The following is a 46,217-nucleotide window of genomic DNA, read 5'->3' on the forward strand; positions in this document are numbered from 1 at the left end:
TGAACCCACCGGCGGGGTGGGTGTGTATTGGGCAGCGCCCCCCGGGCCGTGATCAGGTCGGCTCCCAGCGCGACGCGGGCGCCGTCGCGGTGCGCGAGCAGTGCCTTGTGCAGCGCGAAGCCCGCGTCCTCCAGCCACTTCAGCCACGGGCCGCCGTCGGGCAGCCCGGCGACGACCGGCGCGACGATCGCGTCCGTCATGTGGTCGAGCAGCGCGCGCTTGCTCCGGAAGTGCCAGTACAGCGCGGGAGCCTTGACGCCCAGCCCGGTGGCCAGCCGCCGCACGGTGAGCTTGTCCAGGCCCTCCTCTTCCAGCAGTTCCAGCGCGACGCGCACCGCGTCGCCGACTTCCAGCGGCATGCTCCTCCTTGACGCCTTAACTAGTTAAGGACACTATCACCCTTAACTAGTTAAGGAGACGGCATGGACGCCGATGTGATCGTCGTGGGCGCGGGCCCGGTGGGCCTGTTCCTCGCGGCCGAGCTCGAGCTGGCCGGGGCCGAACCCCTGGTCCTGGAACGCCTGGTGACGCCGTCGGAGGAGACGAAGGCCCGCGGCCTGGGCGCGCTGGCGACCGAGGCGCTTCAGCGGCGCGGCCTCGGTGACCAGCTCGCCGAGGCCGACGCCGAGGGCACGAAGGACCTCGCCCGCGACCACGGCAGCACCCGCGGCCACTTCGCCAACATCTTCAAAATCGTGCCGGACGACGCCCGCCCTCGGACGAACATCTGGCAACCGGAGCTGGAACGCGTCCTCGCGAAGCACGCCGAGGGTGTCCGGGTGCTGCGCGGGCACGAGGTCACCGCACTCCGGTCCGATGTGGACGGTGTGACGGTCACGGCGGGAGGCCGCGAGTGGCGCGCGAAGTACCTCGTCGGGTGCGACGGCGGCCGCAGCACCGTCCGCAAGCTCGCCGGATTCGGCTTCCCCGGCACCCCGGCGCTGCTGCACACGATCGCCGGGCGCGTCCGGTTCGCGGGCGACGTCCCGCCGGGCGGGCGCTACGCCACCGGCACCTTCATGCAGGGCGGCAGCATGGCCGGCGTCACCGAGCTCGCGACCGGTGCCGAGCCGGACGTCACGCCGGACGTGCTCGCCGCGAGCATCGAGCGCGTCACCGGCCGGCCCGTCGTCGTCGAGGAGCTCCACGACGCGCGGCGGTTCGGCGACCAGGCCCGGCAGGCCGACGACTACCGCCGCGGCCGCCTCTTCCTCGCCGGCGACGCCGCGCACGTGCACTCGCCGAGCGGCGGCCAGGGCCTCAACCTCGGCATTCCCGACGCCGCCAACCTCGGCTGGAAGCTCGGCGCCGTCCTCCGCGGCGACAAGCCCGAAGCGTTCCTCGACACCTACACGCGCGAAAGGCACCCAGCCGGCGAAGCGGTGCTGCGCAACACACGCGCGCAGTCGGCGTTGCTGGCGCCCGGCCCGCACATCGACGCGCTGCGGGAGATCGTCGGCGAAGTGCTGGACCTGCCGGAGGCGAACCGGTACTTCGCGGACCTCCTCTCCGGCGTCCGCGAGCGCTACGACTTCCCTTACCCTGCCCCGGCACCGACCGGCGAGCACTGCCCCGACCTCGAGCTCGTCGACGCCACGGGCCGCACGACCTGGCTGCACGAGCACACCCGCACCGGCCGTGGCCTCCTGCTCTCCGCGGAGCACCCGGCCGATCCGCGCATCGACGTCGTGCCGGTGACGAACACCGGACCGCTGCTGCTCCGGCCGGACGGGGTGATCGCGTGGGCGGGCGACGGGCCGCTCGACGCCGCCCTGGACACCTGGTTCTAGCCCGGCGGGTCGCGGGTGCTCGAAGGCGCCTCGGAATGACTCGTGAATTTCCTCCACAGCCACCGATTCCTCGGCAAATCACGATCCTGGCGCCGGATCACGTGAAGCTGGCGCGGGGGTCTCGCTTTCTGGTCAGGTCTCGATACGCTGCGCACTTGACAAATCACATGCCGAAACACAGGGAGGGACGGCATGGGTGAAGATTCACGTGCGCGCGGGCTGGACAACACGGACAGATCGCTGATCGCCTTGCTGCAGCAGGACGGCCGGGCTTCGTTCACCGCGCTCGCGAAAGCGGTCGGGCTCTCGGAGGGAGCGGTCCGCCAACGGGTGCAACGGCTCCTGCGCGACGACCTCATGCAGATCGTCGCGGTGACCGACCCGGCCAACGTCGATCTGACGAGGCAGGCGATGGTCGGGATCAGCGTCGACGGCGCTGATCCGCGCACGGTCGCCGACAAGCTGTCCGAGCTGCCGAACGTGCACTACGTCGTGTTGTGCGCCGGGCGCTACGACTTGCTGGCCGAAGTCGTCTGCCGGGACGACGACCACATGCTCGAAGTGCTGGGCGAGGAGATCCGCAAGATCGACGGCGTGTCCGGGACCGAGCTGTTCGTCTACCTGAAGCTGGCCAAGCAGAACTACGCCTGGGGCCGGCTCACCGCATAGCCCCTCGTGAGTGAGAAACAGGGCCGGAACACTGTTTCTCACTCACGAGCCGCTACTGGAACCGGCGGTGGCCGGCCCGCGCGGGCACCCGCCTCGGCGAGCCCGGCCAGCGCCGCCGGGAGCGGATCCCGGTGCAGCACCCCGAGGCGCTGCGTGGCCCGGGTGAGCGCGACGTACAGCTCGGCCGCGCCGCGCGCGCCCCCGGCCAGGATCCGCGCGGGCTCGACGACGAGGACCGCGTCGAACTCCAGGCCCTTGGTCGCCGACGGCGGGACCGTGCCCGGTACGCCGGGCGGCCCGATGACGACGCTGGTGCCTTCGCGCCCGGCCTCGTCGCGGTCGAATTCGTCGATGGCGGCCGGGAGTTCGTCGTCCGTGACCCGGCGGGACCACGGCCGGACCCCGCTCGCCCGCACGGATTCCGGCGGCCGCGCGGCCGGCGCGAACTCCGCGAGCAGCGCGCCGGCGACGGTCATGATCTCCGCCGGCGTCCGGTAGTTCACGGTCAGCTCCCGGTACACCCACCGGTCGGCGACGTAGGGCGCCAGCACCGGCCCCCACGCCGTCGCCCCGGCCGCGCTGCGGCGTTGCGCCAGGTCGCCGACGATCGTGAAGGACCGGCTCGGGCACCGCCGCATCAGCGTCCGCCAGTCCATTTCGGACAGTTCCTGCGCCTCGTCGACGACGACGTGCCCGTACGTCCAGTCCCGGTCGGCGGCCGCGCGCTCGGCGAGGTCGCGCGTGTCGCGCTCGCCGAACCGGTCGGCCAGGTCCTCGGCGTAGAGCAGATCGGTGGCGACCAGGCCGAGGTCTTCGTCCTGTTCCTCGCGATCCAGCTTGATGAGGTCCATGACGCCTTCGGCGTACTCCGCCTCCTCCTCCGCCCGGCGGCGCGCGGCGGCGCGGTCGGCCGAGTCGTCCCGGCCGAGCAGGTCGACCAGCTCGTCGAGCAGCGGCACGTCCGAAACCGTCCAGGCCGCGTCGTCCGCACGGAACAGCGCCGGGTCGGCGCCGGCGGCCTCGAGCCGGCGGGGCGACATGTACAGCGGTGCCAGCAGCGTCTCCGGCGTCAGCTCCGGCCACAGCGCGGCGAGCGTCGCGTCGAGGTCTTCGTGCTCGGCCAGCTCGTCGAGGACGTCGGCGCGCAGGTCGGCCCAGGCCCCGCGGTCCTCCCGGGTCAGCCAGCCCTCGCCGATCCGCGCGACGGCCCGCTCGGCGAGGATCGCCACGACGTGCTCGCGGAAGACCGCGCGGGCCTCGTTGTGCGGCAGCCCGGACCGGCGTGCTTCGAGCCGGGCTTCGTCCGCGACGTCACCGTCGAGCTCGACGGTGACGTCGGCCAGCTCGACCGGCACCGGTTCGTCCGGCACCTTCTGCCGATCGGCCACCGCCGCGGCCAGCACGTCGAGGATCTCCAGCGATCCCTTGAGTTTCGCCAGCTCCGGCTCGTCTTCGGCCGTGACGCTCAGGCCGGGCACGAGGTCGCCGGTGGTCTGGAAGACGACGTCGGACTCCCCGAGCGAGGGCAGCACCCGGCCGATGTGGTCGAGGAACAGCGGGCTCGGCCCGACCACCAGCACGCCGCTGCGCGACATCCGTTCGCGCTGCGTGTAGAGCAGGTACGCGACGCGGTGCAGCGCGACGGCCGTCTTGCCGGTACCCGGTCCACCTTCGACGACCAGCACGCCCGAGTGGCCGAGCCGGATGATCTCGTCCTGCTCGGTCTGGATCGTCGCGACGATGTCCCGCATGCCCTCGCCGCGCGGCGCGTTGACGGCCGCGAGCAACGCCGCGTCCCCGCGCTCGCTGGAACATGCCTGGGGGTACGACCCCCCAGACCCCCCGAAATCGTCGGTGTGCGGGCGGCCGAGGACTTCGTCGGTGAAATCGACGACCTCGCGCCCCAGAGTGTGGAACTGACGGCGGCGGCGCATGTTTTCCGGCGTCGCCGCGGTGGCGACGTAGAACGGCCTTGCCGCCGGCGCCCGCCAATCCAGCAGAAGGGGTTCGTAGTCGTTTTCGCCGTCGAAGAGACCGATCCGGCCGATGTAGCGGATTTCGCCCGAAAGGGCGTCCAACCGGCCGAAGCAGAGCCCGTTGTCGGCGACGTTCAGCCGGACGGCCTCCCGGGCCCGGACGCGCACGTCCGCGTCCCGCTCCACCAGCGTGGTTCCCGGTTCCCCGAGCGCCCGGCGGTAGCGGGCGCGCGCCTGTTCACGTTCGCGGTCGAGGCGCGCGTACAGCCCGGTGACGTACGCGCGTTCGGCCCGCAATTCCTCGTCGTACCCCTGGTTTGACAAATTCCCCTCACAGCGGTTAGACTGAAGCTACAATCGGCGGGTCTTCCTGTTTATTTCGGAAGGCACGTCGATTTTTTATTGTCCACCCGCTGTCAAGCCCCCTATCCGGGCGTGAATGACCAGCGGTACTGTGCGCGCATGAGCGGTCCGCGGGTGTTCCGGCTGATCCAGCCCGTCGACGACATCGAGATCGCGGTCGCCTTCTACGAGCGGGTTCTCGGCCACCGCGGCGAACGGATCGCGGTCAACCGGCACTACTTCCCCTGCGGCGACGTCGTGCTCGCCTGCGTCGAGGCGCCGCTCGACCACCGCGAACCGCGGCCGCGGCGGGACCCGCGGATCGTCTACCTCGCGGTCGACGACGTCGACGAGACGTTCCGGCTGGTGCGCGCCGCCGCGCCGCGCTGGATGGACGACGCAATCGAGACCCAGTTCTGGGGCGAACGGTCCTTCTACGCGGACGACCCGTTCGGCAACCCGCTCTGCTTCGTCCAGGAGGACACGCGCTACGTGGGCGGCTCCGCCGGCTGATCGCCGTTGGCGGGGTGCATCCGGATCGGCATGACGAACCAGAGGATCCCGAAGAGCAGCACGCACAGCACGCCCATGATGATCATGGCGATCTCGCCGTAGACGACCTTGGCGATCAGCGCGACGGTCGACGTGATCGCCAGGGCCAGGCACACCAGGCCGACCAGCACGAGCCGGTTGCCGGCGGTCAGGATCCGTTCGCGGCTGCCCGTGCGGAACAGGAGCCGGTGCCACGCCGCGGGCGCGGTCAGCAGCGCCGTCGCCGCGACCGCGAGCGCCACCGCGGACAGGTGCAGCGCCTTCTCGAAGCCGCTGGCGTCGTGGAACCGGTCGGTGAACACCACCGAAAGCAGGAACCCGAAGAGGATCTGCACCCCGGCTTGGGCAACACGCAGCTCCTGCAGCAGTTCGCCGACGTTGCGGGTCAGCTGCTCGTTGCGGGTTTCGCCGGTGTGTTCAGCCACGGAAAAACGATACGTGGACTCCGTCACCGCCACCCGCTGGGAAGCGAAGGTTGCTTTCCGCTCAGGAGTGCGGACTTTCGGTGGCCGCCAGCAAGCGCTGCCCGAGAGCGCGGACCGCCTCCCGGAGTTCGGGACAGCGCACGACCCGGAACGGCGCGGGGCTCCGGGCGAGCTGCTCGGCGTACCAGGCGGGATTGCTGGTGCTGCCGGTCAAGCGGGTCGTCTCGTCGCCGAGGCGCTCGAGCCGGCCGACGGCGCGGGGCAGGCACCGGCTGGCCAGGTCGAGGGGCGCGTCGATGACGACCTCGGCGTCGTACTCCCAGCCGACGGCGAGGTGTTCCTCGATCGTGGCGACCGGGTCGAGGTCGCGGGGTGGCTCGAAAGTGTGCTCCAGGATGCCGGCGCCGCGGACCCGGTCGATCCGGTACGCCCGCCGCTCGCCCGTCGGGTGCTTGCGGCACAACAGGTACCAGCGGCCGTGCCGGACGACGACGGCCCACGGCTCGACGTCGCCGGTCCACTCGGTGCCGGCCTCGGAGCGGTAGCCGAGGCGGACCCGCCGATGGTCGGCGCAGGCCTGCACGAGGGCGGCGGTGGTGTCGGGGTCCGGCCGCGCGGCGGCGGGGTCCGGCGCGGGGGCGGTGGTCCGCCGGACGGCCTCGGCCTGCGCGGCGACCGGCTCGGGGAGCGCCTGCACGATCTTGCCGAGGGCGCCGCCGACCAGGGTGGCGGGATCGTCGGCGTCGTGGTGGCCGTCGAGCACCGCCATGACCAGGCCGAGGGCCTCGGCGGGGCTGAACGTCAGGGGCGGCAGCCGCAGGCCGCGTCCGACCCGGTAGCCGCCGTAGGGCCCGCGGACGGAGGCGACCGGGATACCGGCCTCGCGCAGGATGCCGACGTAGCGCCGGGCGGCCCGTTCGGACACGCCGAGCTTGCCGGCGAGCCGGTCCGCGGTGATCCCTGGACTGGCCTGAAGGAGTTCGAGGGTGCGCAGCGCCCGCGCCGTCGGGCTCGTGTCCGTCATGGGAATTCCCGATTCCGGAAGTGGATCGTCCGGAACCGATCCTAAGCTCCGCGGCCATGACCGACACAGAGGCGACGCTCGTGGTGGACGGAGACGAGATCTCGACGCTGTTGAGCACGCTCGAACGCATCCGGCGCACCTTCGCCTGGAAGTGCGGGGGCCTCGACGCGGACGGGCTCCGCGTCACCACGGCGGCGAGCACGATGACGCTGGGCGGCCTGCTCAAGCACCTCGCCTTCGTCGAGGCCGACTGGTTCGCCGTCAAGCTGCGCGGCGAGCCGATCGGGCCGCCGTGGGACACCGCCGAGCCGGGCTCGGAGTGGTCGACAGCTGCCGGCGAGCGTCCGGAGGAGCTGTACGCCCTCTGGGACGCGGCGGTCGTCCGGTCGCGCGCGATGGTCGCCGCCGCCCTGGCCGAGGGCGACGCCGGCCAGGCCGGCCGCTTCACCTGGCCCGACGGGCGCACGCCGAACCTGCGGCGGATCATCGCGGACATGATCGAGGAGTACGCGCGCCACACCGGTCACGCCGACCTGCTCCGCGAAGCCGTGGACGGCCTGGTGGGCGAGGACGCGCCGGCGTGACGGCGGCCGTCACCGTCGTCCCGGCCAACGAGGCGTCGTGGGACGACGTCGCCGCGGTCTTCGGGACCGCCGACTACCCCGGCCGCTGCCAGTGCCAGCGGTTCAAGGTCGCCGGCTGGATCTGGCGCGACTCCACGCAGGAGCAGCGCACCGCCATGCTGCGGGCCCAGACCGCCTGCGGCGAGCCGGACGCCGCCACGAGCGGGCTCGTGGCCTACGTCGACGGCGAGCCGGCCGGCTGGGTCGCCGTCGAGCCGCGGACCGCCTACCCCAAGCTGCGCGGCTCGCGCGTCCCGTGGACCGGCCGCAGCGAGGACAAGGACGACGACGGCGTCTGGGCGGTGACGTGCTTCGCCATCCGCAAGGGCTACCGCGGCCGCGGCCTCACCTACCCGCTCGCCCGAGCCACCATCGGCTTCGCCCGCGAACGCGGGGCCCGCGCGCTCGAGGCGTACCCGATGATCACCCAGCCGGGCAAGGAGATCACGTGGGGCGAGCTGCACGTCGGCGCTCGCCAGGTGTTCGCCGACGCCGGGTTCGAAGAGGTCAGCCACCCCACGCCGCGACGCGTCGTGATGCGTATTGAATTGTCTGCTGTGGACTGACCCTCACCACCCCCAGGAGCGGTCGGGCACCACGCGGATGCGGACGGAGTACTCGGCGTCGAACGCGTCCGGCGTCGCGAACCCGATGGCCTCGTAGGACGGGCCGTACTTGTCGAGGTAGCCCGGCGCTTCGGACGCCTTGCCCTCCTCGACGCGCGCCTTCCCGTTGACGACGAGGATCGCGCCGCCGTTTTCGTCTCCGTTGAGGTGGAAGCTCACCTCGGGGTTCGCTTCGAGGTGCCGAAGCTTCGCGGTGTCCGGCTTGCTGAACACCAGGATGTCGTCGCCCTCGAGCACGAACCACACCGGCCGCGGCGCGGGCCGCCCCTTCGGCGTGACGGTGGTCAGCCAGCCGATCTTCTCCGCGGCGCGGTCGGCGAGTTTCGGTTCTGCCATCGGTGTGCCCCCTGGTCGTCGGTCGTGTGATCCAGGTAACCACGAGGCACCGACAATTTCTTCCCGCGTCTACTCCCGCGTCAGCGCGAAGCGACGAGCCGGGCGTACCGCGTCCCGGCCGCGAGCAGCACCAGCCCCGCGCCGAGGAACGCACCGACCCGCGCCAGGCCGTCCAGCGCGGCCAGGTCGAACAGCACCAGCTTGAGCACCGCGGCGCCGACCAGGACCAGCCCGCTCACGCGCAGCCCGACCACGGCGATCCCGCGCAGCAGCAGCACGAGCGCCGCGATCGTCCAGGACACCGTGATCAGCGCGTGGCCGAGGAGGAAGCCGGTGCGACCGGGGACGGCCAGCAGCGACGCGCAGAGCACGACCCCGGCGGCGCCGTAGAGCGCGGAAACCCCGGCGACGAGCCAGATCGGCAGGTCGTCGGCCGGCCCGCGGAAGACCGCCAGCCGCACCGCGGCCCACGGCAGCGCGACCGAAACCGCGAGGATCAGCAGGGCGACCGCGAGCGCGCCGGCAACGTCACCGGCCGGCCGGATCCGGTACACCATCAGCAAAGCGGGCGTGACGTCGAAGAACACGCCGATCAGGCCACCGATCGTCGCGAAGCCGAGCGCGGCCCCCAGCGCGAACTTGTTTCGTCCGCCGACCGCGGCCAAGACGAGCAGCAGCGCCTCGCCGAGCAGCACCGCGGCGCGGGCCGGCCCGTCGAACTGCGTGACGGTGGCCTGCAGGATCGCCAGCAGCCCGGCGAGCCCGGCCAGCTGCCCGGCGAGACCCGGCCACCAGCGGCGCGCCGCCCAGACGGCCAGGAGGACGACCCCGGCCCCGGCCGCGACGGGCACGGCCTGGACCTTGGGCAGCAGCAGCGCCGCGACCAGCGCCGGGACGACCGCCGTCGCCAGCACGGACAGCGCGGCGGGATCGTTCTCGCGGCGGCGCAGGACGATCAGCGCGAGCACGATGCCGACGATGCCCGCACCGAGCGCCGCGGCTGTGTTCTGCCAGGTCCCGTGCGCGACCGCGGTGCTGATGACGGAGGCGAACAGCGGCGGCACCCCGGCGGCGAGCGTCAGCGACGACCAGTCGCGGCGCAGCTGCACCGGCGCCGTCGCGAGCTGGACCATCAGCAGGAAGGCGACGAGCTCCGGGGTGAACCCGCGGGTGATCATCGGCGCGCACACGCCGCAGCCGACGACGACCACGGAAGCCAGCAGCGGCGACTCCCAGCGCAGGGCCACGAGCAGCCCACCGACGGCGATAGCGAGGCCCGCGGCGAGCCCGGCGAGCACCGGAAGGAAGTCGTACAGCGACGTCGCGGCGACGGCGTCCAGGTAGAGCGTCGCGATGCCGGTCCAGGCCAGGGCGAACGCCCCGGTGCGGCCGGCGGGCTTGCGGTGCAGCCAGACGCCGGCGCCGGTCAGCGCGAGCCCGAAGGCGGCGCCGACGAGCACGCGCGGCAGCGGCCCGAGCCAGCCCCGCTGGACGGCCAGCACGAGCAGCAGGACGACACCGAGCAGCGTCACAGCCCCGCCGACCCAGGCCAGGACGCGGCTGCCCGCGCCCTCCTTGCCGAGCTTTTCGCCGAGCGTCTGGCGCGGCGGGGCGGGCAGGTAGGGCGAGGGCGGCGGGACGTAGTGCTGCCGGGGCGGCTGCCAGGGGTTCTGAGGCCACGGCGGCGGCATCTGCTGCTGCGGCTGCTGGGGCCACGGTTGCGGCTGGGGTTGCGGCTGAGGCTGGGGCGGCGGCTGCTCGGCCGTCTTGGGTTGCTCAGCCTGAGGCTGCTCAGCCTGCTTGGGCTGCTCGGCCTCTTTCGGCTGGTCGGCCTGGACGGTCCGCAGTTCGGAGCCCACCACGGCGAGACGACGCCCCAGGTCGTCGATCTCGCCGGCGAGCCGGAGGAGCACATCTGCTTCGGTGGTCATACCGGACAGAGTCACCCACAAGGGGACTCCGGCGGATCCGTAGCACTACTCAACCGCAGTGAGTACCCGGTCCATGGTCGTCATGATCGAGACGGTCTCGTCGAGCGGCATGAGCGGGCTCTCCGTCTCGCCGGCGGCCAGCAGCCTCGCCACTTCGTCGGCCTGGTGCCGCAGGCCACGGCCCTCATCGACGTACTCGAAGCGGCTTCGCTCGCCTACGCGCGGGATGAGTGTGAAGGATGCGGGCGCGTAGAACGGCCCGTCGATCTCGATGCGCCCGTCGGTGCCGACGATGGATGCCGTGGTCGGCGAAGCCGCGCTCAACGTGCAGCTCAGCACGGCCTGCGCCCCGCTCGCGTAGCCGAACAGCATCGACGTCTGCGCGTCGACGCCGGTGAAGGCCGGCGTCACCATGGCGGCGACGCGATCGGGCGTGCCGAGCACCATCGACGCGAACGAAACCGGGTAGATCCCCAGGTCGAGCAGGGCGCCACCGCCGAGTTCGGGGGCGAACAGCCGGAAGGCGGGGTCTTCGGCGAACCACTGCCCGTGGTCGGCGGTGACGGTGACGACATCGCCGAGGCTCGGCAGCAGCCCGCGGAGGTGCCGGACGTGCGGCAGGAAGCGCGTCCACATGGCTTCCATGAGGAAGAGGTTGTTCTCCCGCGCCAGTCCGGCGAGGTCACGCGCCTCTTCGGCGTTCATCGTGAACGGCTTCTCGACCAGCACGGGCTTGCCGGCCTCGAGCGCGAGGCGCGCGTTGCCGTGGTGCAGGGGGTGCGGCGTGGCGACGTAGACGATGTCGACGTCCGGATCGTTGGCGAGGGCTTCGTAGCTGCCGTGCCGGGCCGGGATGCCTCGCTGCTCGGCGAAGACGCCGGCGCTTTCGGCCGTGCGCGACCCGACCGCGGCGACGACGCCGGAGCCGGTCAGCTCGAGGTCTTCGGCGAAGGACTTGGCGATGCCGCCGGTCCCCATGATTCCCCAGCGCAGGGGCTTGTCGGTCATGCTCCGAACCCTACGTGCCGGGCTGTCGGCAAAAGCACGGTGGAAGTCCGCGCACCCGGTCGGGCAGGGTGGAGGTTCCCGAGTCGAGCGGAGGCTCGCCGTGCCTCGTCGCCGTGTTCCCGAACGCGCCACGCCCGTCGGCGCCGGCCGGATCTTCCTGCCGGTGATGCTGGTCGTCTTCGGCCTGGGCACGCTGGCGCTCCTGGTCGCCGCGATCAGGGTGCTGGCCGGCGACCTCGGCCACGGCGGCGATCCGTCGCCGTGGTTCGTGCTGTCGGTGTTCGCGACGGCGGTCCAGCTGGCCGGCGTCGTCGCGCTCGGCTTCCGCCGCCGCTGGGGCGCGAAGGTGCTCGCGGCGGCGTTCGCGGCGAGCGTGCTGCTGGACTTCACCGCGCTCACCGGGTTGACCACCGGAACGGTCCTGATCAAGATCATCGTGGCCGGCCTCCTGGCCACGGCGATCCTGGTCCGCTGGGACGACCTCGTGGCTTGACGGCCCCTGGTCGACGTGATCGACACCACAGGCGACAATGGAGGACGTGACCGCCACCCTGAGCAAGCCCGCCCTGAAGATCGGCCCCTACCAGGTCGATCCCCCAGTGGTGCTCGCTCCGATGGCCGGCATCACCAACGTCGCCTTCCGGCAGCTCTGCCAGGAGTACGGCGCCGGCATCTACGTGTGCGAAATGATCACCGCGCGGGCCGTCGTCGAACGGCACCCCGGGACCATGCACATGATGACCTTCGGGGCCGACGAGAAGCCCCGGTCCATGCAGCTCTACGGCGTCGACCCGAAGACCATGGCCGAAGCCGTCCGGATCATCGTCGGCGAGGGCCTCGCCGACCACATCGACTCCAACTTCGGCTGTCCCGTCGCGAAGGTGACGCGCAAGGGCGGCGGGGCGGCGCTGCCGTTCAAGCGGAAGCTGTTCGAGGCGATCGTCCGGGAGTCGGCTCGCGCGGCGGGCGACGTGCCGTTCACGGTCAAGTTCCGCATCGGCATCGACGACGACCACCGCACGTTCCTCGACGCCGGCCGCATCGCCGAGGCCGAGGGCGCGGCCGCCGTCAGCCTGCACGCGCGCACCGCCGCGCAGCGCTACTCCGGCCAGGCCGACTGGACCAAGATCGCCGCCCTCAAGGAAGCCGTCACGAGCATCCCGGTGCTCGGCAACGGCGACATCTTCTCTGCCGCCGACGCCCTGCGCATGGTCGCCGAGACGGGCTGCGACGGCGTCGTCGTCGGCCGCGGTTGCCTGGGCCGGCCTTGGCTGTTCGGCGAGCTGGAGGCGGCGTTCGCGGGCCGCCCGCTGCCGACCCCGCCCAACCTGGGCGAAGTGTCGCGCGTCCTGCGCCGCCACGCCGAGCTGCTCATCCAGCACGACGGCGAGACCAAGGCCCTGCGCGACCTGCGCAAGCACATGGCCTGGTACTTCATGAACTTCCCGGTCGGCTCCGAACTGCGCCGCGGCTTCGCGATGGTGTCCAGCCTGACCGAACTCGACGACCTCATCGGCCGCCTCGACCACGACGCCCCGTTTCCCGCGAACGCCGATGGCCCCCGGGGGCGTCAGGGCTCCCCGGGCAAGGTCACGCTGCCGCACGGCTGGCTGGACGACCCGGACGACGACTGCGTGCCGGAGGCGGAAGACATGCACTCCGGCGGCTGAGTACGTGAAGAACCTGCGACTTCATCAGGTTCCGCGTAAACACGTTCGGCCGCTACCGCCGGGACAGCCAAACCGGGAAGCTGAGCGTCCGGTCTCGCGCTTTCGTGCGCAGAGGCGGTTTTGAAGGGAGCTCCGATGACCTGACCACCCCGGATGACCCGAGACTGCCGCACTCCTCTCACAGGTGAGGTGTGTCCGCAGAAGGGTCTGGTGGTTGGGATGGGGCAACTCGGCATCATCGGCGGGGCGGTCACAGCCATTCTTTTGGTAGCTCGCTTCGCGTTGCTGGCAGCCGTATCGCTGTGGTCGCTCAAGGCCGACCGGGCCGGACGCGCCCACGCGCTCGCGCTCATCCGCCTTCTCAAGCCGGGTCGCGGCGCCAAGGACCGCTCGCCGTAAGGGAGGCGGCCGCACAGGGCCGCAAAACCGGCTCACGCAGCCGCCGCCCGGGCAGGATCCAACCGAACCCGGCTGAGCTGCAGCAGGCTGAACCCGAACAGCAGCACCCCCAGCGGGACGTGCACGACCGTCACGTGCGCGATGCCCAGCACCACCTGCGCCAGCACGAGCCCGAGGAACACGGTCGCGGAAACGATCGGCCCAGGTGGGCCGCCGCCAGGACGCCACGCCAGGACCGCGGCCACCACGTGCACCATCGCCACCACGAACACCGTGTACGCCGCCGCGCTGTGCAGTGAATGCCCGTTGGGCGTGGTCAACAGCAGGCCGGCGGTGACCGGCGAGAGGAACACGGCCAGGGTCTGCAGGCTGATCGTGAAACGCAGAAATGTCGCCATACCTCTACGACGACGTGGCCGCGCCGGACGTGAGGTCGTGACATCTGTAATCCCCTGATCGTGGCGGATCGCATCCTTGCCGGACCCCGGATCGCGACACGCTCTTCCCATGACGAACGACAACGGCCCCGGCTCCCTGATCCAGACGCTCGGCATCGAGATCGCCGTCCCGCTCGGCGTCTACTACGGACTCCACTCGCTCGGCGCGAACGACTTCACCGCGCTCGCCCTCTCCGGCGTCTTCCCGCTGGCCCGGACGCTCTTCCAGTTCGCCAAGCACCGCACCCTCAACGGCCTGGCCCTCGTCGTCCTCGTGACCAACGTCATCGGCATGCTGCTGACCTTCGTCGCCGGGGATGCCCGCATGATGATCGCCAAGGACTCGATCGGGAGCGGGATCACCGGGCTCGTCATCCTGATCTCCGCGTTCACCGCGCAGCCGATCATGACGAAGACCCTGCGCCCGTTCCTCACCCACGGCAAGGCCGACCACGAAGCGGCCTGGGAACGCCTGCGGGCGGACAAGAGGTTCGGCACCGTCCTGCGGCGCGGCAGCTTCGTCTGGGGCGTCGGGTTCATGCTCGAGAGCGCCGCACGCGTGGTCGGCGCCTTCACACTGCCCATCTCGACCATGGTGTGGCTGAGCACGGTCATCTTCGTGGCTTCGTTCGCGGTGATCATGGTGGTCGCCGGGGTGTCCGCGAAGGAGGCCGGTGAGATGGTCGGCCGCGAGGCGCAGTCCAAGCCGCTCGTCGCCGCTTGACCAGCACGAACGCAGCGTGTACAGGTGTGTACATGTACAGCAAGCGGCAGCAGCTCGTCGGCGACCTCTCCGACCTGATCCGCTCGGGCCGGCTCGCCCACGGTGAGCGTCTCCCCGGCGAGAACCAGCTCGCCGAGCAGTACCAGGTCAGCCGCGGCACCGTCCGCAGCGCCCTCTCCGAGCTCCAGCAGCTCGAGCTCATCTCCACCCAGGCCGGCGTCGGGTCGTTCGTCACCTTCGACGGCGTCCAGCTCGACCAGCGGCTCGGCTGGGCCCGCGCCCTCGCCGACGCCGGGGCGCCCGTCACCACCCAGCTCCTCGGCATCGAGACCGTCGAAGACCGGGCCCTCGAAGAAGAATTCGGCGAGAAGACCTACGTCGCCGTGCGGCGGCTGCGGCGGGAGCACGACCGCGGCGTCTCGCTCGAGACCGCCACGGTCTCCGCCGCCGGCCCGCTCGCCGACCTCCCCGAAACCGGCCTGCGGGACGGCTCCCTCACCAAGACCCTCGAAGCCGCCGGGCGGATCTCCGTCGGCGGCGACCAGTGGATCAGCACCCAGCGCCTCGACGCCGCCGACGCCGAGCTCCTCGGCCGCGACGTCGGCGAGCTCTTCCTCCGCGCCGAACGCACTTCGGTCGACGTCGAAGGCCGGCTCGTCGAGCGGGTCGTCAGCCTGCTGGACCCGGACCGGTTCCAGTTCCACCTCACCTTCGGACACCGGTGAACGCGCGGGACCGGGCGCTCGGCGCGTTCACCGGGCTCGCCGTCGGCGACGCGCTCGGCATGCCGACGCAGTCCATGTCCCGCGCCGCCATCGCCGCCGCCTACGGGCCGGTCACCGGCCTGCTCACCGCCGTCGCCGAGCAGCCGGTCGCGCCGTCGATGCCCGCCGGTTCGGTCACCGACGACACCGAGCAGGCCGTTCTGCTGGCCCGCCTGCTCATCGACGGCCGCGGCACCGTCGAGCCGCACGTCTTCGCCGACGCCCTGCTCATCTGGGAGGCGGACATGATCCGCCGCGGCTCCGCGGACCTCCTCGGGCCGTCGACGAAACGCGCGCTCTCGCGGCTCCAGGACGGCGTCCCCGCCGAAGAAGCCGGCCGCACCGGGACGACCAACGGCGCCGCCATGCGCGTCACGCCGGTCGGCATCGCGACCCCCGTGGACGACCTCCCCACGCTGGTCGACGCCGTCGCCGCGACCGCGCGCGTCACGCACAACACCAGCCTCGGCATCGCGTCCGCCGCCGCGGTCGCCGCCACCGTGTCCGCCGGGGTCGAGGGCGCGAGCCTGGCCGAAGCGCTCGACGCGGGCGAGCGCGCGGCCGTCGTCGGCGGGGAGCGCGGGCACTGGGCGCCCGGCGGGGAGATCGCCGCCCGGATCGGCTGGGCCCGCGGCTGGGTGCGGGGCATGGCTCCGACCGCCGTCGCCGACGCGGTCGCCCGTGTGATCGGCACGTCGGTCGCGTCGCAGGAGTCCGTCGTCGCGGCGTTCGCGCTGGCCGAGGCCATGGGCGACGACCCGCCGGCGGCGCTGCGCCTGGCCGCCGGGCTCGGCGGCGACACCGACACGGTCGCGGCGATCTGCGGCGCGATGCTCGGCGCCGCGCACGGCGTGGGTGCGTTCCGGCCCGACGTCGTCGAGACTGTGCTGCACGTGAACCGGCTCGAATTCGGGCCGCTCGTCGACGAGCTGCTCGCCCTGCGACGGCGGACCGGGCAGCGTCGGACCACCTACTGACCCAGGGACGGGCCATGACCGAAGCGGGCACCCGGAAGCTCAAGGTGGAGACCAACGGCCTCGACGTCATCGACGACGCCGAACGCCGCGGCCGGCCGCGGCAGCTGTTCTGGCCGTGGTTCGGCGCGAACGTGTCGGTGCTGGGGCTGAGCTACGGCTCGTTCACCCTCGGCTTCGGCATCTCGTTCTGGCAGGCGCTGGTCGCCGGCGTGGTCGGCATCCTGTTCTCGTTCCTGCTGTGCGGGTTCATCGCGATCGCGGGCAAACGCGGGTCGGCGCCGACGATGCTGCTCTCGCGCGCGGCCTTCGGCGTCCGGGGCAACCGGCTGCCGTCGGCGATCTCGTGGCTGCTCACGGTCGGCTGGGAAACCGTGCTCACCGCGCTTGCGACGCTCGCGACGTCGACGGTCTTCGAACGGCTCGGCTGGGGCGGCGGGACCCCGACGAAGGTGGTCGCGCTGGTCGTCGTGGCCGCGCTGACCGTCGCCGCCGGCGTGCTCGGCTTCGACGCGATCATGAAGCTGCAGACGTGGATCACCTGGATCACCGGCGTGCTCACGGTCGTCTACGTGGTTCTGGTCGCCGGCGACGTGCATTGGGAAGCCGTCAGCGCGCTGCCGTCCGGCTCGGCGCAGCAGTGGGTCGGCGCGCTGGTGTTCCTGATGACGGGGTTCGGCCTCGGCTGGGTCAACGCGGCCGCGGACTACTCGCGCTACCTGCCGCGGTCGTCGTCGAGCCGCGGCGTGGTCGGCTGGACGACGTTCGGCGCGTCGGTGGCGCCGCTGGTGCTGCTGGTGTTCGGGCTGCTGCTGGCAGGCTCGTCGACCGAGCTGAACGGCGCCATCGCGAAGGACCCGATCGGCGCGCTGACGACGTTGCTGCCGCTGTGGTTCCTGGTGCCGTTCGCGCTCGTCGCGGTGCTCGGCCTGGTCGGCGGCGCGGTGCTGGACATCTACTCGTCCGGGCTGGCGCTCCTGTCGGCCGGGCTGCGCGTGCGGCGGCCGGTGGCGGCGTTCGTCGACGGCGTGCTCATGGTGGCGGGCACGATCTACATCGTGTTCTTCGGCGGCGAATTCCTCGGGCAGTTCCAGGGTTTCCTGGTGACGCTGGGCGTGCCGGTGGCGGCGTGGTGCGGCGTGATGCTCGCGGACGTCCTGCTGCGCCGGCGCGACTACGCCGAGCGCGACCTGTTCGACCCGGCCGGCCGCTACGGCGACGTCCGGCCCGGGCCGATCGCGCTGGTCCTGGTGGCGACGGCGCTCGGCTGGGGCCTGGTCACGAACACCGCGGCCGGCTGGCTGGCGTGGCAGGGCTACCTCCTGGAGCCGTTCGGCCTCGGCGGACGCGACGGCTCGTGGGCGTACGCGAACCTCGGCGTCCTCGTGGCGCTGGTGCTCGGTTTCGTGGTCACTTTGCTTACGCGGCACCGCGTCCGCGCGCAGGAGGCGGCGTGAGGTCGGTCCTGGCGGTCATCGACCTGCAGAACGTGTTCGCCACCCCGGCGAGCGAATGGTTCACCCCGCGCTTCGCCGAGATCCTCCCGCCGATCCACCGCCTGGTGACGGCGTTCGGCAACGACGTCGTCTTCACACGCTTCATCGCGCCCGCGCACCCGGAAGGGGCGTGGAAGCAGTACTACGAGCAGTGGCCGTTCGCGTTGCGGTCACCGGATGACCAGCTGTACCAGGTGATCCCCGAGTTCGACCCACCATCCACAGTGGACGCGACAACGTTCGGCAAGTGGACCCCGCGCCTGGCGACCCGGGTCGGCGGCGCCCGCCTGGTGCTGGCGGGAGTGTCGACGGACTGCTGCGTGCTGTCGACGGCACTGGCCGCGGCGGACGCGGGCGTGTCGGTGACGGTGGTGTCCGACGCGTGCGCGGGCGTGGACGACGAGAGCCACACGAAGGCGCTGGACATCATGCGGCTGTACGGGCCGTTGGTGAAGGTGGCCACGACGGACGAGGTGCTGGGCTAGGGTCGGCTCGGTGAGCCTCGAAGCCTCGGCGATCGCGTTGACGACAGCGGTGGTGAAGGCCGCCGCGAAGATCTGGCTGGGTGACCGCCCGATCGCCGCCGACGCCTCGGCCAAAGTGTTCGACCTGCTGGAGAAGCAGGTCACCGGCCTCAACGACCGCCGCAAGCTGCGTTTGCTGTTCACGAACCTCGAGTCCCGCGTCGCCGACCGGCTGTTGCCGTTCATCGAGGTCGAGTTCCGCGCGCTGCCGGAGAACGAGCGGGCGGCCGCGGTCGAGGCGGCGCACGAAACGTTCGACCGCGCGGCTCTGACGGACGACGACCTGTTCGACGCCGACCTCGACGCGGGCTACTTGTACCGCTACCTGCTGAGGACCGTCACCGGCGTCACCGCACTCCTCTCGGCCGACGCGACGCAGCTGTACCAGCGGGTGCTGCGGGAGTGCTGCGCGTACCTGGTGCAGGTGACGAGCACCTTGCCCCGCTTCCAGCCGGGCGCGCTGATCGAGGTGCTGCGCCGTGAGACGGAGATTCTCGAGACGGTCCGCAACGTCTTGGCGGCGCTTCCGGAACGGCGCCACCCGGACGACTTCGCGGCGGACTTCCGGCGTCAGGTCGTCACGGCGCTGGACCGGATGGCGCTGTTCGGCGCCGGCCTGACCGACGCGACCCGGTTGTACCCGCTGTCGGTCGCGTACTTGAGCCTGAGCGTCACGTCGGACGAAGACGGCGCGACCGGCGACCGCATCGAGCACGTCCTGCCGCGGTCTTCGCGGATCCTGCTGCGCGGCGAGGCCGGCTCGGGCAAGACGACGCTGCTGCAGTGGCTGGCCGTCCAGTGCGCGAGCCGGCAGCTGCAGAACGTCGACGGCTGGGCCGACTTGGAGCCGTTCCTGGTGCGGTTGCGGCGGTTCAGCCAGTCGCCGCTGCCCACGCCGGAACGCTTCCTCGACGAGGTAGGCCGGCACATCGCCGACGAGATGCCACCCGGCTGGGTGCAGCAGCGCCTGCGCCTGGGCCGGGCGGTCCTGTTGGTCGACGGCCTCGACGAGCTCCCGGACGAGCGCCGGCGCGAGGTTCGCGAATGGCTGCGCGAACTCGTCGTGACGTTTCCACAAGCCCGGTTCGTGGTGACCACCCGTCCCGCTGCGGTTGCCCCTGACTGGTTGCGCAACGAGGGATTCACTGAGATCCGGCTGCAGCCGATGACGCGTCGTGATGTCAGCACATTCGTTACGCGCTGGCACGCTGCGCTGCCAGGCGAAGTGCTCGACAGCGAGCGCGACACCCTGCTCACGACCATCGGCGCACGGAGCGCGCTGCGGCGCCTGGCCGAGAACCCGTTGCTGTGCGCGCTCTTGTGCGCCCTGCACCACGAAGGCAATGGGCACCTACCGGACAACCGCATGGAACTCTATGAAGTAGCGTTGCGCATGCTGCTCGACAGCCGCGACATCGAAAGACGGGTCGAATCCCCGTTGCGGCTTTCACTGACCGAGAAGCTTGTGCTGCTGCGCCACCTCGCGTACTGGCTGGTCCGCAACGGCCACACAGACGCCACGGCTACCGACACCGAAGCCAGGATTGCGGCGAAACTGGGTTCGATGGGCCAGATCGGCGTCACCCCGCGCACAGTGTTCCGCCACCTCCTCGACCGCGGCGGAGTGCTACGCGAACCGGTCCCGGGCCGGATCGACTTCATACACCGGACCTTTCAGGAATACCTCGCCGCGCAGGCGGCCGTCAGGGAGGACGACATCGGAGTCCTGATGGCGAACGCGCACCTCGACGAGTGGCGCGAAGTGGTCGTCCTGGCGGCGGGACACGCCCACCCGGCACAGCTCGAACGTCTACTGGACGGGATCCTCAGCTGGGACGCGGACCAACCACGAAGGCTGAAGCTCGATCTGGTGGCGTTGGCGTGCTTGGAAACTTCTCCCGAGCTTAGCGAGCAGTTGCGGAACGAGATCGAAGACCGGGCGAGCACTCTGATCCCGCCGAAAAGCATGGACCAGGCCGAAGCACTGGCCACGGCCGGCGAGTTCGTTCTGGACCTCCTGGACAACGACGAATCCGGCTCGTTTTACGCCCAGTACGTCATCCGAACGGCCGCCCTCATCGGCAGCGCCGGTGCGCTCGACCTGCTCGCCCGTTACGGCGAACGCGAGAACGCCGCCGTAGTGCACGAGCTGATCTCGGCCAGGGAACGGTTCGACCCTGGGGAGTACGCCGAACGTGTGCTGGCCGATTCCCCACTGCACGGCGGTTTTCTCACTGTTGATCATCCGTCGATGGTGGCCGGGCTGGAACACCTGCGTCGGCTCGTGCGGCTGCGGTGCCGGTTCGACGACGGCTATGGGAGGCTCGACTTCGTCCGTGGCCTGCACGGGCTCGTGGCGCTGGAGGTCGCGGACTTAGCTGGGTACGACTTGCCATCCTTGACCGGTACCAGGCTGACCGACCTGGCGCTGACCGGACCGCCGCCCTCGCGGTCGACCGACCTCGCGCCGCTCGCCGGAGTGCGCAGCCTGACCTCGCTCGAAGCGCGGATCGAAAGCCACGGCTGGGCTGCCCTGGCCAAGCTGCCGGCGTTGGAGCACCTGCAGCTGAGCTGGATCTACGACCTGGACCGTCTGGCCGTCCTCACCCCGCTGACAGGCTTGCGATCGTTGTCGCTCGGCAACGTCTTCCGGCTCACTGACCTGAAGCCGCTGAGATTCCTGAGCGGACCCGCTTCACTCAGCTTCCAAGACTGCTACGCCCTCGAGGACATCACGCTGCTCCGGGACTGGGCAGACACGCTGCAACAGCTGCGGATGGTCAACTGTCCTACCATCGACCCCACCCCGATCGGCGATCTGCCCCGGCTGCAAGCGCTGGATCTCACCGGCATCGAGGCTTCCGACTTGTCCATGCTGTCCGCGTTGCGGCGGCTGCGGCACCTCCGGCTGCGCGTGCTGGACACCAAGTCCGACCTGACCCCGCTCGCCGATCTAGGTGAACTCGAGCGGCTGTCGGTCACCGGATCGGGGCAGCTCGATCTGCAGCCGATGGCCGGCCGCTCCGGACTGCGGGTCGAGGTCGGCCCCTACATCGAGCCGGTCGGGGCGGAACTGCTCGGACCGGACTGCACCGTCGAGACCGTCCGGGACCGCTGACACCGGACGTTCAACCAGGGCAAGTAGATTCGGGCCCGTGATCGACCACATCAGCATCCCCACGGAAGCCGGTTCCTTCGACGCCATCGCCGCCGGCCCCGAAGACGGGCGGCCCGTGCTGCTGCTGCACGGCTTTCCCGAGGCCGCCGTCGAGTGGGAGCACCAGGTCGCCACCCTTGGGGTGCTCGGGTACCGGGCCGTCGCGCCGGATCAGCGGGGCTACTCGCCCCAGGTGCGGCCCGAGCAGGCCTCCGACTATTCCATCGACCATCTCGTCGCGGACGTCGTCGCTATTGCCGATCGGCTCGGCTGGCCCGAGTTCGACCTCGTCGGGCACGACTGGGGCGGCGCTGTCGCCTGGTGGACCGCCGATGCGCACCCCGATCGGCTGCGCAGTCTCGCCGTCGTCTCCACGCCGCACCCCGCCGCGCTCGCCGAGGCCATGAAGACCGACGAAGACCAGCACCTGCGGACGCGCTACATGACCGAGTGGCGGCAGACCCGCGTCACCGAGCGCCGGATGCTGGAGAACGACGCCCGCGCGCTGCGGGACATGTTCGAGCGGCGGGTTCCGCTGCACAAGATCGAGGACTACGTGCAGCGGCTGTCCGAGCCGGGCGCGCTCACCGCGGCGCTCAACTGGTACCGCGCCGGCCGGCCGGGCGGGAAGATCGGCAAGGTCTCCGTGCCGACGCTGTACATCTGGAGCACCGAGGACGTCTCGTTCGGCTCGGCCGCCGCGCTCGACACCGCGAACTGGGTCACCGGGCCGTTCCGGTTCGAGATGCTCGAGGACGTCACGCACTGGGCGCCGGAAGAGGCGCCGGAGGCCGTCACGTCGCTCATCGTCGAGCACCTCGACGCGCGGTAACGGCCCGTCACCCGGCCGGGCGGACCGCCGGTAACCCACCCGCCTCGCGGTACGAGGCACTCGGTCCCGTCGTGTTCACTGGGCCTGTGGACATCGCTACCGAACCCGAGACCGAGCAGGTCGTCTTCGTCACCGAAGACGGCGTGCCCACCGGCGAGACCGGTCCGAAGCTGGCCAGTCACCACGAGCACACCCGGTTGCACCTGGCCTTCTCCTGCTACGTCCTGCGACGCGGCGACAACGCCCTGCTGATCACCCAGCGGGCGCTGCACAAGAAGGTCTGGCCGGGGGTCTGGACGAACAGCGTCTGCGGGCACCCGGCACCCGGCGAGCCCCTCGAGGACGCCGTCCGTCGGCGCGCGGCCTACGAGATCGGGCTGCCGTCGCTGTCCGGGCTGCACTGCGTGCTGCCGAGCTATCGCTACCGGACGCCGCCGTTCCAGGGGATCGTCGAGAACGAGTTCTGCCCGGTCTTCGCCGCCTGGGCCGACGCCGAGCCCGAGCCGAACCCGGCCGAGGTCGGCGACTGGCGGTGGGTCAGCTGGGCCGACTACCAAGAGCTACTGAACGACGAGACGGCTAATGTGAGTTACTGGGCCAAGGATCAGTTCTCCCAGCTCAAGGGCATCGAACCCTTCACCGGGCTCTGACGTCACAACTCCGGAGCGTCACTACCGCAGTCCCGTTTGAGCGAAATTCACCTTCGCTCGCACCCGTGCCTCAAGAGCGGCCTTCACTGCGACGACAACCAATGCGTGGTGGAGGTGGGCATGGTCGCCGGGGACGAAGGCGTGCTGCGCCGGAGCCCGCAGCCGCCGGACCTGCTGCGTCTCCACGAAGCCGTCGCCACGCTCTTCGCGACCCAGGGCGACTGGCGCCGCGCCTACCAGCACCTCCGCTCCGCGCTGGACATCGCGCGTGACGGCAGCCTGCGCGACGCGCTGACGTCGAGCTTCAACCGCCGCTACCTCGACGAGCGCTTGTACGGACCGCTCACCGATCGGCTGCGGCCGGCACTGGGCATCGCGCTCGTCGATCTCGACCGCTTCAAGCACGTGAACGACACGTACGGTCACCTCGTCGGCGACCGCGTCCTCCGCCGGGTGGCCGATCTGCTCCAGGAGGGACTGCCGCCGGAGGGGTTCTGCGCCCGTTACGGCGGCGAGGAGTTCGTGCTGTGGCTGCCCGGCGTCGACGCGGGCCACGCCGTCCGCATCGTCGACGCCGCCCGGGTGCGCGTCGCCCGTCACCCCTGGTCAGAACTCCAGCCGGGACTGCACGTGACCATCAGCGCCGGGCTCGCCCACGAGGGGCCGGACGCCCCGACGCCGCCCGAGCGCCAGCTGCGTGACGCCGACGACCTGCTCTACGCGGCGAAACGGGCCGGGCGGAACAAAGTCGCTTATCAGGACGCGCAAAGCACGCAGTTAATAACCCACTCTGAGTAACGTAAACACCCCATTACCCCAGAAAGCTGCGGGCACCCTTCACCCGTTTGTCGACGGCCAGCCGCCGTTCGTCGACTCAAGGTGAAGAAAATTCCGGGAGGGTGTCGTCACGAACGGGGGGTATCCGTACGATAACGAAAACCTCCCCGGGAACGATCACCTCTCGCGGGGGAAGACGGCCAAGTCACGAACCCGCCTTCGATCGCGCGAAAGGAGACCGAGTGCCGGACGAGCACGACAGCCCGGGAACCGGTCGCCGTTCCGACGGTCCCGCGCGGCCCCACACCGGCAGACGCCGGTCGATGGAGGACCAGGGCGGGATCAGCGTCTCGGACGTCGTCGCCAAGTCGACCGGCGTTCGCCCGGTACCGCCCCGCGAAGACCGTCCCGAGCAGCCCGGACACCGTGCCCGAGCGGCCGAACCACCCGCCCCGCCGGCTCCGGCGCGTGGCGCGCACTCGCGGGCACCGCAGCCTCCCGCCGACATCCCAGTACCCACGGACGCCACTCGTCAACCGCGTCCGCCGCGGCCGCGTCAGCCGCGCCGCACGACGGCGGCCGCCCCGCTGCCCGAGGCCCCGCTCCAGCGCCGTCCGCCGGTCGCGAACCCGGGCCCGCAGCAGACGTCGGCCGCCGCGCAGCCGCCTCGGCGCCTCCGCCGTCCCGCGGCCGGTCCCGACGGCGCCGCGCCCCAGCGCCCCACCACCGATGACGCCGCCGGCCCCCAGCGGCCCGACAGCGCACGTCAGCGCCCCGCGGCGGACGTGGCCGCCGCGCCCCGCCGCCCGGAGAGCGCCGCTCGCCGGCGCCCCGCGGCCGACGGACCCGCGCCCCGCCGTTCCGCGCCTCCCGCCGACGGTCCCGCGCCTCAGCGCCCCGCCGCCGACGGACCTCGCCGGCCGGCGGTCGCCGCGGCGGCCGAACCTCCCGCGGCACCCGCGCGCAAGCGGCCCACCCCGGACTCTCCGGTGCCCCCGCGCCCGGCTCCGGCCGCCGAGGCCGCCGTGCCGGAGGTCGGCGCGCCCCCGCGGCCGTCCGAAGCGGCCGCTCCGCTCCGCCGTCCGGGCGCGGTGCCCTCACGCGCCGAGCTCGACCCGCTGACCATGACCGACGAGATGGAAGCGATCGACGAGGCGACGCAGTACCGCCGCAAGATCGACCACACCCTCGCCCGGTTCTCGGCCGCGCACGACGAGGGGAACGCCGAAGAGGCGAAGCGACGCGAACGCCGCGACCGCCTTTCGCCGGCTTCACTGATCGAGAGCACCCGTACGGCGCTTCAGCGCGTGGTCACGCCGACGCCGTCTCCCGAAGAAGAGGTCGACGCCGAGCAGACCCGGTTGCAGGAGAAGAAGGCGCGGAAGATCGAGCGCTCGGTCCGGTTCGGCCGGATCGCCGCGGCCGTCGTCGCCGGGCTCGTGTTCCTCGGCATCGGCGGCGCGTGGGGCGCCCAGACCTACTTCGACGCCAAGTTCACGCAGATCTCCGCGCTCGACGAGAACTCGTCCGACATCCAGGACGCCGACGCGCAGGCCAACGACGAGAACTTCCTGATGGTCGGCTCGGACACCCGCGACGGCGCGTCCGCCGAGGAAGGCGTCGGCACCGCGGACAGCAACCCCGGCGCCCGGAGTGACACCGTGATGGTGGCGCACATCCCGGCCGACCGGCAGCGGGTCGTCGTCACGTCGTTCCCGCGCGACCTCGAGATCGCCCGCCCCGACTGCCAGCGCTGGGACCCGGCGCAGAGCAAGACGACCGACGAGAAGGTCGCCGGCCAGAAGATCGCGAAGCTCAACACCGCGTACGCGGTCGGCGGCCCGCCGTGCATCACGAAGGTGATCCAGCAGATCACCGGGCTGCGGATCAACCACTTCGTCGGCATCGACTTCAACGGCTTCAAGGCGATGGTCGATGCGGTGCACGGCGTCACCATCCACAACGAGATCCCGATCGACGACACGACCCTCGGCAAGGTGCTGCTGGAGACCGGCGACGTGACGATCTCCGGTGACCAGGCGCTGAACTTCGTCCGTGCGCGGCACGTCAAGGGCGACCCGACGTCCGACTACGGCCGGATCAAGCGGCAGCAGGAGTTCATCGGGGCGCTGCTGAAGAAGGTCATGTCGTCCGACGTCGTCCTCGACCCCGGCAAGCTCAGCGACTTCATCACGGCGTTCGCGAACGCCACCTTCGGCGACAACCTCGGCGTCAAGCAGATGATGACGCTGGCGCAGTCGATGAAGGGCCTCGACCAGTCGAAGATCACGTTCCTCACCGTGCCGACGGTCGGCCTGCCCAACAACCGCGGCAACGAGGTCCTCGTCCGCAGCAAGGCGCAGGCGCTGTTCGACGCCCTGCGCAACAACACCTCGCTGCCGGACCCGAACGCGCCCATCCCCGTGAGCGAGCAGGGCCAGCCGACGAGCACGTCGAAGTCGAAGACCAGCACGTCCAAGTCGACGACGAGCAGGAAGACGAGCACCACAGGCTGATCCGCGAGGATCGTTAGTCCGGGTTCACGTGCGGTTCACCCGGCGATGCGGTGTTTGGTCACGGTTGGCCGTAGGGTTGGGCCATGCGTGAGGCTTACCATGTCGAACTCGAACAGCTCGCCGTCAACCTGGCCGCCATGTCGGTCCAGGTCGCCGACGCCATGGAGCGCGCCACGCGGGCACTGCTGGAGGTCGACCTCAGTCTCGCCGAACAGGTGATCAGCGACGACGCCAAGGTCGACGACGCCCGCGCCAACTGCGAGGAGCAGGCGTACGCCCTGCTGGCCCTGCAGGCGCCCGTGGCCACCGATCTGCGCACGGTGCTGGCGGCGATCCACGCCGCCGAAAGCCTGGAGCGGATGGGAGATCTGGCGCTGCACGTGGCGAAGGCCGCCCGGCGCCGTCACCCCGACCCGGTGCTGCCCGAGGCGGTGAAGCCGTACTTCGCCGAGATGGGGGAGGTCGCGGTGAAGCTGGCCCGGTCGACCGAACTGGTCATTAAGACGAAGGACGTCGAAGCGGCGAAGAACGTCGAGTCCGACGACGACCAGGTGGACGACATCCACCGCCACCTCTTCACGGTCTTGATGGACCGCGAGTGGCCGCACGGCGTGGCCGCGGCGGTCGACGTGACGCTGCTGGGCCGCTTCTACGAGCGCTACGCCGACCACGCGGTGTCGGTCGCGAAGCGGATGATCTTCGTGGTGACCGGCAAGATGCCGGGCTACGGCTCCGACGAAGACATCTGAGCACCCACTCGAGAAAGCCCCCGGCCGCGGCCGGGGGCTTTTTCGTAAAGACCGCACGGTATCCGATGCTCCACAAAGGACAAACGAAAAGGCCCTCCTCGCCGGCCCCGAGCGCCGGCGAGAAAGGCCTTTTCCCTCAACGACGACTCAGCCGAAACGGCCGGAAATGTAATCCTCCGTGGCCTTTTCGTTCGGGTTGGAGAAGATCTTCTCCGTGTCGTTGAGCTCCACCAGCCGGCCCGGCTGCCCCACGCCCGCCAGGTTGAAGAACGCCGTCTGGTCGGAAACCCGCGCCGCCTGCTGCATGTTGTGCGTGACGATGACGATCGTGTAGTCCTTCTTCAGCTCCCCGATCAGGTCCTCGATCGCCAGCGTCGAAATCGGGTCGAGGGCCGAGCACGGCTCGTCCATCAGGAGGACGTCCGGCTGCACCGCGATCGCGCGGGCGATGCAGAGGCGCTGCTGCTGACCGCCGGACAGGCCGCCACCCGGCTTGTTGAGGCGGTCCTTGACCTCGTTCCACAGGTTCGCGCCGCGCAGGGCGCGCTCGGCGATGTCGTCGAGCGTCTTCTTCCCCTTGGTGCCACCCAGCTTCAGCCCCGCGACGACGTTGTCCTTGATGGACATCGTCGGGAACGGGTTGGGGCGCTGGAACACCATGCCGATCGTGCGGCGCACCTGCACCGGGTCGACCGACGACGCGTAGATGTTCTCGCCGTCCAGCAGGACGTCGCCCTCGACGCGGGCGCCGGGGATGACCTCGTGCATGCGGTTCAGCGTGCGCAGCACCGTCGACTTGCCGCAGCCCGACGGGCCGATGAACGCGGTGACGTTGCGCGGCGGCACGGAAAGGGTGACACCGTCGACGGCGTGGAACTTGCCGTAGTAGATGTCCACGTCCTTGACGTCGATTCGCTTTGCCATGGCTTACAGCTCACTTCTTCTTCGGGGCGACAAGGCGCGCGAACACGGTGGCGAGGAGGTTGATGACCGCGATGATGAGCACCAGGGTCAGTGCGGCGCCCCAGATCCGGTCGAAGCCGACCGAGCCGGGATCCATCGAGTTGGTGACGCGCTCGTTGTTCATCAGCAGCGGGAGCGCCGCCTGCTCGCCGCTGAAGATGTCCCAGTTCGTGTAGGCGGAGTAGCCGACCAGGACGAGCAGCGGCGCGGTTTCCCCCATCACGCGGGCCAGCGCCATCATGATGCCGCCGATGATGCCGGACAGGGCCGTCGGCAGCACGATCTTCACGATCGTCTTCCACTTCGGCACGCCCAGCGCGTACGACGCCTCGCGCAGGTCGTCCGGGACGATCCGCAGCATCTCCTCCGACGAGCGGACGACGACGGGGATCATCAGCAGCACCAGGGCCAGCGACACGGCGAAACCGCTGCGCGGCAGGCCGAACGTGGTGATCCACAGCGCGTAGATGAACAGCGCGGCGACGATCGAGGGGACACCGGAGAGGATGTCGACCATGAAGGTGGTGGCCTTCATGAGCTTGCCCCGGCCGTACTCGACGAGGTAGATCGCGACGAGCATGCCGATCGGCACCGCGATGACCGCGCACACGAGGCCCTGCAGCAGGCTGCCGATGATCGCGTGCAGCACGCCGCCGCCGACCTCGTCGGACAGGAAGTTGCCCAGGTCCTGCGACCACCAGTTGGTGTACGGGATGCGCTTGATGCCGTTCGCGACGACCGTGTACAGCACCCACACCAGCGGGACGACGGCGATCAGGAACGACAGCCAGACCAGCGTGGTCGCCAGCCCGTTCTTGAGCTTGCGGGCCAGGCTGACCTGCTGGAACGCCGGTGTGGTCGCGGGAGCGTCGAGCGTGGACATCGACATGCTCAGTCCCCCTTCTTGCCGATGACGGACCGCGCCGCGAAGTTGACGAGGAAGGTGAGCACGAACAGCACCAGCCCGGCCGCGATGTACGCGCCCGCCGAGATCTCGTTGTTGAACTCGCTGTAGTTGGCGGCGATCTTCGAGGCGAAGGTGGACCCGCCGTCGAAGAGGCTCCAGTCGAAGTTGCGGCCCTGCGGGATGAGCAGGATGACGGCCAGCGCGATCGTCTCGCCCAGCGCGCGGCCGAGGCCGAGCATGGACGCGCCGATGTAGCCGGCCTTGCCGAACGGGAGCACCGTGGTGCGGATGACTTCCCAGCGCGTGGCGCCGAGGGCCAGCGCGCCCTCGAGGTGCGGGACCGGCGTCCGCTCGAACACCTCGCGCGAGAGCGAGGTGATGATCGGCAGGATCATCACGGCCAGCACGATGCCGGCGGTGAAGATGGTGCCGCGCACGCTCGGCGCGACGTTGCCGGGCGCCAGCAGCGGGAACCACGAGAACGTTTCGTTGATCCACTGCGAGAACGGCTCGATCGCCGGGGCGAAGACCAGGATGCCCCAGAGGCCGAAGATGATCGACGGCACCGCGGCGAGCAGGTCGATGACGTACGCGAACGGCCGCGCGAGCCGCTTCGGCGCGTACTGGGTCAGGAACAGCGCGATGCCCAGCGACACCGGCATCGCGATGATCAGCGCCACCAGCGACGTCGCCACGGTCACCTCGAGCAGGTCGAGGATGCCGAACGACATGTTCGCCGGGTCGTTGGTCGACCAGCCGTGGTTGGTCAGGAAGTTGGCCTTGTCGGCCTGCAGCGCCGGGATCGCCTGGATGAGCAGGAAGAGCCCGATCAGGCCGATCAGGGCGACGACGAAGATCCCGGCCCCGGTGGTCAGGTTCTGGAAGATGCGGTCACCGGGCCGCTTCTTCGGTTTCTCGCTCGCGGGCGGCTCGGGCGCCGCCGGCGAGGCTGGTTGCTCCGAAATCGGGACCTCCGGGGGCGTCGTGGCGGACGACGAACGCCCACCGGGGTCGCCGGTGGGCGTTCGCGTCGAGGATGACTCGCTCATCAGGGCTTCTGACCAGCCTCTATCACTCGGTAATCAGTCGCAACGCCGGGTCAGGAAATCGCCTTGACGGCGGTCAGGACCTTGGTCTGCAGCGACTGCGGGATCGGCACGTAGCCCTTCGAGGACAGCGGCTGCTGACCGTCGGTGGCCGCCACCGTCAGGAACGCCTTGACGGCCTTCGCGACGTTCGGGTCCGCGTACTTCGAGCAGACGATCTCGTAGGTCGTCAGCAGCAGCGGGTAGGCACCCGGGGTGTTGCTGGCGTAGATGCCGTTGAGGTCGAGCGCGAGGTCGTTCGAGCCGTCCTTGAGGAACTTCGCCGCGTCCAGGGACTTGGCCACGTTCGCGGCGTTGAGCTCGACGCCGCCGGAGCCGCTGTCGATCAGGGCGGGGGTCAGGCCGTCCTTGGCGAACGCGCCCTCGACGTAGGTGATGCCGCCGTCGGAGGCCTTCACCGCGGTCGCGACGCCGTTGGAGCCCTGCGCACCGTTGCCGACGCCACCGTTGAACTTCTTGCCGGCGCCCTTGGTCCAGTCGGCCTTGGCGGCCGCGCCCAGGTACTTCTGGAAGTTGTCGGTGGTGCCCGACTCGTCGGCGCGGGACACGACCTGGATGGCCTTGTCCGGCAGGTTCAGGCTCTCGTTGCCCTTGACCGCCTTGATGGCCGGGTCGTTCCACTTGGTGACGGCACCGCTGAAGATCTTGGCGGTGACCGACGGGGTCAGCGTCAGCTTGTCCACGCCGGACAGCTTGTAGGCGACCGCGATCGGGCCGACGACGAGCGGGATGTTCCAGGCGTCGCTGGCGCAGCGGGCCTTGGCGGCGGCCGCGTCGGCGTCCTTGATCGGCGAGTCCGAGCCGCCGAAGTCGATCTGGTTGGCGTTGAACTGCTTGACGCCGGCGCCCGAACCGCTGGGGTTGTAGTTGACCTGCTGGCCCTGGCACTTCTTGCTGTACTGCTGCGTGAAGATGTCGATGGCGTTCTTCTGGGCCGACGAACCTTCGGCGGAGAGCGGGCTCTTGCCACCGCACTCCACGTCGGCGGTGCCGGTCGCAGCGGGTGCCGAAGCCGAGTTCGAGCTGCTGCTGTTGGTCGCCGCGGGGTCGGTACCACAGGCGGCGAGCACGAGGGCGGCGCTCGCGACGATGCCCACCGCGCTCAGGGGCCGCATGATCTTCACTGCTGTTTCCTCCATCAGGAGCTTGACCGGGTCGTCGCGGCGTACTACCGCGCCGGATCCGGACATTAGGCAGCCCTGGTGGACGGTCGGCCGTGAACAAATGAACGCGAAGTGAACAAGGCCCCGGATGTGAGCAGTGCTACTCGCCCGAGAGGGTGCCGTGTCCCGGCCGTGACCTGCGCGTTCGCACACCGTGACGGGTCGTTCGCGCGGTGTCCATGGTGGTCACCGGCCGTACTGGACGTCGGTTTCGTGACGCGTGAACCCGAGCTTGGTGTAGACCGCGAGCGCCGGGGCGTTGTCGCCCTCGACGTACAGGATGATCTGCCGCAGCCCGCGGCTGGCGAGGTACCGCAGCCCGGCGAGCGTCAGCGCCCGGCCGAGCCCGCCGCCCTGCGCCGCCGGGTCGACGCCCACGACGTAGACCTCGCCGACGCGCTCGCCGCCGAAGCGGCCCGGTGTCGGCTCGTGGACCTTCGTCCAGTGGAAGCCGATCACTTCGCCGTCGTGCTCGGCGAGGAAGAAGCCGTCGGGGTCGAACCACGGCCGGCCTTCGTCCGCGCGGAGTTCGTCGGCGGTGAGGGCGCCCTGCTCGGGGTGCCAGTCGAACGCCCGCGCGTTGACCCGGATGACCGCGTCCTCGTCCTGTCCCGGCACGAACGTCCGCAGCGAGACGCCGTCGCGCAGCACCGGCTCCGGCCAGTCCGCGCCGTCGACCACGGTGTGCAGGATCAGCAGCTCGCGCTTGCGCTCCAGGCCGGTCTTGACGGCCAGCTGCAGGGCCGCCGGGTGGTCGCCGTGCGCCCAGACGCGGAACCCGACCGCGGCGCGCTCGTCGAGCGCCTGAAGCAGCTTCGCGCCGTAGCCGCGGTTGCGGTGGGACGGGTGCACGAACAGCTCGGCGACCTGGTGGCCGAAGGAGTCACCCGTGGTGTCGAGGTGGGCGTAGCCGACGACGTCGCCCTCGACGCAGGCGACGAGGTGCTCACCGCCGTCGAACTCACCCGGCAGCGCGCCGTCGGGCTCGACCTCGGGCCGCCCGTCGGCCTCGCGCACGGCCAGCAACAGCCCGCGCACGTCCTCGAGCTGCTGCTCGTCCAGTTCCTGGCGCCACTCGCCGTCTCCGCTCACCCCGTGACCGTACCCGGGCAGGACGCAACGCGACGGCCGTCAGCGCGTCCTGGTGAACGTGGGGACGTCAGTGCGCGAGTTCGGGGGTCTCGGCCGGTGCCTCGGCCTGCGCGGGCACGGCCGCCCGTCCCGCGCCGCCCTTGGCGGGCCGCTCGAACTTGTAGCCGACGTTGCGCACGGTGCCGATCATCTGCTCGTGCTCCGGGCCGAGCTTGGCGCGCAGCCGCCGCACGTGGACGTCGACCGTGCGGGTGCCTCCGAAGAAGTCGTAGCCCCAGACCTCCTGCAGCAGCTGGGCGCGGGTGAACACCCGGCCGGCGTGCTGGGCGAGGTACTTGAGCAGCTCGAACTCCTTGTAGGTCAGTTCGAGGGTGCGCTTGCGCAGCCGGGCGGTGTAGGTCGCCTCGTCGATGACCAGCTCGCCGACCCGCAGCTCGGCGTCGACCTGCGCGGAACCGCCGTCGCGGGTCGTGACCAGCCGCAGCCGCGCGTCCACCTCGGCCGGCCCCGCGGTGGGCAGCAGGATGTCGTCGGTGCGCCACTCGGCGCTGACCGCCACCAGGCCGCCCTCGCCGACGACGGCGATGATCGGCGTCGCCGCCTCGTCCTCACCGGTGCCCTTGAGCAGCCGGCAGAGGCTCTTCGCCGAGGCCAGGTCGCTGCGCGCGTCCAGCAGGATCACGTCCCGGTGGCCCGCGTCGAGCAGGGCGGTCACCTCGGGAGGACGGACGCGTACGGTGTGCGGCAGCAGGTCCAGCGCGGGGAGCACCGAAGTGGCGTCGGCTTCCGCAGTCAGCACCAGAAGGTCCAGGCTCATGAGCCGCACCGCCTTCACAGATCGTCGCCTCACGGTGGCGTTGTTCGGTGCTAAGTGAGAATAGCGGCTCGACGGCCCGGTACCTAACCCTTGCTGGATCGATCACACCTGGAGAAACCCCGGTGGACCCGACGAACAGGAGTACGGACGCGATGGTGAGCAGGCCCGTGACCCGGGACGACCGACCCGCACCGAGGCCGGACGCGCGGCGCCGCGGACGGCGGGCACGCCGCTGGGTGATCGCTCTCGTCGTGCTGGTTCTGCTGCTGGTCGGCGCCGATTTCGGGGCCGCCGCGTACGCCGAGCACATGATCTCCCAGAAGGCCCGGACCCAGCTGCAGCTGACCGACGACCCCTCGGTGACGATCCACGGCTTCCCGTTCCTCACGCAGGCGCTGGGCGGTGACTACAGTCACATCAGCGTGTCCGCCGCCGGCGTTCCGGTCGCCGACAAGCTGCAGGACGTCGCGCTCAACGCCGAACTCGAGGACGTCACGGCGCCGCTGTCGGACCTCACGAACGGCAACACGAAGGCGATCACGATCGGCAAGCTGACCGGCTCGGTCACCATCAAGGCCGCCGACCTCGCCCGCGTCGCGCCGCTGGACAAGATCAAGGACCTGCGGATCGAGCCGTCGACCGCCGACTACGTCGAGAACGGCGACAGCGGGCAGAGCGAGCCGACGCCGACCACGACGACCACCGAGGGCCAGGCCACCCAGGACGAGTCGAGTACCGGTGTCCGCATTTCGGGACACCTTCAGTTCGCGGGCAAGGATCTGGAAATCTTCTGCTTCGCGATGATCGAGGCCGACGCGAAGGCCGGGGCGATCAACTTCGTCCCCAAGCGGCTGCAGTTCGGGAATGACCAGGAGACCACCGTTGTTCCGGCTGCGGTGCAGAAAGCGCTGATGCCGAACTTCAGCGCGTCGATCAACACGAAGGATCTGCCGCTGTCGGTCACCCCGACCGGCGTGCGGGTGCAGAGCGGATCGGTGACGATCAAGGGCGAGGCGGCGAACGTGTCGTTCGCGGAGCTGAGCAAGTAGGAGGCGACCGGTGACGGGACTGTGGGTGCTCGTGGCGGTACTGGTGGCCGGAGTGGCCGCCGGCCTGCTGCTGAAGGCGCGCAACGGCCGCGTGCGGGACGCCAAGCCCGCCCGTGAGCTGCCCGGTCCCGTCGCCGCCGCGCTCGACCCGGCGTCCGCCGTGACGCTGGTCCAGATCTCCACCACCTTCTGCGCGCCGTGCCGGCACGCGAAGGCCGTGCTCGAACCCCTGGCCGAGCGCACCGACGGCCTGCACCACGTCGAGCTCGACGTGACGAACCAGCCGGAGGTCGCGCAGTCGCTGTCCGTGCTGCGGACGCCGACCACGATCGCGCTGACCCCGGACGGCCGGGAGCTGCTGCGCGTCGGCGGCGTCCCCAAGGGCCCCGAGCTGCTGGACGCGCTCCGCCCGCATCTCACCGCACGCACCCCCTGACGCATTGACGTTCGCCTTCGCACATTCACTTTCTCCAGGAAAGATGCGTACGCGGGGTTGCGGCGTCTCAATTATCGGGAATCGTCCCAAGGTATGAACGTGGTTCCCACTCTGAGGGAGCTCTGGGTACCCTCGCACCCGTGACCGGGCTGACCACCTTCTTGACGCAGCGACGCGCAGTCGACCTCTGCCGCGTCCGCAGCAGCCTGTGTCGCGCCCGCACCGACCGGCGCTGAAGCACGTCCGGTCCCACCCCAGCCCTGATGCCGCTGCCGCGTGCCGTTCGCACGCACCCCCTGGAGCTCCAGCTGGAGGAACCATGTCCGCCGGACCGGCCGTCGACCCGCGGGGCCCGCGGTTCGCCGCCATCCTGACCACGGTCGTGCTCGCGGTCGTCCTGCTCACCCAGTGGTGGCCGTTGCTGGCGATCCAGACCGTCGTGTTCGCCATCGGCGCGTTCGTCGGGCTGAAGCCGGCGCCCTACTCGATCGTGTACCGCACGCTCGTGGCCCCGCGCCTCGGTCCCACCGACGAACGGGAGGACGCGGCCCCGCTGCGGTTCGCCCAGGCCGTCGGGTTCGCGTTCGCGCTCGTCGGCACGATCGGCTTCGCGCTCGACCTCGCCCCGCTCGGCGTCGCCGCGACGGCCTTCGCGCTCTTCGCGGCCTTCCTCAACGCGGCCTTCGACTTCTGCCTCGGCTGCGAAATGTTCTTGCTGATCAAACGCTTCACCCCCACCCGCGCGTCCTGATGTTCAACCCCAGAAAGAGAGTCCGTTTCCCATGAGCCGTGAAGACGTCCTGGTCACCACCCAGTGGGCCGAGGAGAACCTGGACACCCCCGGCGTCGTGTTCGCCGAGGTCGACGAGGACACCACCGCCTACGACGCCGGCCACATCCGGGGCGCGGTGAAGTTCGACTGGCGCAAGGACCTGCAGGACGGGGTGCGCCGCGACTTCGTCTCCAAGGAGGGCTTCGAGAAGCTCCTGTCGGAGAAGGGCATTTCGAACGACGACCGCGTGATCCTCTACGGCGGCAACAACAACTGGTTCGCCGCCTACGCGTACTGGTACTTCAAGCTGTACGGCCACGAGAACGTCCAGCTGCTCGACGGCGGCCGCAAGAAGTGGGAGCTCGACGGCCGTGAGCTGAGCTCCGACGAGGTCAAGCGCGACACCACCGACTACAAGGCCAAGGACCAGGACCTGTCCCTGCGCGCGTTCCGCGACGAGGTCGTCCAGTCCATCGGCTCGAAGAACTTCGTCGACGTCCGGTCGCCGGACGAGTTCTCCGGCAAGCTGCTCGCCCCGGCGCACCTGCCCCAGGAGCAGTCCCAGGTGCCCGGCCACATCCCGGGCGCGCTGAACGTGCCGTGGGCGAAGGTCGCCAACGAGGACGGCACCTTCAAGACCGAGAGCGAGATCGACGAGCTCTACAAGGAGCAGGGCATCGACCCCGGCAAGGGCACCATCGCCTACTGCCGGATCGGCGAGCGTTCGTCCATCGCGTGGTTCGCGCTGCACGAGCTGCTCGGCCACGAGGACGTGAAGAACTACGACGGTTCGTGGACGGAATACGGCTCGCTGGTCGGCGTGCCGGTCGAGTTGGGAGCCAAGTGATGGCGGTTGACGACAGCTGCGGCGCACCGGTCCAGGAGGCCACGCCGGCGGACTACGACACCAAGGGCCAGGTCGTCCTCGCGGGCAAGGTGACCGGCGCGGACGGGCCGGTCGGCGGCGCGTTCGTCCGGCTCCTCGACGGCGGCGGCGACTTCACCGGCGAGGTGGTGTCCTCGGCCGACGGCGACTTCCGCTTCTACGCGGCACCGGGCGACTGGACGGTGCGCGCACTGCACCGCACGGGCAACGGCGAAGCTTCGGTGACGGCGGAAGGGCCGGGCCTGCACCAGCTGGCCATCTCGGTCGCCTGAGTTTCACAGTCCGTGAAGGCCTCCTTACCGGCTTCTTGAGCCGGTAAGGAGGCCTTCACGGCATTCAGGGGCCGTGACCGTGCTCACCGCGGCGACCCTGCGCCGGGCCGGGTGCGCGGCGGCGGACTATCCTGCATGGCGTGGAAGCTCTGTTTACGACCTTGCTGGTGCTGGCGGGCGTCGCCATCACGTGGTTCGCCGTGTACGTCGTCTACCGGCTTTACGCGGACCAGCGCTGACCCATGACCGCCAGCGGCGACGACGCCATTGCAGCAGCGGAGATGCGCGCGGAGAGCACTCGCGAGCGCAACCTTCCGCTGTGGGACGACCTGCCCATCCCCAACGACACCGCGAACCTGCGCGAGGGGCCGAACCTCAACGACGCCTGCCTCGCGCTGCTGCCGCTCGTCGGTGTCTGGCGCGGTGAGGGCGAGGTCGACTACCCGACCATCGAAGGCCCGCGCAAGTTCGCGCAGCAGCTGACGATCTCGCACGACGGCCGGCCGTTCCTCGTCCACGAGTCGCGCGCGTGGCTGCTCGACGACGACGGCAACGTCATCCGCCCCGCCGCCCGCGAGTCCGGGTTCTGGCGGCCGCAGGAAGACGACACGCTCGAGCTGCTGCTCACGCACAACACCGGCATCGTCGAGCTGTACTACGGCAAGCCGCGCAACCAGACGTCCTGGGAGCTCGGCACCGACGCGGTGATCCGCACGGCCACGGCGAAGGACGTCACCGCGGCCCAGCGGCTGTACGGCCTGATCGAAGGCTCCCTCGGCTACGTCGAGGAACGCGCGATGATGGGCCAGGAAATGCAGCCGCACACCTCGGCCCTGCTGCACCGCGTCGCCGGCTGACACCGTGCGCTGGCGGCGGTGCGGTGAGGACGCCGCCCTGCTCGACTGCGACTCGCTCGAGCAGATGCGGGCGGCCCACGCGACCGTGTCCGCCGCCCGCCCCGAAGGCGTCGTCGACCTCGTCCCGGGCGCCCGGAGCCTGCTGGTGATCGGCGGGGTGGCCGCCACCAAGGCGCTGCTGGACGGCGCGGACCTGACCCACCCGCCGGCCGACGAGCCGCGCGAAGTCACGCTCGACGTCCACTACGACGGCGAAGACCTCGCCCTGGTCGCTTCGGACGCCGGGATCTCCGAGGACGCCGTCGTCTCGCTGCACACCGAGGCCGTCTACACGGTCGCGTTCACCGGGTTCGCGCCCGGATTCGGCTATCTCACGGGACTTCCTGCGGAGCTGCGGCAGCCGCGGCTGGAGTCCCCGCGCACCCGCGTCCCGGCCGGATCGGTGGGGCTGGCGGGCGAGTTCACCGGCGTCTACCCGCGGGAGTCGCCGGGTGGCTGGCGGCTGCTCGGGCACACGACGGCGACGCTGTTCGACCCGCACGCCGACCCGCCCGCCCTCTTCGCGCCGGGCGACCGCGTCCGCTTCCGGAGCGTCCGGTGAGGTCCCTGGAGGTCGTCGACCCGGGGCGGTACGCGCTGGTCGAGGACCTGGGCCGGCCCGGCTACGCCCACCTCGGCGTGGCGCCTTCGGGCGCGCTGGACGTCTCGTCGCTGCGGCTCGCGAACCGCCTGGTGGGCAACCCTTCGGCGGCCGCGGGCATCGAAGTGCTGCTCGGCGGGCTCTCGGCGCGGCTGACGGCGTCGGCGACGGTGGCGGTGACCGGCCCGGCGGTCGACGTCCGGGTCGACGGCCGCTCCTTCGGCTCCCACGCGCCGGTGCCGGTCCGGGCCGGGCAGACGGTGTCGGTCGGCACGCCTTCGACCGGCTTGCGCTGCTACCTGGCGGTGTCCGGCGGGATCGTCGTCGAACCGGTGCTGGGCAGCCGCTCGCGCGACGTCCTCTCCGGCATCGGGCCCGCACCGCTGAAGAGCGGCGACGTGCTCCTGCTCGGCGAGCCCGGGATCCCGGCGGGCGCGGACGTCGTCGTCCCCGTCGCGGCCCCGGGCGAGCTCGTGGTGCCGGTGACGCCCGGCCCCCGCGACGACTGGTTCGACGACCCGGCCGGCGGGCTGTCGGCGTGGTGGACGGTCACCGCCGAGTCGAACCGCGTCGGCCTGCGCCTCGACGGGACGCCGTTGCGCCGGGCCGCCGAGGGCGAGCTGCCCAGCGAAGGCGTGGTGACGGGGGCGATCCAGGTGCCGCCGAGCGGGCTGCCGGTGGTGTTCCTCGCCGACCACCCGACGACCGGCGGCTACCCCGTCGCCGCCGTGGTGCGAGCACGTGCGCTGGGTGCGCTCGCGCAGGCCCGGCCGGGCACCCGGGTGCGCTTCCGGATGTCCTGAAAGTCCTGTACCGCCACGCGAGTGAGACCCGGGTCACGCCGTGCACCCGTCCGCGTGAGGTCCGGAACCTTCTCGCGCCGCCGCCCGTCCTCATAGGCGTGGAGAAGGTGACGATCAGCGGTGGCACGGGTTTCCTGGACGTGAACACGCGGGAGCGGGCGGAGCTGCCCCAGTCGCTGCGGATCGCGCTGGCCACCGGTCAGCTGCGCCGCCCGCTCGCCACCACGCTCGGCCCGGTCCTCGACCTGCTCGTCGACGGCGACTACCGCGTGAGCGGCCCGGAACGGCTGCCCGACGACCAGCTGCTGACCCCCACCGACGTCTGGCCGCCGTCCGACGAAGCCCGCGTCGGCTACTACCGGACCGCCATCCGCACCGGCCACCGCCCGGTCGCCGTCCTGCTGGCCGACGGCGACCGCGAGCTGATCATCGACGGGCACCACAAGATCGCGGCCTACCGCGCCGAAGAGGTCGCCCCGGCCGTCGTCCGGATCAGCCTGGGTCAGGCGTACTCGGCCTCGTAGGCGGCCACGAGCTCGGCGTAGACGGCCGCGGAGTCAGGCAGCCGCTCGCCGTCGAGCGTGTGGACCCGGGTCAGCTTGCGCACGCTCGAAGCCATGAAAACGCCGTCGCCCTCGATGAGGTCGCGGACGGTCAGCGGCTCCACCTTGACCGACCAGCCCGCCTTTTCGGCGCCGCGGAACAGCGCGGCCTGCGTCGTGCCCGGCAGGATGCCGATGCTCGACGGCGGCGTGTACAGCGTCCGGCCCTTCGCCAGCACCACGCTCGACGTCGGCCCTTCGAACACCGAACCGTCGACGGCGGTGAAAATCACATCTTCGGCGCCGCGGCGGCCGGCTTCGCGCACCGCGGCCATGTTCATCGCGTAGGACAACGGCTTCGCGCCGAGCAGCAGCCAGGGCGCGCGCGTGGCGAGGTCCGGCGGGAAACCGCGTTCGAGAGTGATTGCGGAGACGCCTTCGGCGCGGGCTTTGAGCGTGGCCGGCGGCACCTCCGAAGCCAGCGCGAAGCCGGTCGGGTGCGCGGCCCGATCGCCGTCGGAACCCCTGGTGTACACCAGTTTCAGCACCATTTCGGCGTTGCCGGACCACCTTTCGAGCACCAGCGAAACGACGCGTTCCCACGCGCCGAGGTCGGGCTCGGGCAGGTCGAGCATGGCGGCCGAACGGGCCAGCCGCTCGAGGTGCGGACGCAGTTCGCGGGGCTTGCCGTCGACGACCAGGATCGTCTCGAAGACGCCGTCGCCGCGCAGCAGACCGAGGTCGTCGACCTTGATCTGGGCGACGTCCGGGTCGGCCGGGGTTCCATCGAGGAAGACGAGCACGCGCATGCCGCCACGGTACTCACCTAGGCTGGTGGGTATGCCGTACCGCTCGCCGCTGCTGGACGTGCCCGGATCGATTCCGCCGCCGGAGTCGGACACCGCTCACCCCGAGCCGGGGGTGCCCTGGCACTGGGGAGACCCGTTCGCGGAGCAGCGCACGGCGTCGCGCGGCGTGGTCGTGATCGACCGGTCGCACCGCGAGTTCATCGCCGTCACCGGCGAAGAGCGGCTTTCCTGGCTGCACCTGGTGATCTCGCAGCACGTGACCGAGCTGGCCGAGGGGACCGGCACCGAGGCGCTGGTGCTCGACAGCCAGGGCCGCGTCGAGGCGCACATGGTGGTCGCGCACCTCGACGGCACCGTCTACCTCGACACCGACCCGGGCCCGAGCGTCACCAGCGCGCTGCCCAAGGGCGGCCCCCAGACGCTGCGCGAGTACCTCGAGGCCATGAAGTTCTGGTCCAAGGTGGACATCCGCGACGCGACCGGCGAGCTCGCGCTGCTCACCGTGCTCGGCCCGGACGCCGAGCGCGTGCTGAGCGCGGCCGGCGCCGAGGTCGGCCCCGAGCCGTACGCCGTGGCGGCGTTGCCGGGTGGCGGTTTCGCGCGGCGGATGCCGTGGCCCGGCCGGTCGAGCGTCGACCTGGCGGTGCCGCGCGACGCGCTCCTCGACTGGTGGAAGCGGCTCACCGACGCGGGCGCGCGGGCGGCCGGCAGCTGGGTGTTCGACGCGCTGCGCGTCGAGTCGCTGCGGCCGCGGCTGGGGGTGGACACCGACGAGCGCACGATCCCGCACGAGGTGAACTGGGTCGGCTCGGCCGCGCACGTCGCGAAGGGCTGCTACCGCGGCCAGGAAACGGTGTCGAAGGTCCACAATGTGGGCCGTCCGCCGCGGAACCTGCTCCTGCTGCACCTGGACGGCTCCCCCGAAATCCGGCCCGAGCCCGGCGACCCGGTGCTGCTCGACGGCCGGACGGTCGGCCGCGTCGGCACCGTGATCCAGCACCACGAGCTCGGCCCGATCGCGTTGGCGCTGGTCAAGCGCTCGACGCCAGTGGACGCGGAGCTGTTGACCGGGTCGGAGGACAACCTCGTCCAGGCCGCGATCGACCCCGACTCCGTCCCTTCGGAGCAGCCCGCGCCGGGCCGCGCCGCGGCGGCGCAACTTCGTGGCTGAACAAAAGCCCCTGACAGCGAGATCACGCTCAACCGGGATAAACTGCGCTGTGATCGAAGTGCGGCCCGGCGGCAGGCGGCGGATCGACCGCGTGCTCGGCCCGGGGTACCTCAGCGGCCTGGGTGAACTGCCGCTGAAGGTGCTGCGCGAGCGGCGCGACGAAGCCGCGCAGGAAGAGACGGATCTGTCCTACCTGCGCCGTCTCCTGCACGCCCGCATCGACATCGTGCGCGCGGAGCAGGCGCGGCGCAGCTCAGGCGGCGAAGCGAGCATCGTCGACCAGCTGGCCACGATCCTGGCGGACAACGCGCTGGGCCCGGCCGCGGGCTCCGGGCGTCACCAGCAGCTGGAGCCGTCACGGGCCGGCGAGCACCGCCGCCACGCCGAGGCCCTGATCGGCGACACGGTTCTCACCGACGTCGAGTCCCTGACGGACGAGAAGCTCGCCTCCGCTTTGGACACCTACGCCAGCGAAGAGCTGTCGGTGTCGTCCTTCCGGCGTGAGGTCCAGGGCGTGATGGACGCGCTCAACGCGGAGATCGCGAAGCGCTACCAGCAGGGTTCGGCCACTGTGGACGAGCTGCTGGAGAGCGAAGGCGGGCACGGCGAGTGACGAACCCCGTCCTCGCCGAAGTCGTCCGGTCCGGTTTCGTCGAAAGCGTCCACCGCGGCGCGCTCGTGATCACCGGCCCCGAAGGCGACGCGCGCCTGGCCCTCGGCGACGTGGTGTCGCCGGTCTTCCCGCGCTCGTCGAACAAGCCGCTGCAGGCCGTCGGGATGCTGCGGTCCGGCCTGGACTTCACCGGCGAAGACCTCGCGCTGGCGTGCGCGTCGCACTCCGGCGAGCCGGGGCACGTCAAGCGGGTCCTCGAGCTCCTCGACGCGGCCGGGCTGCACGAAGACGACCTCGCGTGCCCGCCGGACTTCCCGCTGCACGTGCCGAGCATGCGCGACGCCGCCGAGCCGCGGCGCGTGATGATGAACTGCTCGGGCAAGCACACGGCGATGCTGACGACGTGCGTCCGCGCCGGCTGGCCGACGTCCGGCTACGAGAACCCGGGCCACCCGCTGCAGCAGGCGCTCGCTTCCGCTGTTTCGGACCTGACGGGCGAGCCGATCGCCCACACGGGTGTCGACGGCTGCGGCGCGCCACTGTTCGCGTTTTCGCTGACCGGGCTGGCGCGCGCGTTCGGCCGGGTGGCACTCGCCGCGTCCGGGCCGGCGGAGGCTGTTTCGTCGGCGATGCGGGCGCATCCGTGGCTGGTGGCGGGAACGGGCCGAGAGGACACGGAGCTGATGTCCGCCGTGGACGGTCTGCTGTCGAAGGGCGGCGCGGAGGGCGTCCAGGCGTTCGCCCTCCCGGACGGGTTCGCGGTGGCGATGAAGATCGACGACGGCAACAAGCGGGCGTGTGCCCCGCTGGCGGTCGAGGCGTTGCGCTACCTGGGTGCGGACGTTTCGGGACTCGAGGGTCTGGCCCGCGGTTCGGTGCTGGGTGGCGGACGCTCGGTGGGCGAGATCCGGGTCCCGGAGCTGCGCGGCTGAGCACCAAGCCCGGCCGGCGCGACTGCCCGGCTCGGCCTGGCCTGGCCTGGCCTGGCCTGGCTAGCTGACTCAAACCCGGCCCGGCTAGTTCGAGCGTTCGCGTCCCCGGCTCGGCCTGGCCTGGCCAGCTGACTCAAACCCGGCCCGGCTAGTTCGAGCGTTCGCGTGCCCAGCTCGGCCTGCCCAGTGCTGGCTCAAACCCGGCCCGGCCACTCGCGCGCCGGGCGGCGCAGCCGTCGGCGCGGCTAGTTCGAGCGCTCGCGAGACGCCAGGTCGCCCCAGAACTCGCGCAGGTCGGAGAACAGCTCCGCCAGCTCCTCGACGTTGCCCGAGCGCAGCGCGTCCAGGATGTCGTGCACCTCGTCCGCGGTGTTGTCGGCCTCGAGGACCGGGTCCGCGAACAGCTGCACCAGCCCGCCGTAGTCGAGTTCGACCACCGAGTCCGTGTGGAAGTTGTCGAGCCACCGCCGCGTCTCGTACAGCACGCGCCCCGGCCCGGAGTCGCCGAACGTCTGCTCCAGCAGCTCACCCGCCTCGCGCGCCCGGTGCTGCGCGTCGGCGAGGGTGGCGCGCCAGGAGACCTCGCGCTTCGGGTCGTCGCGGCCGCTGCCGAGCACGAGCCGCCGCTCGTCCGGGTCGATCAGCACGAACCACGGCAGCGGGACGGTCCAGGTCGTCGACAGCGTGTGCGGCGCCGGCGTGCTCAAATCCGCCATCGCCGACTTCGTCCGCGCGCGGATCGTCTCCTGGGTGAAGCCGCCCTCGTCGACGACGACGTTCTTCAGCGACGGGTGCGCGTCACCGAGGAAGGTGACCAGCGCGGCGGCCGAGCGGGCCCGCAGTTCCAGCGGGCTCACGAACGGCGCGTGCTCGGCCTTGCCCTCCGGCACGTCCTCGGGCGCGAGCACCAGGACATCGGTCAGCAGGCTCGGGGCGGGACGCCCGTCGGCGAGCTCGGCGGGCAGCAGCCGTCGCGGCGCCGCGACCTGTGACTTGAGCCACATGGCCTGCTCGCGCACCCCCGCGTCCGTGCGCCGCAGCTTGGCCGCCGCGACGGCCGCACGCAGCCGTTCGTCGGGCGGGTCGCCCAAGGCGAGCAAGGGTTCGTACACCCGCAAGTAGGCCACGAAGGGACGGAGCACGAGTAGATCGTGGCACGTTTACCTGCGCCGATCGTCACCGACCGGCCGGTAACCGGCGTCCGCCGGACACTGTCACCACCGGCACACCGTGCCACGTCGCATCGAACCCCCCGGACACGGTACGGTGTGAGCAGGAAAGAATTGTCGAGACGATGCGGGGCCGCCGATTCCCCCGGCCGCCCCGCCCCTGTGCGAGGGGGTCGAGCCATGGGGCGCGGCCGGGCTAAGGCCAAGCAGACGAAGGTGGCGCGCGAGCTCAAGTACAGCTCGCACGAGACCGACTTCGATGCTTTGCAGCGCGAGCTGTCGAGTGGTTCCTCTAGTAGTCACTACGAGGAGTCCGATAGCGATGATCAAGACCCGTACGACGACGGGTACGACGAGTACCGTCGTTGAGCACGCGTAACCGCGCGAGGGCATAGCCGGGCACCACCCGGCGACCGCCCTCGCGCGCTGTGTGCTGCCCAAGTGTCGTCCGAGGGCGCGGGGCTGCGAAGCCGATGAAGGAGTGAGCCGGTGGTAAGTCGGGTTGGAGTCGTCGGGGCGGGCCTCATGGGGTCCGGCATCGCCGAGGTGCACGCCCGGTCCGGAGTGGACGTCGTGGTCACCGAGGTGAACCAGCCGGCGCTCGACGCCGGCAAGGCCCGGATCGAGAAGTCGCTGCAACGCGGCGTCAAGAACGGCAAGCTCTCACCCGAAGACGCCGAGGCGGCGCTGAGCCGCCTCCGCTTCACGACGGACATCGCCGAGTTCGCCGACCGCGACCTGGTCATCGAGGCGATCCTCGAGCAGGAGCAGGCGAAGGTCGACGTCTTCCGCCAGCTCGACAAGATCGTCGAGGCCGAGGACGCGCTGTTCGCGTCCAACACGTCGTCGATCCCGATCATGAAGCTGGGCATGGCGACGAGCCGGCCGCAGCAGGTGGTCGGAATCCACTTCTTCAACCCGGTGCCGGTGCTGCCGCTGGTCGAGCTGGTGCCCTCGCTGCTGACGAGCGAGGAGACGGCTCGCCGCGCCGAGGAGCACGCGACGACGGCGCTGGGCAAGACCGTCATCCGTTCGCAGGACCGCGCCGGGTTCATCGTGAACTCGCTGCTGGTGCCGTACCTGCTCTCGGCGATCCGCATGATCGAGTCGGGCTTCGCGTCCGCCGAGGACATCGACCGCGGCATGGAGCTGGGCACCGCCCACCCGATGGGCCCGCTGCGCCTGTCCGACCTGATCGGGCTGGACACGATCAAGGCCATCGCGGACTCGATGTACGCGGAGTTCAAGGAGCCGCTGTACTCGTCGCCGCCGCTGCTGCTGCGCATGGTGGACGCGGGCCTGCTGGGCAAGAAGACCGGCCGGGGCTTCTACTCCTACGGCTGACCGAAGCTGACGGGCGCGTCGAAGGCCGCCCGCCTCGCGGCGCGCCGCAGCACGGCCAGGACGGCCGGCCCCAGCAGGACGATCGCGACCGCGTTGGTGACGGCGCGGCCGGTGTCCCAGCCGAGTGTCGACGTCAGGACGGTGAACACCGCGAACCGGTGGAGGTTGTCCGCCAGCGGCGCACCGGGGACGAACCCGAGCCCCGCGGTGGCGCCGACGCTGGTGCCGGCGAGGAACGGCCACGACCACAGGCTCATGAGGAGCCCGAAGAAGTAGGCCGCGAAGACGCCGTACGCCACGAGCAGGGCGATTTCTGGTTTTCCGCGCGGCTTCCGCGGCAGCAGCCCGGCACCGAGCCCGATGAGCGAAGACGCGAGCATCTGGAACGGCAGCCAAGGCCCGACGCCGGCGGTGAGCAACGCGCTGGTGAACAGCGAGGTCGAGCCGAGCACGAACCCGAAGCCGGGCCCGAACACCCGCCCGGCGAGCACGAGCAGGAAGAACACGAGCTCGATGCCCCCGGTCCCGGCCCCGAGCGGCCGCAGGCCGGCATTGACCGCCGAGAGCACGCCGAGGAGCGCGAGCGCTTTGGCATCGATGCCCCCACGCGAGAGCTCGGCGAGGACGACGAGGATCAGCACCGGCAGGGTCGCCATGAACACGAACGGGGCATCGGCGATGTGCGCGGCTTCGCTCGGCGCGGGGTGCGCGAAGAGCGGCCAGCAGAACATGGCGAGCCCGAGGACGGTCGCGGTCCCGAGGACCAGCGCGGGCCGGAGGGTGACACGGACGGCGCGGGCCTGCGGGCCGAGGAAGTCACTCATGACGGCGATCCCGGCGGCGATGCCCGCAGCGGCCGCGGCGTGAGGCCGCGCGGCAGCCGCGCGCGGCTGCCGCGTGCGA

Annotated in this window: 51 protein-coding genes; 34 read left to right on the forward strand and 17 right to left on the reverse strand. The window is 70.9% G+C overall.

Annotated elements, in window-relative coordinates:
- Positions 1-359: TetR family transcriptional regulator (locus AB0M83_RS36120; RefSeq protein ID WP_364524140.1), on the reverse strand; the 359-nt coding region annotated here is incomplete at its 3' end.
- A 63-nt stretch (positions 360-422) separates the two neighbouring features.
- On the opposite strand from AB0M83_RS36120, the gene AB0M83_RS36125 reads away from it, so the two are divergent.
- Together AB0M83_RS36125 and AB0M83_RS36130 are read left to right on the forward strand one after the other, a co-directional pair.
- Complete coding sequence (locus AB0M83_RS36125) at positions 423-1,790, forward strand: FAD-dependent monooxygenase (RefSeq protein WP_364524142.1); 1,368 nt, start codon at positions 423-425, stop codon at positions 1,788-1,790.
- A 192-nt stretch (positions 1,791-1,982) separates the two neighbouring features.
- Complete coding sequence (locus tag AB0M83_RS36130) at positions 1,983-2,459, forward strand: Lrp/AsnC family transcriptional regulator (RefSeq protein ID WP_364524144.1); 477 nt, start codon at positions 1,983-1,985, stop codon at positions 2,457-2,459.
- Positions 2,460-2,497: 38 nt separating this feature from the next.
- On the opposite strand, the gene helR is transcribed toward AB0M83_RS36130, so the two are convergent.
- Entirely contained in the window at positions 2,498-4,759 is a 2,262-nt protein-coding gene (gene helR, locus AB0M83_RS36135; protein WP_364524146.1) for an RNA polymerase recycling motor ATPase HelR, read from the reverse strand.
- Positions 4,760-4,897: 138 nt separating this feature from the next.
- On the opposite strand from helR, the gene AB0M83_RS36140 reads away from it, so the two are divergent.
- Positions 4,898-5,290 carry a VOC family protein gene (locus tag AB0M83_RS36140; RefSeq protein ID WP_364524148.1) on the forward strand — a complete coding sequence of 131 codons (393 nt, stop codon included), beginning with the start codon at positions 4,898-4,900 and terminating at the stop codon, positions 5,288-5,290.
- Here AB0M83_RS36140 and AB0M83_RS36145 read toward each other — a convergent pair.
- On the reverse strand, positions 5,266-5,754 hold the full coding sequence (locus AB0M83_RS36145; RefSeq protein WP_364524150.1) for a DUF6328 family protein: 489 nt from the start codon (positions 5,752-5,754) through the stop codon (positions 5,266-5,268). The genes AB0M83_RS36140 and AB0M83_RS36145 overlap by 25 nt on opposite strands.
- Before the next feature lie 61 nt (positions 5,755-5,815).
- Positions 5,816-6,778 carry a WYL domain-containing protein gene (locus tag AB0M83_RS36150; protein ID WP_364524152.1) on the reverse strand — a complete coding sequence of 321 codons (963 nt, stop codon included), beginning with the start codon at positions 6,776-6,778 and terminating at the stop codon, positions 5,816-5,818.
- A gap of 56 nt (positions 6,779-6,834) precedes the next feature.
- Between AB0M83_RS36150 and AB0M83_RS36155 the strand changes: the two genes are divergently transcribed.
- Both AB0M83_RS36155 and AB0M83_RS36160 read left to right on the forward strand, forming a co-directional pair.
- The gene (locus AB0M83_RS36155; protein ID WP_364524154.1) at positions 6,835-7,362 is read left to right on the forward strand and encodes a DinB family protein; all 528 of its coding nucleotides are present in this window, start codon (positions 6,835-6,837) and stop codon (positions 7,360-7,362) included.
- Positions 7,359-7,967: a GNAT family N-acetyltransferase gene (locus AB0M83_RS36160; protein ID WP_364524156.1), complete on the forward strand. Its 609-nt coding sequence runs from the start codon at positions 7,359-7,361 to the stop codon at positions 7,965-7,967. Before AB0M83_RS36155 ends, AB0M83_RS36160 begins: the two co-directional genes overlap by 4 nt.
- A 3-nt stretch (positions 7,968-7,970) precedes the next feature.
- Here the strand turns inward: AB0M83_RS36160 and AB0M83_RS36165 are convergent, their stop codons facing one another.
- The 3 genes from AB0M83_RS36165 to AB0M83_RS36175 all read right to left on the reverse strand — a co-directional run bounded on the left by AB0M83_RS36165 (position 7,971) and on the right by AB0M83_RS36175 (position 11,302).
- Positions 7,971-8,363, reverse strand: a complete 393-nt coding sequence (locus tag AB0M83_RS36165; RefSeq protein WP_364524158.1) for a TIGR03667 family PPOX class F420-dependent oxidoreductase — start codon at positions 8,361-8,363, stop codon at positions 7,971-7,973.
- Positions 8,364-8,443: 80 nt separating this feature from the next.
- Positions 8,444-10,294, reverse strand: coding sequence for a DUF2339 domain-containing protein (locus AB0M83_RS36170; protein WP_364524160.1), 1,851 nt, complete (start codon positions 10,292-10,294; stop codon positions 8,444-8,446).
- 45 nt (positions 10,295-10,339) lie between these two features.
- Positions 10,340-11,302 carry a Gfo/Idh/MocA family oxidoreductase gene (locus AB0M83_RS36175; RefSeq protein ID WP_364524162.1) on the reverse strand — a complete coding sequence of 321 codons (963 nt, stop codon included), beginning with the start codon at positions 11,300-11,302 and terminating at the stop codon, positions 10,340-10,342.
- Between the two features lie 100 nt (positions 11,303-11,402).
- Here AB0M83_RS36175 and AB0M83_RS36180 point away from each other — a divergent pair, with 100 nt between their 5' ends.
- The 3 genes from AB0M83_RS36180 to AB0M83_RS36190 all read left to right on the forward strand — a co-directional run bounded on the left by AB0M83_RS36180 (position 11,403) and on the right by AB0M83_RS36190 (position 13,371).
- The gene (locus tag AB0M83_RS36180; RefSeq protein ID WP_364524164.1) at positions 11,403-11,795 is read left to right on the forward strand and encodes a hypothetical protein; all 393 of its coding nucleotides are present in this window, start codon (positions 11,403-11,405) and stop codon (positions 11,793-11,795) included.
- Between the two features lie 37 nt (positions 11,796-11,832).
- On the forward strand, positions 11,833-12,972 hold the full coding sequence (gene dusB / locus AB0M83_RS36185) for a tRNA dihydrouridine synthase DusB (RefSeq protein ID WP_364524166.1): 1,140 nt from the start codon (positions 11,833-11,835) through the stop codon (positions 12,970-12,972).
- A 219-nt stretch (positions 12,973-13,191) separates the two neighbouring features.
- Positions 13,192-13,371 (forward strand): hypothetical protein, encoded by a 180-nt coding sequence (locus AB0M83_RS36190; protein WP_364524168.1) that lies wholly within the window; start codon positions 13,192-13,194, stop codon positions 13,369-13,371.
- Positions 13,372-13,403: 32 nt separating this feature from the next.
- On the opposite strand, the gene AB0M83_RS36195 is transcribed toward AB0M83_RS36190, so the two are convergent.
- Positions 13,404-13,769, reverse strand: a complete 366-nt coding sequence (locus AB0M83_RS36195) for a hypothetical protein (RefSeq protein ID WP_364524170.1) — start codon at positions 13,767-13,769, stop codon at positions 13,404-13,406.
- Between the two features lie 109 nt (positions 13,770-13,878).
- Here AB0M83_RS36195 and AB0M83_RS36200 point away from each other — a divergent pair, with 109 nt between their 5' ends.
- The 11 genes from AB0M83_RS36200 (at position 13,879) to phoU (ending at position 26,971) form a co-directional block, all read left to right on the forward strand.
- A complete protein-coding gene (locus AB0M83_RS36200) occupies positions 13,879-14,532 on the forward strand; it encodes a VC0807 family protein (RefSeq protein ID WP_364524172.1) in 654 nt (217 codons plus the stop codon).
- A 32-nt stretch (positions 14,533-14,564) separates the two neighbouring features.
- Positions 14,565-15,257, forward strand: a complete 693-nt coding sequence (locus AB0M83_RS36205) for a GntR family transcriptional regulator (protein ID WP_364524174.1) — start codon at positions 14,565-14,567, stop codon at positions 15,255-15,257.
- Positions 15,254-16,273 carry an ADP-ribosylglycohydrolase family protein gene (locus AB0M83_RS36210; protein WP_364524176.1) on the forward strand — a complete coding sequence of 340 codons (1,020 nt, stop codon included), beginning with the start codon at positions 15,254-15,256 and terminating at the stop codon, positions 16,271-16,273. Before AB0M83_RS36205 ends, AB0M83_RS36210 begins: the two co-directional genes overlap by 4 nt.
- A gap of 14 nt (positions 16,274-16,287) precedes the next feature.
- On the forward strand, positions 16,288-17,727 hold the full coding sequence (locus AB0M83_RS36215; RefSeq protein ID WP_364524178.1) for a cytosine permease: 1,440 nt from the start codon (positions 16,288-16,290) through the stop codon (positions 17,725-17,727).
- Entirely contained in the window at positions 17,724-18,251 is a 528-nt protein-coding gene (locus tag AB0M83_RS36220; RefSeq protein ID WP_364524180.1) for a cysteine hydrolase, read from the forward strand. The genes AB0M83_RS36215 and AB0M83_RS36220 overlap by 4 nt, the downstream gene beginning before the upstream one ends.
- Positions 18,252-18,261: 10 nt before the next feature.
- The gene (locus AB0M83_RS36225) at positions 18,262-21,408 is read left to right on the forward strand and encodes an NACHT domain-containing protein (RefSeq protein WP_364524182.1); all 3,147 of its coding nucleotides are present in this window, start codon (positions 18,262-18,264) and stop codon (positions 21,406-21,408) included.
- Positions 21,409-21,445: 37 nt separating this feature from the next.
- Positions 21,446-22,279 (forward strand): alpha/beta hydrolase, encoded by an 834-nt coding sequence (locus AB0M83_RS36230; protein WP_364524184.1) that lies wholly within the window; start codon positions 21,446-21,448, stop codon positions 22,277-22,279.
- An 86-nt stretch (positions 22,280-22,365) separates the two neighbouring features.
- Positions 22,366-22,929, forward strand: coding sequence for an isopentenyl-diphosphate Delta-isomerase (gene idi, locus AB0M83_RS36235; protein WP_364524186.1), 564 nt, complete (start codon positions 22,366-22,368; stop codon positions 22,927-22,929).
- 120 nt (positions 22,930-23,049) lie between these two features.
- Positions 23,050-23,727, forward strand: a complete 678-nt coding sequence (locus AB0M83_RS36240) for a GGDEF domain-containing protein (protein WP_364524188.1) — start codon at positions 23,050-23,052, stop codon at positions 23,725-23,727.
- A 1,070-nt stretch (positions 23,728-24,797) separates the two neighbouring features.
- Positions 24,798-26,222 carry an LCP family protein gene (locus AB0M83_RS36245; protein WP_364524238.1) on the forward strand — a complete coding sequence of 475 codons (1,425 nt, stop codon included), beginning with the start codon at positions 24,798-24,800 and terminating at the stop codon, positions 26,220-26,222.
- 83 nt (positions 26,223-26,305) lie between these two features.
- Positions 26,306-26,971 carry a phosphate signaling complex protein PhoU gene (gene phoU, locus AB0M83_RS36250; protein WP_364524191.1) on the forward strand — a complete coding sequence of 222 codons (666 nt, stop codon included), beginning with the start codon at positions 26,306-26,308 and terminating at the stop codon, positions 26,969-26,971.
- A 147-nt stretch (positions 26,972-27,118) separates the two neighbouring features.
- Here phoU and pstB read toward each other — a convergent pair whose 3' ends face one another.
- The 6 genes from pstB to AB0M83_RS36280 form a co-directional block, all read right to left on the reverse strand.
- The gene (pstB, locus tag AB0M83_RS36255; protein WP_364524193.1) at positions 27,119-27,895 is read right to left on the reverse strand and encodes a phosphate ABC transporter ATP-binding protein PstB; all 777 of its coding nucleotides are present in this window, start codon (positions 27,893-27,895) and stop codon (positions 27,119-27,121) included.
- A 10-nt stretch (positions 27,896-27,905) separates the two neighbouring features.
- Positions 27,906-28,823 carry a phosphate ABC transporter permease PstA gene (gene pstA / locus AB0M83_RS36260; protein WP_364524195.1) on the reverse strand — a complete coding sequence of 306 codons (918 nt, stop codon included), beginning with the start codon at positions 28,821-28,823 and terminating at the stop codon, positions 27,906-27,908.
- A 2-nt stretch (positions 28,824-28,825) separates the two neighbouring features.
- A complete protein-coding gene (pstC, locus tag AB0M83_RS36265; protein ID WP_364524197.1) occupies positions 28,826-29,890 on the reverse strand; it encodes a phosphate ABC transporter permease subunit PstC in 1,065 nt (354 codons plus the stop codon).
- 50 nt (positions 29,891-29,940) lie between these two features.
- Positions 29,941-31,071 carry a phosphate ABC transporter substrate-binding protein PstS gene (pstS, locus tag AB0M83_RS36270; RefSeq protein ID WP_364524199.1) on the reverse strand — a complete coding sequence of 377 codons (1,131 nt, stop codon included), beginning with the start codon at positions 31,069-31,071 and terminating at the stop codon, positions 29,941-29,943.
- A 225-nt stretch (positions 31,072-31,296) separates the two neighbouring features.
- Complete coding sequence (gene mshD / locus AB0M83_RS36275) at positions 31,297-32,202, reverse strand: mycothiol synthase (protein ID WP_364524202.1); 906 nt, start codon at positions 32,200-32,202, stop codon at positions 31,297-31,299.
- 67 nt (positions 32,203-32,269) lie between these two features.
- A complete protein-coding gene (locus tag AB0M83_RS36280; protein ID WP_364524204.1) occupies positions 32,270-33,019 on the reverse strand; it encodes a response regulator transcription factor in 750 nt (249 codons plus the stop codon).
- Between the two features lie 152 nt (positions 33,020-33,171).
- Here AB0M83_RS36280 and AB0M83_RS36285 point away from each other — a divergent pair, with 152 nt between their 5' ends.
- From AB0M83_RS36285 to AB0M83_RS36330, 10 genes are all read left to right on the forward strand, one after another.
- Positions 33,172-34,068, forward strand: coding sequence for a DUF2993 domain-containing protein (locus AB0M83_RS36285; RefSeq protein WP_364524206.1), 897 nt, complete (start codon positions 33,172-33,174; stop codon positions 34,066-34,068).
- 10 nt (positions 34,069-34,078) lie between these two features.
- Positions 34,079-34,504: a thioredoxin family protein gene (locus tag AB0M83_RS36290; protein WP_364524208.1), complete on the forward strand. Its 426-nt coding sequence runs from the start codon at positions 34,079-34,081 to the stop codon at positions 34,502-34,504.
- Between the two features lie 140 nt (positions 34,505-34,644).
- Positions 34,645-34,740: a putative leader peptide gene (locus AB0M83_RS36295; RefSeq protein ID WP_364524210.1), complete on the forward strand. Its 96-nt coding sequence runs from the start codon at positions 34,645-34,647 to the stop codon at positions 34,738-34,740.
- Positions 34,741-34,823: 83 nt separating this feature from the next.
- Positions 34,824-35,255 carry a DUF4395 domain-containing protein gene (locus AB0M83_RS36300; protein ID WP_364524212.1) on the forward strand — a complete coding sequence of 144 codons (432 nt, stop codon included), beginning with the start codon at positions 34,824-34,826 and terminating at the stop codon, positions 35,253-35,255.
- A 31-nt stretch (positions 35,256-35,286) separates the two neighbouring features.
- Complete coding sequence (locus tag AB0M83_RS36305) at positions 35,287-36,123, forward strand: sulfurtransferase (RefSeq protein ID WP_364524214.1); 837 nt, start codon at positions 35,287-35,289, stop codon at positions 36,121-36,123.
- Complete coding sequence (locus tag AB0M83_RS36310) at positions 36,123-36,434, forward strand: DUF1416 domain-containing protein (protein ID WP_284747314.1); 312 nt, start codon at positions 36,123-36,125, stop codon at positions 36,432-36,434. The genes AB0M83_RS36305 and AB0M83_RS36310 overlap by 1 nt, the downstream gene beginning before the upstream one ends.
- A gap of 242 nt (positions 36,435-36,676) precedes the next feature.
- On the forward strand, positions 36,677-37,291 hold the full coding sequence (locus AB0M83_RS36315) for an FABP family protein (RefSeq protein WP_364524216.1): 615 nt from the start codon (positions 36,677-36,679) through the stop codon (positions 37,289-37,291).
- A gap of 4 nt (positions 37,292-37,295) precedes the next feature.
- Positions 37,296-37,892: an allophanate hydrolase subunit 1 gene (locus tag AB0M83_RS36320; protein ID WP_364524218.1), complete on the forward strand. Its 597-nt coding sequence runs from the start codon at positions 37,296-37,298 to the stop codon at positions 37,890-37,892.
- Positions 37,889-38,734, forward strand: coding sequence for a biotin-dependent carboxyltransferase family protein (locus tag AB0M83_RS36325; protein WP_364524220.1), 846 nt, complete (start codon positions 37,889-37,891; stop codon positions 38,732-38,734). The genes AB0M83_RS36320 and AB0M83_RS36325 overlap by 4 nt, the downstream gene beginning before the upstream one ends.
- A gap of 98 nt (positions 38,735-38,832) precedes the next feature.
- Entirely contained in the window at positions 38,833-39,258 is a 426-nt protein-coding gene (locus tag AB0M83_RS36330) for a hypothetical protein (RefSeq protein ID WP_364524222.1), read from the forward strand.
- Here the strand turns inward: AB0M83_RS36330 and AB0M83_RS36335 are convergent.
- Complete coding sequence (locus AB0M83_RS36335; protein ID WP_364524224.1) at positions 39,237-40,085, reverse strand: aminodeoxychorismate lyase; 849 nt, start codon at positions 40,083-40,085, stop codon at positions 39,237-39,239. The genes AB0M83_RS36330 and AB0M83_RS36335 overlap by 22 nt on opposite strands.
- Before the next feature lie 31 nt (positions 40,086-40,116).
- Here AB0M83_RS36335 and AB0M83_RS36340 point away from each other — a divergent pair, with 31 nt between their 5' ends.
- The 3 genes from AB0M83_RS36340 to AB0M83_RS36350 are packed head-to-tail and all read left to right on the forward strand — an operon-like array spanning position 40,117 to position 42,801.
- Positions 40,117-41,256: a folate-binding protein gene (locus AB0M83_RS36340; protein ID WP_364524226.1), complete on the forward strand. Its 1,140-nt coding sequence runs from the start codon at positions 40,117-40,119 to the stop codon at positions 41,254-41,256.
- A 49-nt stretch (positions 41,257-41,305) separates the two neighbouring features.
- Positions 41,306-41,869, forward strand: coding sequence for an aerial mycelium formation protein (locus tag AB0M83_RS36345; protein WP_364524228.1), 564 nt, complete (start codon positions 41,306-41,308; stop codon positions 41,867-41,869).
- Positions 41,866-42,801: an asparaginase gene (locus tag AB0M83_RS36350; protein WP_364524230.1), complete on the forward strand. Its 936-nt coding sequence runs from the start codon at positions 41,866-41,868 to the stop codon at positions 42,799-42,801. The genes AB0M83_RS36345 and AB0M83_RS36350 overlap by 4 nt, the downstream gene beginning before the upstream one ends.
- Positions 42,802-43,046: 245 nt before the next feature.
- On the opposite strand, the gene AB0M83_RS36355 is transcribed toward AB0M83_RS36350, so the two are convergent.
- Positions 43,047-43,943 (reverse strand): hypothetical protein, encoded by an 897-nt coding sequence (locus tag AB0M83_RS36355; protein WP_364524232.1) that lies wholly within the window; start codon positions 43,941-43,943, stop codon positions 43,047-43,049.
- A gap of 207 nt (positions 43,944-44,150) precedes the next feature.
- Between AB0M83_RS36355 and AB0M83_RS36360 the strand changes: the two genes are divergently transcribed.
- On the forward strand, positions 44,151-44,339 hold the full coding sequence (locus AB0M83_RS36360) for a DUF3073 domain-containing protein (RefSeq protein WP_364524234.1): 189 nt from the start codon (positions 44,151-44,153) through the stop codon (positions 44,337-44,339).
- A 120-nt stretch (positions 44,340-44,459) separates the two neighbouring features.
- Positions 44,460-45,314, forward strand: a complete 855-nt coding sequence (locus AB0M83_RS36365) for a 3-hydroxybutyryl-CoA dehydrogenase (RefSeq protein WP_364524236.1) — start codon at positions 44,460-44,462, stop codon at positions 45,312-45,314.
- On the opposite strand, the gene AB0M83_RS36370 is transcribed toward AB0M83_RS36365, so the two are convergent.
- Positions 45,305-46,138 (reverse strand): ECF transporter S component, encoded by an 834-nt coding sequence (locus AB0M83_RS36370; RefSeq protein ID WP_364524240.1) that lies wholly within the window; start codon positions 46,136-46,138, stop codon positions 45,305-45,307. The genes AB0M83_RS36365 and AB0M83_RS36370 overlap by 10 nt on opposite strands.
- Between the last annotated feature and the right edge of the window lie 79 nt (positions 46,139-46,217).

Origin of the sequence: Amycolatopsis sp. NPDC051106, assembly GCF_040682775.1 — a bacterium.
Classification (GTDB): Bacteria; Actinomycetota; Actinomycetes; order Mycobacteriales; family Pseudonocardiaceae; genus Amycolatopsis.

What these genes read in the sequence shown, in the direction of transcription:
- pstC (WP_364524197.1), bottom strand. Translation starts at nt 29,890, where the DNA reads ATGAGCGAGTCATCCTCGACGCGAACGCCCACCGGCGACCCCGGTGGG.
- AB0M83_RS36310 (WP_284747314.1), top strand. Translation starts at nt 36,123, where the DNA reads ATGGCGGTTGACGACAGCTGCGGCGCACCGGTCCAGGAGGCCACGCCG.
- AB0M83_RS36285 (WP_364524206.1), top strand. Translation starts at nt 33,172, where the DNA reads ATGGTGAGCAGGCCCGTGACCCGGGACGACCGACCCGCACCGAGGCCG.
- AB0M83_RS36315 (WP_364524216.1), top strand. Translation starts at nt 36,677, where the DNA reads ATGACCGCCAGCGGCGACGACGCCATTGCAGCAGCGGAGATGCGCGCG.
- AB0M83_RS36205 (WP_364524174.1), top strand. Translation starts at nt 14,565, where the DNA reads ATGTACAGCAAGCGGCAGCAGCTCGTCGGCGACCTCTCCGACCTGATC.
- AB0M83_RS36130 (WP_364524144.1), top strand. Translation starts at nt 1,983, where the DNA reads ATGGGTGAAGATTCACGTGCGCGCGGGCTGGACAACACGGACAGATCG.
- AB0M83_RS36190 (WP_364524168.1), top strand. Translation starts at nt 13,192, where the DNA reads ATGGGGCAACTCGGCATCATCGGCGGGGCGGTCACAGCCATTCTTTTG.
- AB0M83_RS36165 (WP_364524158.1), bottom strand. Translation starts at nt 8,363, where the DNA reads ATGGCAGAACCGAAACTCGCCGACCGCGCCGCGGAGAAGATCGGCTGG.
- AB0M83_RS36170 (WP_364524160.1), bottom strand. Translation starts at nt 10,294, where the DNA reads ATGACCACCGAAGCAGATGTGCTCCTCCGGCTCGCCGGCGAGATCGAC.
- AB0M83_RS36300 (WP_364524212.1), top strand. Translation starts at nt 34,824, where the DNA reads ATGTCCGCCGGACCGGCCGTCGACCCGCGGGGCCCGCGGTTCGCCGCC.
- pstA (WP_364524195.1), bottom strand. Translation starts at nt 28,823, where the DNA reads ATGTCGATGTCCACGCTCGACGCTCCCGCGACCACACCGGCGTTCCAG.
- AB0M83_RS36200 (WP_364524172.1), top strand. Translation starts at nt 13,879, where the DNA reads ATGACGAACGACAACGGCCCCGGCTCCCTGATCCAGACGCTCGGCATC.
- AB0M83_RS36150 (WP_364524152.1), bottom strand. Translation starts at nt 6,778, where the DNA reads ATGACGGACACGAGCCCGACGGCGCGGGCGCTGCGCACCCTCGAACTC.
- AB0M83_RS36140 (WP_364524148.1), top strand. Translation starts at nt 4,898, where the DNA reads ATGAGCGGTCCGCGGGTGTTCCGGCTGATCCAGCCCGTCGACGACATC.
- AB0M83_RS36305 (WP_364524214.1), top strand. Translation starts at nt 35,287, where the DNA reads ATGAGCCGTGAAGACGTCCTGGTCACCACCCAGTGGGCCGAGGAGAAC.
- AB0M83_RS36215 (WP_364524178.1), top strand. Translation starts at nt 16,288, where the DNA reads ATGACCGAAGCGGGCACCCGGAAGCTCAAGGTGGAGACCAACGGCCTC.
- AB0M83_RS36155 (WP_364524154.1), top strand. Translation starts at nt 6,835, where the DNA reads ATGACCGACACAGAGGCGACGCTCGTGGTGGACGGAGACGAGATCTCG.
- dusB (WP_364524166.1), top strand. Translation starts at nt 11,833, where the DNA reads ATGGAGGACGTGACCGCCACCCTGAGCAAGCCCGCCCTGAAGATCGGC.
- AB0M83_RS36240 (WP_364524188.1), top strand. Translation starts at nt 23,050, where the DNA reads ATGGTCGCCGGGGACGAAGGCGTGCTGCGCCGGAGCCCGCAGCCGCCG.
- AB0M83_RS36195 (WP_364524170.1), bottom strand. Translation starts at nt 13,769, where the DNA reads ATGGCGACATTTCTGCGTTTCACGATCAGCCTGCAGACCCTGGCCGTG.
- phoU (WP_364524191.1), top strand. Translation starts at nt 26,306, where the DNA reads ATGCGTGAGGCTTACCATGTCGAACTCGAACAGCTCGCCGTCAACCTG.
- AB0M83_RS36360 (WP_364524234.1), top strand. Translation starts at nt 44,151, where the DNA reads ATGGGGCGCGGCCGGGCTAAGGCCAAGCAGACGAAGGTGGCGCGCGAG.
- AB0M83_RS36125 (WP_364524142.1), top strand. Translation starts at nt 423, where the DNA reads ATGGACGCCGATGTGATCGTCGTGGGCGCGGGCCCGGTGGGCCTGTTC.
- AB0M83_RS36340 (WP_364524226.1), top strand. Translation starts at nt 40,117, where the DNA reads ATGCCGTACCGCTCGCCGCTGCTGGACGTGCCCGGATCGATTCCGCCG.
- AB0M83_RS36175 (WP_364524162.1), bottom strand. Translation starts at nt 11,302, where the DNA reads ATGACCGACAAGCCCCTGCGCTGGGGAATCATGGGGACCGGCGGCATC.
- AB0M83_RS36280 (WP_364524204.1), bottom strand. Translation starts at nt 33,019, where the DNA reads ATGAGCCTGGACCTTCTGGTGCTGACTGCGGAAGCCGACGCCACTTCG.
- pstB (WP_364524193.1), bottom strand. Translation starts at nt 27,895, where the DNA reads ATGGCAAAGCGAATCGACGTCAAGGACGTGGACATCTACTACGGCAAG.
- AB0M83_RS36370 (WP_364524240.1), bottom strand. Translation starts at nt 46,138, where the DNA reads ATGAGTGACTTCCTCGGCCCGCAGGCCCGCGCCGTCCGTGTCACCCTC.
- AB0M83_RS36335 (WP_364524224.1), bottom strand. Translation starts at nt 40,085, where the DNA reads ATGCGCGTGCTCGTCTTCCTCGATGGAACCCCGGCCGACCCGGACGTC.